Source organism: Pseudomonas sp. 22189 (genome assembly GCF_052045635.1).
GTDB classification, from domain to species: Bacteria; Pseudomonadota; Gammaproteobacteria; order Pseudomonadales; family Pseudomonadaceae; genus Aquipseudomonas; species Aquipseudomonas parakoreensis.
Genome location: NZ_JBQEPG010000014.1, coordinates 1 through 57,293, shown reverse-complemented (window position 1 = coordinate 57,293; position 57,293 = coordinate 1). Strand labels below are relative to the sequence as shown.

Here is a 57,293-nt window from a genome sequence, read left to right as displayed (position 1 = left end):
CCATGGGCGATCCGGGAAGAAATCGGCCGGCATGTCTTCAACCACGGTGTCCATCACCACGCAGTAGCTGTCGACCGACACCAGCGGCGCATACAGGCGCAGCTCTTCGAGCACGTGGTCGTGGGTGTGGTTGGAGTCGAGCACCAGAATGACCTTCTTGCCTTTGGCCGCAGCCTGCACCTGAGCGGCGATGGCCGGGTCGATGCTCGAACCTTCGATCATCTTGATGCGCTTGGCCATCGGGTGGCTTTCGATCGCTTCACGGTTGTGCGGGCGGATGTCGAGGTCGATGCCCAGCACTTCGCCGTGACCTTGCAGTTCCAGCAGAGAGGCGTAATAGATGATCGAACCGCCGTGGGCGATGCCGCACTCGATGACCAGATCCGGCTTGACCTGCCAGATGATCTCCTGCATTGCCATCATGTCCTGCGGCAGCTGGATGATCGGGCGGCCCATCCACGAGAAGTGATAGCTGTACTTGTGTTTGGCCGATTCGTTGAAGAAATCACGGGCCAGGCCAGTCAGTTTCTGGTCGTCACCCTGCTGGGCGATCTGTTCCCGGCACTCGGCTTCGAAGGCTTTGTTGATGCTGTTGTCGGTCATTTTCAAAATCTCAAGGGTCACTGGAACGAAGCGCTGTCAACGGCGTGATAGACGTAACGTCCACCGGTCATCCGCTTGATTTCTTCGAGGTAATTGGAGTTCATCACAAACAGGTTGGCGCCTTCGGGCAAGGCATCCATGGCCTCTTGCGGCGAGGACACCCGCGCGCCGCTCAGTGGCAGATAACGTCCCTGCTTGGCGGGGTTGATATCCACCACGCGATCCACCGCGACACCCGCGCGCTGCAGGAACAGCGAATAGATCACGCCTTTGGACGACGCGCCCCAGATCGCCGAACCCTGTTCAGGTGCGGACTGGATGATCTGCACTGCACGCTCAAGGCTCGCCGTGAAACCGTCCGGCAGCGTCAGGCGTGGCACCGGTTGATCCGGGGTCAGGCGCAACGTCGACAGGTCGGCGACGATGTACAGGTACTGGCCGCCAAACAGGTGGCCGGCCTCGTGCACGGTGCCGAACATCCGGCGCAGGTCATCGAGGCGGAAATAATTGACGTGCTCGTAGAACAAGTCGAACCAGGCCTTGTGCTCGAGAATCCAGTCGAAGCACGGCACTTCGATGTAGATCTGCCCGCCCTGATTGGCTTCGGCGATCACCGCCAGAAAGCTGACCGGGTCTTCGATGTGTTCCAGCACATGGCGCAGGACAATGGCGTCAGCTGCCAGGCCTAGACCTCGGGTGAACGGCGCCTTGATCACGTCGGCGTTTTCGCCTTCGTAGGCCGGATCGATCCCGGTGATCGAATAACCGAGGCCCTTGAGCAACTCAAGAAAGTAGCCCTTGCCGCAGCCGACCTCGATCAGCTCCTGGCCCTTGAAGTGTTTGGCGATGATGCCTTCGACGTCGCTCAGGTGCTTCTGGAACTGGCCCGAATGGGCCTGTTCGTTCTGATAGTCGGCGTCATAGCTGAGCTTGTCGGCATCGAACGCGGCGTTGAAGATCAGGCCGCTGCGCTCATCCTGCACCAGCAGCATGTCGGCGCTGGCCGACGCCTTTGCCGATTCAGGGTCGGCAAAGGTGCGGTTCTGCAACACCGGCAGGTCGGTGACCCGATACAACTCGTGCCTCATTGCGGTTCTCCCAGTAGCTGTTGCAAACGCTCGGTCACGGCCCAGAACGCCATCGGTTCATGGGTCGGATAGGGGTAATGGCCGAGGTTCAGATTCAGTGCCGCACCGCGCTCGCGCAGACGTTGTTCAACCAGTGCGCGCACCGATACCGGCTGGCCGCTGGCGCAATTGATCACGCCGTTGAAATCGCGCTGATGGACGATCGCGGCGAGGTAATCGGCGGCGCTGGCGATCGGCAAAAAGTCCCGCAGCTGCTCGCCGCCAGACATGTTGAATGACGCATCGCCGCTATCGATCGCCCGGTCCAGCGCCGCCAGCAGACTGTTGGGGTTCTGCCCTTCGCCATGCAGGTAGAACAGGCGCGCCCACTGCAAGGTGAACGGTTTTTCCTGCTGCAGATTTTGCAAAAACAGCTGCAGCGTGTGTTTGGCCAGACCATAAGGATTGCTCGGCTGCGGCTCGACACTTTCGCTGAGCGGGCCGCTTTGCATGCCGTACTCGAAGCAGGTGCCGGTTACCAGGACTTGCGGTACGCCCGCCTCGACCGCGCCTTTGATAAAGCGGTAGTCGGCCATCAGGTTGTGCTCGAAATGGAACAGCGCCCGATAGTTCGGCAACCCCGGCCAGGCCAAGTGCGCCAGCACGTCGATACCGTCGGTGAGCGCCGCAATGTCGAGATCCGACGCGTGAATATCCGCCGCGACGAATTCGACGTCGTTGATCCACTGCATGCTCGCCGCGGTCTCGACATTACGCGCCACCGCCCGTACCGCGCAGCCGCGCGCCAGCAACGCCGCGACCAGATGCCGACCGACGAAGCCCGTGGCCCCGGTGACCAGGACTTTCACAGGACTTTCATCTCAGGCACGGCGATCACGAAGCGCCCGTCCCACTGACGCACTTGCCCCAGTTGCTGACTGACTTCGTGCAGCAGGTTCCACGGCAACACCAGCACGTAGTCCGGTTGTTCGATGTCGATCTGCGCCGGCGCGACAATCGGAATACGACTGCCCGGCAAAAACTTGCCCTGCTTGTGCGGGTTGGCATCGGCCACCCACGCCAGCAGATCCGGTTTGATCCCGGCGTAGTTGAGCAAGGTGTTGCCCTTGGCCGCCGCGCCGTAACCGACCACACGCTTGCCCTCGACCTTGGCCTGCAACAGGAAGCGCAGCAGTTCATGCTTGATGCGTTCGGCAGCCGGCGCGAGGGTCGCGTAGTACTCAGGGGTTTTCACCCCGGCAGCGAGCTCAGCCTGCAACTGTTGCTGCACCGCTGGCTGCACCGCACGACGCTCACCGTCCTGGCGCTGCACGAACACCCGCAGCGAACCGCCATGGGTGCTCAACTGACTGACGTCGAACACTTCCAGACCATTGCGCTCGCACAAAGTCTGCACGGCGGTCAGCGACAGGTACGAATAGTGTTCGTGGTACAGCGTGTCGAACTGCGCGCCGGCCATCAGCGTCAGCAGTTGCGGAAATTCGAAGGTAGCGACGCCGGTCGGCTTGAGCAGCGTGGCGAAACCACCGAGGAAATCATTGATGTCCGGCACATGCGCGAGCACATTGTTGGCGGCCATCAGGTCGGCGCCCCAACCTTCGCTGTGCAGTTGCGCAGCGCTGTCGCAACCGAAGAACACTTCACGAATCTCTAGGCCCTTTTCCCGCGCCGCTTGCGCGGTGCTGCGGGTCGGCTCGACACCCAGACACGGAATGCCGCGAGCGGCGACGTACTGCAGCAGGTAACCGTCGTTGGCTGCGACTTCGACCACACGGCTGTCGGCGCTCAGGTCAAAGCGCTCGACCATCTCGGCGACATAGCGCTCGGCGTGGGCCAGCCAGGTGCTGGAGAACGAACTGAAATAGGCGTACTCGGCGTCGAACAGGCTGTCGGCGCGGGTGTAATCCTCGGTCTGCACCAGCCAGCATTGCTGGCACACGGCGACCTTGAGCGGCACCCATTGCTCGGCCTGTTCCAGGCGCTCGGCGTGCACGTAGGCGTTGGACGGTGGCGAGGTGCCGAGGTCGATCAGCGGCAGGCTCAGCGGTGCGGCGCACCCACGGCAGTTCATAGACGCACTCCGGCAAAGTGTTGATCGAGCGCGGGATGGCTAGAATCCCGCGCTGACAAATTATTGACAGGCAACGGCCAGGCAATCGCCAGCCGTGGATCGTTCACCGACAAGCCGCCCTCGTGCTCCGGCGCATAGTCGGCGCTGTGCAGGTAAAGCAGTTCGGCGTCTTCGGTCAGGGTCTGAAAACCGTGAGCAAACCCGGCCGGAATCAACAGGCTGCGACCGTCGCCAGCCTTGAGGTGCTCGGCGTGCCAGTGCAGAAAGGTCTCGGAATCCGGACGCAGATCCACCGCCACGTCCCACACTTCACCGCGCAGGCAGGTGATCAGCTTGGCTTCCGGAGCGTTGGCGTTCTGGTAATGCAGACCGCGCACGCTGCCCTTTTCACGGGTGCAGGAATGGTTGATCTGGCGGATATGAAATTCGCGGCCGAACGCGCTCAGGCTGCCCTCGCAGAACAGCCTAGCGAAGTGCCCGCGCTGATCTTCGAAGCGCTTGTGCTGGACGTTGAACAGCCCCGCCAGCGGCAGCTGTTTCAAGGAAAACTCGCTCACAGCGCGCCTCGGTACAGGTTCAGTTGGCCGAGAGTGACGTTGCGCATGTCATCGCCGTTCTGCCACGCCAGATGCCAGTCGAGGGTCTGGGTCAGGCATTGCTGCAAGGTCCAGCGTGGCTGCCAGCCCAGCACCTGACGGGCGCGACTGCTGTCCAGACGCAACAGACCGGCCTCGTGCAGTTCGCTTTTTTCGATGCGCAAACCGCGTGCCTGTGGCCAGCGGTTGGCAAGCAGTTCGACCACTTCGCCGACGCTGCACATGTCGGCCTCGCCAGGGCCGAAGTTCCACGCCCCGGCGTATTCCGGGCCTTGCTCGTAGAGGCCGGCAGCCAGTTGCAGGTAACCGGCCAGCGGTTCCAGCGCGTGCTGCCACGGGCGCACGGCTTGCGGGTAACGCAGGGTCACCGGCTCGTCTGCGGTCCAGGCCTTGAGCACGTCGGGAATCAGCCGTTCAGGGGCAAAATCGCCGCCACCCAGGACGTTGCCGGCGCGCGCGGTGGCCAGGGCCAGACCGTGTTCAGCGTACTTGTCGGCCGGGAAAAACGACGCGGCGTAAGACTGTGCCAACAGTTCACAGCAAGCCTTGCTGCTGCTGTAAGGATCGTGACCGCCGAGGGCTTCGTCTTCGCGGTACGGCCACAGCCATTCCTTGTTGGCGTAGACCTTGTCGGTGGTCACCAGCACGCAGGCGCGCACGCAACCGACTTGGCGGATCGCTTCGAGCAGGTTCAGCGTGCCCATGACGTTGCTGGAATAAGTACCCAGCGGGTCGCGATAACCTTCACGCACCAGTGGCTGCGCAGCCAGATGCAAGACGATCTCCGGCTCGGTGTCGGCGATGATCTCCAGCAACGCGCCGAGATCACGCAGATCGCCACGTTGATCGTTGATCCCTTCGTGAACCCGCGCCAGTTCATACAGGCTCGGTTCGGTCGACGGATCCAGCGAAAAACCGCTGACGTGCGCGCCGAGGCTTTGCAGCCACAGGGTCAGCCAGCTGCCTTTGAAACCGGTGTGGCCGGTAATCAGTACGCGTTTGCCGCGCCAGAAATCCGCACTCAGGCCCATTGCTTCCATGGGGCCTCCCCGCTCTGCCACAGCGCTTCGAGGTGGTTCTTGTCGCGCAGGGTGTCCATCGGATGCCAGAAGCCTTCGTGTTCGAAGGCGTTCAACTGTTCTTCCTGAGCCAGACGCGCCAGCGGCTCGGCTTCCCAAGTGGTTTCATCGCCAGCGATATAGGACAGGACTTTGGGTGACAGCACGAAGAAGCCGCCGTTGATCCAGCCACCGTCGCCGCGCGGTTTCTCGGTGAAACCCAGCACCTGATCGCCTTGCCGCTCGAGGGCGCCGTAACGTCCCGGCGGCTGCACCGCGGTGACGGTGGCCAGGCGACCGTGGGCTTTGTGGTAATCGACGAGTTGAGCAATGTTGATGTCGGAAACGCCGTCGCCGTAGGTGAAGCAGAACGCCTCTTCATCCTTGAGGTAACGCCCGGCACGCAGCAGACGGCCACCGGTCATGGTTTCCTCGCCGGTGTCGATCAGGGTGACGCTCCACGGCTCGCTGTAGTTCTGGTGCACGTCCATGCGGTTATTGCGCATGTCGAACGTGACGTCGGAGGTGTGCAGGAAGTAGTTGGCGAAGAAGTCCTTGATCGCGTAGCCCTTGTAGCCCAGGCAAATCACGAAGTCGTGGATTCCGTGAGCGGAATACTGCTTCATGATGTGCCAGAGAATTGGCTTGCCGCCGATCTCGATCATGGGCTTGGGCTTGAGGTGCGACTCTTCACTGATGCGCGTGCCGAGGCCACCCGCCAAAATAACTGCCTTCATCGTCTCCCCTCTCGTTCGTCACCGGGCTGCGCATGGCTTGGTTGAGCGATGCGGGCCGTCTGGCTAACCCTTTTGCCGCCTGCGGCGCCGCTGCGATGACCGCGAGCGCTCGTTTTATGGCGATTTGAGGGGGACTTGCAGGAAACGCGCCAGCTCCGCGAGCGCTGCGTCGGCGGGAGTTCAAGGCATGAAAAAGGGATGAGTCCGTTGCCGGAATCATCCCCTTCATCAAGCCACTTCAATGAATCGGACGGATCAGCCAAACATCGCGAATCCATCGATCGTGGCCGGCAGGTCGTAGGACTGGCCGTCAGCGGTCTGCAGATGTTCGATGTTGTTGTACCCGGCGTACCAGCCTTGCAGCTTCACGCCGTTGTCGGGAACGCCGGCGCTGCCGTCGTTGGCACCATGCAGATAGGCGTCGTCACCGATGCGGGTGACGTTCAACTGGCTGATATTGGCGATGCTGTTCAGGATCAGGGTGTCATTGATATCCCAGCCCTCGTCCTGAATCGATACCAACCCAGTGGTGTTCACGATATAGGTATCGTCACCCATACCGCCCAATGCGATGCCGCCAGTGCCCGACTGCCCCGTGAGATTGAGGTTCAGCACGTCGTTGCCACTGCCACCTGACAACAGATAACTGTTGCCGGTGCCGGTGAGCACGTCAAAACCGTCATCACCAAAGGCACTGCCGTTGTGGACCGTGATGGTGTCACTGCCTTGTCCACCCTCCGCCACAGTGCCCAGGTCATTCGCAGCACTAACGATGACGTCATCGCCGTTGCCGCCGAACAATTTGTCAGCCTGCGCCGCGTCGCCGTCGAGACCGGACTTCAGCCCGCCATAGAGATGATCGTTGCCATCGTTGCCGTTCAGGGTATCGTCACCACTGCTGCCTTCCAGAATCGTATCTTCCCTGTTGGCACCCAGCTCATCGTTAAAATGGCTGCCACGCAAGCCTTCGACATCGTAATGCGTGTCACCGTCAGCCGTGCCGTTCTGGCCGATTCTCCACAGCGTGGCCAGCACACCCGTGTCGCTGTCCTCATAGCTGACGATGTCCGTTCCCGCGCCGCCCACGAAGACATCCCGTCCGGCGCCACCGTAGAACAGGTCATCGCCGCTGCCGCCGAAGATGTAGTTGTCGGAATCGTTGCCATAACCGGTGAAATCGGCTGTACCGGTGTAGGTCATTTGCTCGATGAACGGATCCATCTTCATGACCGACAGGCTGGTGTACAGCTCGTCAAACCCCATGCCTGAGTCTGTCTCGACGATGGTCACACCCTCGCTGTTGATCGTGTAGACGTCGCTGCCCCAGCCACCTTCGAAGGTCACGCCGCCCGAGTTGGCAGTGAAGTGATCGTCCAGGTTAGTCCCGATAACCTTTTCCACATTGATCAAGGTGTCGCCCTCGGCGTAGTCGCCGGAACCGAAGCCCTTGCCATCACGAAACTCGATGCTGACCGCGTCGTTGGAACGGCTGTAATCGACGGCGTCAAAGCCATCGGCACCGTCCATGACCATTGCGCTTGCGCCGGCGAAGATCACATCGTTGAAATTCGAACCCTGCACGGCCTCGATGCTCGAGTAGGTATCGCCGAATGCAATACCAGTGGCGCCCCAAATGCTCGAGAGCTCGATACTGACGCCTTCAAGGCTGTCGGTGTAGCTGACGGTATCGAATCCTTCACCGCCAATGAACTGATCGCCGCCGTCGCCACCCCACAGCCAGTCATTACCGGCGCCGGCAATGATCACGTTGTGCTCGGCATTGCCGTAGCCCTTGAAGTCGCCGGTTCCGGTGAAGGTCATTTTGTCGAGGAACGGGTCCATCTTCTGGATGTTAACGCTGGTGCGCAACTCGTCGTAGCCGCCGCGCTCGTCTTCGATGATCGTCACGCCCTCACTGCCGATGACGTAAACGTCATCCCCGCCACTGCCTTCCAGCGTGACGCCGGAAACCGAACTGGCAAGGGTGTCATCGAGGAAGCTGCCGACCACTTTTTCGATGGCAACCAGCGTGTCAATGGAACCATCTGCCTTCGTGACGCTGGCAAGCCCTTGGCGGATATCGACGCTGACGCCCGAAGACATGATTCGATAATCCACAAAATCAAAACCCTCGCCACCATCCAGCAGATCGGCTCCGGCAGTCCCCCAGATCTGATCATCCGATTCCAGTCCGAAGAGCTCGTCGTTGCCTTCACTGCCGCTCATGACATCGGCTTCACTCGTCCCATAAATCACTGCCATTTGCTTCTTCCTTGCATTGTTGTTGAATCCGGAAACCTGCCTCCCGGTAACAAGCCGATCACGCCAGCAGCAACCGTCCGAGGTCAGCGAATAGAGAAGTATCGACAGGAAAAGCGCTATGCTTGAGGCTCTGCGGTAAAAAAGTGTCGATACTGATACAAACAGGATATTTAAGACGCAAAAAAGGCGACTCGAAAGTCGCCTTTTTCAGCAGTGCCGGTCAATCCGCCAGCCAGCCGTTTTCCCAATAGCGCAGGTTGTCGCCCCGCAGTACGTAGTCGCGCAATACGATTTCTCGCAGTTCATCGCCCATGCGATAGCTCGCATCGGGATCGGCCAGGTGCATGCGGATCGCCTGCAGCCATTCATCGGTGCTGTTGGTCTTGACCCGGGTGCACGGCAGGTAGCCGCGATAGGCCTCGGTATCGGTGCAGATCACCGGGTAACCGCAGGCGCCGTACTCCAGCAGACGCAGGTTGCTCTTGCAGTCGTTGAAGATGTGGAATTCCAGTGGTGCCAGCGCCAGATCGAGATTCAGGCTTGCCAGTTTGGCCGGGTACACTTCCAACGGGATTACCCCGTGGAATTCATGCATGTACGGACGCAGATCATCCGGGCACATGCCGAAGAACACCCAGTCGACTTCATTGGCCAGCTCACGCACGACATCGGCAATCACCGCCAGGTCGCCGTGGTGACTGGTGCCACCGCCCCAGCCGACCCGTGGTTTTTTCGAAGTGCGGCGCTGGCTGCGCAAGTCAGTCCACAAGTTGCGCGCGAGCATGTTGGGGACGACGCGAATGTCGTGGTGCATGTCCGACAATGCATTGGCCAGTGGCTGGGTCGATACCACCACCCGATCACACAGACTGATCGCACTGCGTACCATCCGCTCCATTTCCTGTTTATTGGGCATGTTGCGAATATGCGCATTGCGATGAGGAACGTCGATCACATAATCATCGAGTTCAAAAATGCGCCGGGCATGGCAGAACTTCTTCAGCGGCGGAATTTCATCGATGGCACTTTGCGAATAACGCCCTTGCAGAACAATCACGTCCGGGGACTGACGCTCGATATCAATGATCGACGGCAGGCCATAGCAAATCCGCCCTTCAGCGCGGTTGGCCGCTTCCAGTTCAATCAGCGGCTGGCTCATGCGGTAGTGACCGATGGCCGAGGCGTTGATCGGCACGGCAAGCACGTTCGGCAACTGCGCCCGGGAAAATGCACTCCAGCCGGTACGCAGGCCCGGTTCCAGGCTGAAGCTCGTCGCACCGACACCCTGCAACGACAAATTGACGTTGAAGGCCGGATCACGGGCAATGCGCGGCAACCAGCGCTGGTAGAAGGTTTCCTGCTCCTGAAGCTGCAATTGCTCCTCTTCTGCCGTCGCCTGAACACTGGGGCGTGCGCCCAGTGCCAGCAAGGCATAAGGGGTCCACACCACCAGGTATCCTTCCTGACCGATCCTCAGGCACAGATCCACAACATTCAGCGCCTGTTTCAGCGCTTGCTCATCGAGACCGGCGACAGATTCATAAACCGCCTTGCGCACCATCAGGCAATCGCCACCGACAGCACTCAGGTCATGGACCGCTTGCAGCCGGAACATGTAACCATCCGACTGCAACGACTGACCATAGAACGGCAAACCCACTGCGCCTTGCAGACCAAGAATCAGACCCGCGTGCAGCACGCACCCATCAGGATTGAACAGCTTGGCGCCGACCACGCCGACTTCCGGACGCTGCGCATGATTGAGCAGTTCGTCGAGCCAGTCGGCCTGGGTGATTACCGCAAACGAATTGAGCAGCAGCACGTATTCACCACGCGCCTGCCCTACCGCAAAATTATGCAGCGCCGCTGCGTTGCCCTGCTGCGGGTAGTTCAGGACACGAATCCGCTCGCCGCCCAGCTCTGCCATACCGTCCAGCCAGGCCCGCGCTTCGGTGCTTTCGCTGCCGTTGTCGACCAGCAACAACTCGTACTCGGAGTAAGCGGTCTTCTCCAACAGCGTCTCGACGCAGCGCTGCAAGGCAGCCGTCTGGTCCTTGGTCACAATAATGATCGACACCAGCGGACGCCGGGCATGGCGATAGTCGACACGATTGAGCAACCCGGAACTGCCACGGCGGATTTCGTGGGCAATGCCCAGGCGCTGCAGATGGGCCTCGAGTACACGCGGATTCTGCTCGATGACCGCCGGAGCGGCGAGCCAGGCGGACAGATCGAAGGGCGATTGCACCAGAACTTCGGCGACATGCCCGACCACCTGCGTACCATCACTCTCGACCATGCGCCACAGCACGTCGTGGGGGGCCAGTTCGGCGAACGTCGCCGCGAATCCGCCCAGCGCCAGAAAGCGTTCGCGCTTGAACGCCAGCGCGCGCCCGACGTACGGGTAACTGCGCAGCAGGTCGAGGTTGAAATCCGGTTTGAACGCAGGCTCCGCCGATTCGCCGTTGCGCAGGCTGCCTTCATCGCTGTACAGACACGTCAGCGCCGCAGAATGGGCGATGCGCTCGGCCATGATCAACAACGCCGACACCACCGGACGATCGCCGGCCTGCAGCAGGTAGAACCAGTCGGCCCCTTCCAGTTGCGGTAACAATGCATTGATCTGCTCCAGTCCGTCGTCCTGCAACGGCATGCGGAACACCCAACCATCGAGCTCGGCCTCGGAACAGGCAGCGGACAGCACCAGAATCAGTTCCGGCAGATAATCCTGTGCGGCAAGCGCCTCCAGCGTGCGCTCGACGCCGTCGCGACTGCCGTCGCGATCGATGACGATCGGGACGATGCGCGGCTGATGCGACCAGCCAGCCAGGGTCTCCGGCAGCAACTTGCGCTGCCCCTCGGTGAGCACCCGGCACTCCAGCCATTGCGCGTAAAGCTCGGCAAAACTCCAACTGTCGATGCCGACACACCACTCCTGCCGACTCTGCTTGGTACCCAGGGTGCGGCTCAGAGGCAGCTCTTCCCAGACCCGGGGTGTCTCATCAGCCTTGGTCAGCGGGATGTAGCGAACCCAACCCGGCGCAGGCGCAGATTCGCCGCTGCGCGCCTTGAGCATTTGCAGAATCCACTCGCGCTCGACTTCAACCGCATCCTTCATCGACTGCTGGGCGCTCAGGCGCTCCGGGTACAGACGCTCGGCACTCAGCACATTGTTGGACACCGCCACATTGCCGCGCCGCATCAGACAGACGAACAGCGCGAAATCCAGGGTTGCCACAAAACAGTGGCCTTCCTGAGTCAACGCCGGCAGCAACTCGACAAGATCTTCCCGGCGGAACAGCGCATTGGTGAACCCACCCAGCACATTGACCGGAAATTTTTCAAAGATACCCAGCAGGTCGTCACCCTTGAACAAGCCACTGAGCGGAGACAGCGAAGTGTTTTCCAGACGTGCCGGAAGAATGATGTCGTCAGCGTCCCAGAACAGGCGCTGAGCCAGCACCAGCCGGACTTCCTCACGCACCATTTCCTGCGCTTGCTGTTCAACACAGGCGGCATAGAGATGGTCGTCGTCGCACAGAAATTTGACCAATTGGCCCTGCGCCTGTTCCAGGCAGGCCTGGAGATTGCCGACCATGCCCAGGGTGCGCGGATTGCGCACGTAACGCACGGCGACGCCGGACTGCTCGACTACCGCCGCAACGATGGCTTCAATCTCGCTGCCGCGACTGTCGTCGCAAACGATGATTTCGAGTTGGCCATAAGTCTGGCTCACCGCACTGTTCAACGTCCGCTCGAAGAAGCGCGGATTGAAGGCGGGAATGACCAGACTGACGAGAGGAAGTGAATTCACGGCGGGCTCACAGGCGGTACGAGCCCGCTCGGTAAAGCGAGCCCATGAAACCGCAAAAAAACATTAACTGAGGGACGAGACAAACGGGCACCGAGGCGCCCGTCCAACGTCAGATCTTGTTGAACAGACCCAACTGACTGATCTTGCTGAACGCCAGTTGCGAGGCTTGCAGCATGGTCTGTTGCAACGTCAGGCGGGTCATCACCTCGGCCGGATCCGAATCACGGATCGAACCCTGAGTCGTGGTGTTGGCCTGGATCAGGCTCTGGTTGGTGGTGTCCTGGTCATCCAGCGACTGACCGCGCGCACCGATCGACGTCACGGCGGCGCCAATCTGGTTGGAGGCGCTGTCGATGTTGCTCAACGCCGACTCCATGGCCCCCTGAAATTGCTGTTTGACCACCGGATCACCGTCGACCGGCAGATTCAGCGCCGTGACCATCTGGCCCAGGGTGTCGAGCACGTTCTGGGTCTGGTGGTTGTTGGACTGGATCGAGAACTGATCGCCCGCGCCCGGCGTACCGCCAATGGCGAAGGTCACACCGGCGGCCGTGGCGTTGCCGCCGACCATGGTGCCCGACGACACCGGCTTGCTGTCGGCGGTCACAGGGGCCGCGTACAGGTCGAAATCGGTGGCGCTGGTGAACTTCAGCACCGCGCCGCCGCCCGACGGGAAGGCCGCGCTGTACGCCGTCTGGTTGGTCACGCTGGAGCCGGTGATGACCGCCGTCGACGGGTTGCCCGGGCTGCGCGCGGTGGTAAACGAGTCAGGCGTGGCCGACAGCTGGAAGCTGTGACCGGCGATGACCGCATCCGGGTTGGTGTCGCCGGCCTTGAGGTTGATGTTCAACTTCATGTCGACGCCACGGAAGCTGACCGTCTGGTTGGCACCATTGCTGTTGCTGATCAGACCGTTCTGACTGGCCTCGGACGTCACGTCGTTGCCCAGGGCATCGGTGATTTTCAACTGCGTGCTGCTGATGAAATCCACGGTGTATGGCTGGCCCGCCGTGAACTTGGCGTTGTAGGTCGCCGCGGTACCAACCGTACCGTTGGACAGCACCACACGACCGTCATCCACCGCCGGAGCGGTCATGTTGGTCTGCGTACGGCTGGTGTTGATGGTCTGCTGGAACGCATCCCAACCGGTGGTGTTGGTCGCGACCGACATGCCGTCGCCAATGCCCAGGTTGATCTGGGTCTGGTCGCCGTTGTAGGTGTAGGTGCCGTCGACGTTTTGCGAGTACGGCGCGGTATCGGTCTTGGAACCGGAGAACAGATAGTTACCGTTGGCATCCTTGGAGTTCATCAGGCCCAGCACTTGTTGCTGGATCTGGCTCAGCTCTGCCGCATAGGCCTTGCGGTTGTCGTCGGTGGCGATGCCGTTGTTGGCCGCCAGGCCGATTTCCTTGGCGCGCTGCAAAGCCGTGGTAATGGAGTTCAGAGTGGACTCCTGCACGGTCAGCGCACTCTTGGTGGTGTCGATGTTGCCCTGATACTGGTCGAGCATCGCACTTTGCTGACCCAGCTTGAGCAGACGACCGGCGCCGATCGGATCGTCGGCAGCGGTGTTGATGCGCTGCAGGCTGCTCGCTTCGTTGGCGGTCGCGACCGTCTTGCTGTAGTTGCGCTGATATTGAGCAGCTTGCGTCGCGTAATACTGGGCGGTGGAAATGCGCATGAATTACGACTCCTTAAAGACTGTTGATCAGCGTGGCGAAAGTTTCCTGCGCAGCTTTGATGATCTGCGAAGACGCTGTGTAGTACTGCTGATACTTGACCAGGTTGCCGGTCTCTTCATCGAGGTTGACCTGGGACAGCGAATCACGCGCGCCCTTGGCCTGATCGAGGATCACCGAGGTGGCGTCATTGTCGGACTTGCTCTGTGCAGCCTTGGTACCGACGTTGGTCACCAGTTTGTTGTAAGCGTCGGTCAGGCTGATGCCTTTGCTGCCGCTGCCGGTGTCCACGGTCTGTTTGGTCTGCAGGCCAACCAGTGCCTGGGCGTTGCGGTTGTCCGAAGAGGCCGCGCCGGTCAGGTTGATGGTGAAGGTTTCGCCGGACTTCGGCGTCGCGCCCACGGTGGTCTGTACGGTGAAGGTCTTCTGCACGTTCGGCGTGACCGTGGTGTCCATCACCGGCGCGCCGGTGGAGTCGACCATACCGACCTTGAGGTTCAAGGTGTTGGCCTGCCCCGGCACGATGGTGCCCGAACCGATGGTGTTGCCCTTGGCGTCGACCATGTTGTACGACTGGCTGCCACTGGCGACCGCACCGAACACCAGCTTGACCGGCGTCGAATATTTGAGCGCATTTTGCAACTCGGTCTGCGACGCAGGGTTGTAGATGTCGATCGAGTCGGTCAGCGTCGGCTGGGTGTAGGTACCGGAATTGTTGGCACTGGCCACGCCGGTCAACGGCGCTGCCGCCGCGACTTTCTTCGGATCGGTCAATACGGTCTGAATCGAGCTCGCCGCGTTACGGGTCGGCGTCACCTTGAACGTGTCGCCCGCGCTCAGTGCCCCGCCGTTGAGGGCCAGGGTGAAGCCGTCGATCACTGGCGGTGGCGTGGTCGTGGTGCTGAACGAGCCCATGTCAGTGCCATCGGAGCGCTTGACCGAATAATTGGTGGCGCTGGTGAAGGTCACCTGGTAATCGCTGGTGGTCAGCTTGCCGGTGTCCTTGATGGTGACATCGAGGTTGCCCGAGCCGGCGCTATTGCCCGCCTGCGCGATGCTGCGCTGGCTGATCAGCGCGGCACTGTTGATGTTGTTGAAAATCGCTGCACCGAAGTCACCGCTCTTGTCGATGCCTTGGGCCTGCTGACTGTTAACTTGGTCGGCCACCACCAGCGCGACACGGCCCAACTCGTTGAGCGACGGATCGAGCACTTCTTTGCGGTAGGTCAGCAGACCACCGATTTCGCCGCCGCTCATGGCCGACGTGATGTCGATGACGCTTGAGCCACGGTCCATCTGAATGGCCATGCGCGTCGGATCATCCTTGCTCGGCACGGTGCTCAGGGTGTTGGTGGTGTTGCCGATCACCAGCGGCTGGCCGGTGCCGATGTACACATCAAAACTGGTGCCACGCTCGACGACCTGCGCACCGGTCAGCTCGGAGAGCTGGCGCACCGCTTCGTTACGGCTGTCGAGCAGATCGTTCGGCTGACCGCCGCTAGTGGAAATCTCGCCGATCTTCTGGTTGAGATTAGCAATCGAGGTGGCCAGTTTGTTCACTTGCGACGTCATGTCCGCAAGGTTGCCGTTGATCGTGGTGTTCTGATCGTTCAGCTGTTTGGCCAGGGCATTGAAACGGCTGGTCAGCGCCTGCGCGCCGGTCAGCACCGACTGACGGGAAGTGTCGTCCGTGGCAGAGGTCGCCACGCCCTGCATCGAGGTGAAGAATTTCTGCAGCACACCGGTCAGGCCGGTGTTGGTGTCGGACATCGAGGCATCCAGTGCAGTGGCCTGGGCACCGTACGCAGCCGCTTCGCTATTGAGCGAGGTGGCGGTATGCAGCTGGTTTTCGAGGTAAGAGTTGTAGACCCGGCGCACGTCGGCCAGGGTCGTCCCCGTCCCGATGAAGACGTTGCCGAACTGCTGCGAGGACTTGGTGCTCTGCACGGTTTGCTGGCGTGAATAACCGGCGGTGTCGACGTTGGCAATGTTGTTACCTGTGGTCGCGAGAGAGGAAGAACTCGCGGACAACCCCGACATCCCGATATTGAGCAAACTCATGATTCAAACCTTACCGTGTGTTTATAGAGGCGTCGTTGAAACGCCGGCCGCAGCGTAGTTTTCGAAACTGTTCATCTGCTTGGCAATCTGCGAAATCTTCGTCGCGTAGTTCGGGTCGGTCGCGTAACCGGCCTTTTGCAACTCGCGTACAAACTGTTCTGGGTTATCGGCCGACTTCACGACATCTTGATAGCGATTGTTGGTCTGCAGCAAAGTCACCAGATCGTGGAAACTGTCCTTGTACGAGGCATAGGAACGGAACTGCGCCGTCTCCTTGACCATCTGCCCGTTGCGGAACTCGCTGGTGATTGCCCGGGCCGAATCGCCGGTCCAGTTGCTGCTGGCCTTGATGCCGAACAGGTTGTGGCTGCTGCTGCCATCCTGGGCACGCATGACCGATTTGCCCCAGCCGGTTTCCAGTGCGGCCTGCGCCACCAGATAACGCGGATCGACGCCAATACGCGCGGCGGCTTCTTTGGCCATCGGCAACATGGTGTTGACGAATTCGTCAGCGGAGCTGAACGCGCGCTTGGCCGGCGCCAGCGGAATCTGCGCCATCGCCCGGCCGTAAATCTGCATCTGCCCGCCGGACGCCTTGGCGTCTTCGGCACGGGCCAGCCAGTCGCCGTTGTACAGCGGACCGGCGCCGGTGGTGGCCGTCGTTGCGGCACGTTGCGGCAAGGCATTGGCGGCGGTCGGCGTGGCGGAAGGCACCAGACCGGCGAGCAAACGATCGGCCAGTTTCGGCGGCAAGGCCAGACGACGTTTGTTGATCATGGCCATGTCATTGCTGTGCGAGGCTTCGGTCGCGGCGACACGCCCGGAACGCGACGCCCACAGCGGACGCTCGCCATTGAGCCGCGATAACGGCCCGTGGGTGGCGGTCGTGCCGGCGGCAATCGGCGTCTGCACCGCAGCCGCTTTCGCCGCCTCTTGCTTGGCGGCGGACGCGGCCGCCGCCTCGCCTGGCGCCAGCGGTTTGTTCCTCGACATCTGCTTCATCAGCACGTCGGCCAGACCGATCCCCCCGCCCTCACGGGACAGCGAGACCGCCAGTTGCTGGTCGTACATTTCCTGATATTGCTTGGCCGCCGGGGTGTTCATCGGGTTGTCTTTACCCAACGCCTCGGTGGCCGAACGCATCGACTTGAGCATTTCGCCAAGGAACAGCGATTCGAATTCCTGCGCCACCTTGCGCATGTTCGCATCGCTGTTCTTGTCGCCGACCTTGAGCTGGTTCAGACGATTGAGGTCGGAGTACGAACCCGAATCGCCCGTGCCCACCAGACTGCCTTTGCGCATATCCATGGTCGCCGTCCTCAGATCACGATCAGGTCGGCTTGCAACGCGCCGGCCTGCTTCAGAGCTTCGAGAATGGCCATCAGGTCACCCGGTGCCGCGCCCACCTGGTTCACCGCCCGCACGATCTCGTCGAGGGTGGTGCCCGGGCCGAACTTGAACATCGGTTTGGCTTCCTGCTGGGCATTGACCCGCGAGCGTGGCACCACGGCCGTCTGCCCATTGGACAACGGACCCGGCTGGCTGACGATCGGGTCTTCGGTGATGGTCACGGTCAGACTGCCGTGGGTCACGGCGGCCGGCGAGACTTTCACGTTCTGGCCGATGACGATGGTGCCGGTGCGCGAGTTGATGATGACTTTCGCCACCGCCTGCCCCGGGTCCACTTCAAGGTTTTCCAGAATCGACAGATAGTCGACGCGCTGGCTCGGATCGAGCGGTGCCGTCACACGAATCGAGCCACCGTCGATGGCTTGCGCCACGCCAGGGCCGAGCATGTCGTTGATCTTGTCGACGATGCGCTTGGCGGTGGTGAAGTCGGAGCGGTTGAGGTTCAGCGTCAGGCTGTTGCCCTGGTTGAAACCGCTCGGTACCGAACGCTCCACCGACGCACCGCCCGGAATACGACCGGCCGACGGAACGTTGACGGTGATCTTCGAACCGTCACGCCCTTCGGCATCGAAACCGCCGACCACCAGGTTGCCCTGAGCGATGGCGTAGACGTTGCCGTCGATACCTTTGAGCGGGGTCAGCAACAGGGTGCCGCCGCGCAGGCTCTTGGAGTTACCGATCGAAGACACGGTGATGTCGACCTGCTGACCCGGTTTGGCGAACGCTGGCAGATCGGCACTCACCGACACCGCCGCAACGTTTTTCAACTGCACGTTGCCCGATCCCGGCGGCACCTTGATGCCGAACTGCGAGAGCATGTTGTTGAAGGTCTGCAGGGTGAACGGGGTTTGCGTCGTCTGGTCGCCGGTGCCGTTAAGCCCGACCACCAGGCCGTAACCGATCAACTGGTTGGAACGCACACCGGAAATGCTGGCGATATCTTTCAGCCGCTCGGCGTGGGCACCAAAGGCAGCGGACAACAGGGCCGCCGCCAGCATGAGGCTCTTGAAATTCAAAGTCGCCACCTAGAAAGGGAACAGCGGGCTGAGGAAGAAACGGTCGAACCAGCCTGGCTGACTCGCATCGGCAAACGAACCGGTGCCCGAGTAGGTGATGCGCGCATCGGCGACGCGGGTCGACGACACGGTGTTGTCGGTGGCGATGTCATCGGCACGCACGAGACCTGCGATCCGCACCAGCTCGTCGCCGGTGTTGAGGGTCATCCACTTCTCGCCGCGCACGGCGATGATGCCGTTGGGCAGCACGTCGGCCACGGTCACGGTGATCGAGCCGGTCAGGGTGTTGCCCTGCGCGGCCTTGCTGTCGCCCTTGGTCGCACGGTCGCCGCTGTAGCCGACGTCGAGGCTCAGGTCATTGCCACCCAACGGGTTGTTGGTAGTGCCACTGCCGCCGAACAGCGAGGTCAGGCCGATGCCGGTCTTGCTGTTCTTGGCCACCTGGGAGTTGGCGTTCTTGCTCGCCTGAGTCTTCTCGTTCAGGGTGATGGTGATGATGTCACCAACCCGGAACGCCTTGCGGTCGCTGTACAGGTTCTGCTCGAAGCCGGCCTGATAGATCGAGCCGTTGTTGGCCGCCGCCGGCAATGGCGTGCGTGGCAACACCGGAGCGTAGTAAGGGTCATTGGGCTTGGGCGTCGGTGCGACGCAGCCCGCGAGCGAGACGACCCCACCCAATGCCAGAACAGATACGAAGCGTTTCATGACCCTACCTCACGGTGTTGCTGGCGGCCTCAGGCCGCCCCATAGACTTGATTACAGATTCTGCGTTACGAACGAGAGCATCTGGTCGGCAGTGGAGATCACCTTGGAGTTCATCTCGTAGGCGCGCTGAGTGGTGATCATGTTGACCATCTCTTCAACGGTGCTGACGTTGGAACCTTCCAGGGTGTTCTGCAGCGTGGTACCGAAACCGTTCAGGCCCGGGGTACCGATTTGCGGCGCGCCGGAAGCAGCGGTTTCCAGGAACAGGTTGTTACCCACCGCCTGCAGACCGGCCGGGTTGATGAAGTCGGCGGTTTGCAGGTTGCCGATCACTTGAGCGGCCGGGTTGCCTGGCACGGTGATCGAGACGGTGCCGTCGGTGCCGACAGTGAAGCTCTGCGCGTTGTTCGGGATGACGATGGCCGGCTCCAGGGCGAAACCGCTGGCGTTGACGATCTGGCCGTTGGAGTCGAGGTGGAAAGTACCGTCACGGGTGTAGGACGTGGTGCCGTCCGGCTGCAGGATCTGGAAGAAACCGCGACCGTCGATGGCCATGTCCAGCGGCTGCTCGGTGGTTTGCAGGCTGCCGGCGGTGAAGTTTTTCTGGGTACCGACGATGCGCACACCGGTACCCAGTTGCAGACCCGACGGCAGTTCGCTGTCCTGGGTCGACTGGGCGCCTGGCTGACGCTTGATCTGATACAGCAGGTCCTGGAACTCGGCACGGTCACGTTTGAAACCCGTGGTCGAGACGTTCGCCAGGTTGTTGGAAATGGTGGTCAGGTTGGTGTCCTGGGCGGACAGACCGGTTTTGGCAACCCATAGAGCCGGAAGCATTCGATTCTCCTCGTGCGCCTGTTTTACGGCGCGACGTTCTGATAATTAGCTGATCTGCAAGACCCGAGCCATGGCCTGGTCGTCGTCTTTGGCGGTGTTCATCATCTTGACGTGCAACTCGAACTGCTTGGCCAGGGCCAGCACCGAGGTCATTTCTTCCACGGCATTGACGTTGCTCGACTCAAGGAAACCCGACACCAGTTTGACGTTGGCATCGGCCGGCGCCGGCTGGCCGTCCTTGGTGTAGATCGAGCCGTCGAGGCCTTTGTTGAGGTTCTTGATGTCCGGGTTGACCAGTTTGATCCGGTCGACTTCCGCCATGACGCGCGGGCCTTCGCCCATCGCACGAATACTGATGGTGCCGTCTTCACCGACTTCGACCTGCTGCTCCGGCGGCACGGCGATCGGACCGCCGTTGCCCAATACCGGCATGCCGTTGCCGGCGCGCAATACGCCGAGGGCGTCGATATTGAGGCTGCCGGTGCGCACGTAGCTTTCGCCGCCGTTGGGGTTCTGCACGGCAATAAAACCGTTGCCGGTCACAGCCACGTCGAGGTCGCGGCCGGTCTGCACCAGCGAACCGGCGGTGAAGTCGGTGGCGGGCCGTTCGCTCATGGCAAACGCACGCGCCGGAAAGCTGTCACCGAACACCGGCATCGAACGCGCCTGCTCCAGGTCGCGCTGAAAACCATTGGTGGAGATGTTCGCCAGGTTGTTGGCATGGGCCTTTTGCGCCAGTGCGTTCTGACTGGCGCCGGTCATTGCCACATAAAGGTACTTGTCCACACTCTTTCCTCTGCATGCCGGACGTTTGCCGCCCACCGCTGTACTGCTGAGCCATAAGCAATTTGCAGACCAACTTTTTTCTGGCGGCTTGCGGCCCGGTAAACAAAGGACTTGCGGGGTTTTACGGGGCAATTGGAAATGTATCGAAGTCGAAAAACCGGCGGTGTTATGCCGCTTGGCGGCAAAGGATCAAAAGATCGCAGCCTTCGGCAGCTCCTACATTGAAATGCCTCCCCCTGTAGGAGCTGCGGCACGCTGCGATCTTTTGATCTCAAGCTTCAGAGTCTTTACCGACCTCATACTCACGCAACTTATTAGCGATGGTGGTATGCGAAACCCCCAGTCGCTTACCCAGTTGCCGACTGCTCGGGTGCTCGGAGTACAGCCGCTCCAGCACCGCTTTCTCGAAGCGTCCGACGATCTCGTCCAACCCGCCTTCCAGCGAGAAATCGCCAAGCGGCTGACGCACGCCGTAGTCCGGCAAGCGAATATGCTCGGCCTTGACCGTGCCGCCATCACACAGCGAGACCGCCTGAAACAGCACGTTCTCCAGCTGTCGCACGTTGCCCGGCCAGTGGTAGTGACTGAGACGCTCCATCGCCGCCGGCGCCAGTTTCGGCAGCGAGCAACCGATCTGCCGACTGGCCTGATCGAGGAAGTGTTCCACCAGCGGTGTCAAACCGTCGAGGCATTCGCGCAGCGGCGGGATGTGCAGCGACAGCACATTCAAGCGGTGATACAGATCCTGACGAAACTCGCCGCGCGCGCACAGCTCGGACAAGTCGACCTGAGTGGCGCAGATCACCCGCACATCCAGATACACCTCTTCATCACTGCCGACCCGGCGGAAGCAGCCGTCCTGCAGAAAGCGCAGCAGCTTCACCTGCAAGCGCGGGCTCATTTCGCCGACGCCATCAAGAAACAGCGTACCGCCCGCCGTCAGTTCCAGCAGACCGAGTTTGCCTTCGGCGCGCGCGCCTTCGAACGCGCCAGGGCCGTAGCCGAACAGTTCGGTCTCGGCCATCGACTCCGGCAGCCCCGCGCAGTTGAGCGCCATCAATGGCGACTGCCCGCGTGGACTGGCGAGGTGACAGGCCCGCGCCAACAATTCTTTGCCGGTGCCGGTTTCGCCTTCGATCAACAGCGGCGCATCCAGTGGCGCCATGCGCCGGGCCTCACGCACCACCGCCGCCATCACCTTCGAACTCTGGAAGATACTGTCAAAGCCACGCAGCTCCTGTTTGCGCACGTTATAGATGCGCTCGCCGACGCGGTCGGCGCGGTGCAGGGTCAGCACCGCACCGGCCATGGCTTCGCTGTCGTCGTGCTCCGATTGCAGTGGCGCGATGTCGGCGAGAAAGATGTCGCCCTTGACCTTGACGCGCATGCCGTTGATTCGCGATTTGTTGGCGCGTACCAGTTCCGGCAGGTCGAAATCCTCGGCGTAGCGCGACAGCGGAATCCCCGGCACCTCGTCCACGCGCACCCCAAGCAACTGCGCGGCCGCGCGGTTGGCGGCAACGATCGAGCCGCCCATGTCGATCGACAGCACCGGAAATTCCAGCGCGCCAAGCAACGCATTCAACTCCATGTGCCGACGCTCACTGGGCATCAACCCGACGCGCTTGACCCCAAACACCCCGGCAATCGCTTCGAACTTCGGCCGCAGCGCCTGGAACTGAATGTTGATCAGGTTCGGGCAGTGCAGGTAGATCGCATTGCCATGCTCGCCGCCGACCTCACCGCGCGCAACGTTAATCCCGTACTCGACCAAGAGATTGAGAATGTCACGCAGGATGCCGATGCGGTTTTGGCAGTGGACTTTGATACGCATATGAATGACCCGACAAACCAGCAATAAGGTTGAACACAGACCTGTGGGAGCGAGCCTGCTCGNATAGATGTGTCAGACAGACCGCATTCGCGAGCAGGCTCGCTCCCACAGGGGGTAGCGCCTGACTTTTCTGTCGAGGCGCGCAGATAGTTGTCAAGATTATGTGACAGCCACAGCCCTTTTCAAACCTGAAAATCACCGCAAATGCGAGATACAGGCCAAAGCGTAACGATTTTTTTACGAAATATGGCGATTGTTCCTACAAGGAACGCGTTCAACCTGCTGCATCCCGCCCCACTCTCGGGTAATCCTGACCCCATCGCTGGACATAACAAGAACGAATTCCCCTAGCAGGAGAGCAGTATGAAACAGACGCAATACGTGGCCCGCGAGCCCGATGCGCAAGGTTTTATCGACTACCCCGCCGAAGAACATGCGGTGTGGAACACGCTGATCACCCGCCAGCTGAAAGTGATCGAGGGTCGCGCGTGCCAGGAATACCTGGACGGTATCGAAAAACTCGGTCTGCCCCATGACCGCATTCCGCAACTGGGCGAGATCAACAAGGTGCTCGGTGAGACCACCGGTTGGCAGGTTGCCCGCGTCCCGGCACTGATCCCCTTCCAGACCTTCTTCGAATTGCTCGCCAGCAAGCAGTTTCCGGTGGCTACATTCATTCGTACCCGCGAAGAACTGGACTACCTGCAAGAGCCGGACATCTTCCACGAGATCTTCGGTCACTGCCCGCTGCTGACCAACCCATGGTTCGCTGAATTCACCCATACCTACGGCAAGCTCGGCCTGCAGGCCACCAAGGAAGAGCGCGTGTACCTGGCGCGCCTGTACTGGATGACCATCGAGTTCGGCCTGGTCGACACCCCGCAAGGCAAACGCATCTATGGCGGCGGCATCCTGTCCTCGCCGAAGGAAACCGTTTATTCGCTGTCGGACGAGCCCGAGCATCAGGCCTTCGACCCACTGGAAGCCATGCGCACGCCGTATCGCATCGACATCCTGCAGCCACTTTATTTTGTCCTGCCGAACCTCAAGCGCCTGTTCGACCTGGCCCACGAAGACATCATGGGCATGGTCAAGGAAGGCATGCAGTTGGGGTTGCACGCACCGAAGTTTCCGCCAAAACCGAAAGCCGCGTGATCCGCGACTTTTGCTGACAATTGAGTCTGTCAGTCGCCGCCACTTTGGTTTAGCGTGACGGCATTGACGGACCGATAGTTTCTATAAAAAAAACACACTCGATTTCAGGAATCACACCATGTCCACTTTGAACCAAGCCCACTGCGAAGCCTGCCGTGCCGATGCGCCACAAGTCAGCGACGAAGAACTGCCGATCCTGATCAAGCAGATCCCTGACTGGAACATCGAAGTGCGCGACAGCATCATGCAGCTGGAGAAAGTCTTCCTGTTCAAAAACTTCAAGCACGCACTGGCCTTCACCAACGCCGTCGGCGAGATCTCCGAGGCCGAAGGTCACCACCCGGGTCTGCTGACCGAGTGGGGCAAAGTCACCGTGACCTGGTGGAGCCACTCGATCAAAGGCCTGCACCGCAACGACTTCATCATGGCCGCGCGCACTGACGAAGTGGCCAAGACCGCAGAAGGACGCAAGTAATGCACTTTGACGCCATCGGCCGGGTACCCGGCGACCCGATCCTCGGTTTGATGGAGGCCTATGCGCAGGACAGTAACCCGCGCAAGTTCGACCTCGGCGTTGGCGTCTACAAGGATGCCCAGGGCCTGACGCCGATCCCCGAAGCGGTGAAAATCGCCGAAGCGCGACTGGTCGAAAGCCAGGACACCAAGACCTACATCGGCGGGCACGGCAACCCATTGTTCGGCAAGGTCATCAATGAGCTGGTGCTTGGCGCCGACTCGAAGCTGATCGCCGAACAGCGCGCCGGCGCCACCCAGACTCCGGGCGGCACTGGCGCCCTGCGTCTGGCAGCCGACTTCATCGCCCAGTGCCTGCCGGGCAAGGGCGTCTGGCTGAGCAACCCGACCTGGCCGATCCACGAAACGATTTTCGCCGCCGCCGGGGTCAAGGTCAGTCACTACCCCTACGTGGGCAGCGACAACCGCCTCGACGTCGACGCGATGCTTGCCGTGCTCAACGAAGTGCCGCAAGGCGATGTGGTGCTGCTGCATGCCTGCTGCCACAACCCGACCGGTTTCGACCTGAGTCACGACGACTGGCAGCGTGTGCTCGACGTCGTGCGCCGGCGTGACCTGCTGCCACTGATCGACTTCGCCTACCAGGGCTTTGGCGACGGGCTGGAGCAGGACGCATGGTCGACCCGGCTGTTCGCTGCCGAAGTGCCCGAGTTGCTGATCACCAGCTCCTGCTCGAAAAACTTCGGCCTGTACCGCGACCGCACCGGGGCGCTGATTGTTTGCGCGAAAACCGCCGACAAACTGATCGACATTCGCAGCCAACTGGCCAACATCGCCCGCAACCTGTGGTCGACGCCACCGGATCACGGTGCAGCGGTTGTCGCGACCATCCTCGCCGACCCGGAGCTGAAAGCGCGCTGGGCCGACGAAGTGGAAGCCATGCGCTTGCGCATCGCCCAGTTACGCAGCGGTCTGGTCGAAGCACTGGAGCCGCACGGTTTGCGTGAGCGCTTTGCGCACATTGGCGTGCAACGCGGGATGTTCTCCTACACCGGCCTGTCGCCGGAGCAGGTCAAACAACTGCGTGAGCAGCACAGCGTGTACATGGTCAGCTCGGGCCGGGCCAACGTTGCCGGGATCGATGCGACCCGCCTCGCATTGCTGGCACAAGCCATCGCTGACGTCAGCAAATAGATCCAGCCACACAAAACCCTGTAGGAGCTGCCGCAGGCTGCGATCTTTTGATCTTTGTTTTTAAAAATCAAAGTCAAAAGATCGCAGCCTGCGGCAGCTCCTACAGTTGTTTCGCGGTGAGCCTCCTCCCCTGCGGCCATCTGTCGCATTATTTTGAATTAAAAGTCTGATTGTCATTTTTCCTGCTGTATCCTGCGCAGGCTTTCAAGAAGCGCGGATCTACCAGATCTATCAACAGACTTAGCGAGGAGCGCAACCATGCACGAGATTCCTAATCTCCCCTTCCCAAGCCTGCACGTACCTGAGCAGACGACCACGCAACAAGCCGGTGCCCAACAGCCCGAGCCGAAAGAAGCCGTTGACAGCCGCAAGGCCGACCACGAAGAGTAAAACCCCGCCGTACAGACCGTGTGGAAAGCGCTAAGATGCGCTTTCCACACTGCCTGAAACCGAGCCCGCCATGACCGACGAATTCTCCGAAAGCCAAGCCGCCGTCCTGATCGGCGCCACCGAGAAAATGATCGAGATCTGGCAGCGCCTCTCTCCGGAAAAACAGGCTGCTTTGCTCGCCCGTTTTGGCAGCGAAGAAAACGCCCTCGCCGCCCTCGTCACCACGCAACTGGTCGCCCCGGCCAAACCCTGATACCCCCATCCGGCAAATAGTTTTACTTTTCCCCGCCCCAGACGCGTTCGCGCCGGTATCATAAGCAGCCTATCTAATCCTGCTTTGCCGTGGATCGTTCCCCATGTCGTCCTCTATGCCACAACCCCAGCGCCCCCTGGCGGTCACGCTGCAAGTCGTCTCTATCGTCCTCTTCACCTTTATCGGCTACCTGAACATCGGCATTCCGCTCGCGGTGTTGCCGGGTTACGTCCACAGTGATCTGGGCTTTGGCGCGGTGATCGCCGGACTGGTGATCAGCGTGCAATACCTCGCCACCCTGCTCAGCCGTCCGTACGCCGGCAAGATCATCGACAACCAGGGCAGCAAACGCGCGGTGATGATTGGTCTGGCCGGTTGCGGCTTGAGTGGTGTATTTATGCTGATTTCGGCCTGGACACCCAACTTGCCGATGCTCAGCCTGATCAGCCTGTTGATCGGCCGTCTGGTGCTGGGCAGCGCGGAAAGCCTGGTCGGCTCCGGTTCAATCGGCTGGGGCATCGGCCGCGTTGGCGCGGCGAATACCGCCAAAGTGATTTCGTGGAACGGTATCGCCAGTTATGGCGCGCTGGCGGTGGGCGCGCCGTTCGGCGTGTGGCTGGTCGGCCAGCTGGGGCTGTGGAGCATGGGCGTCAGCATCATTCTGCTGGCAGCGCTGGGTCTGCTGCTGGCCTGGCCGAAAACCGCCGCGCCGATTGTCGCCGGCGAGCGTCTGCCGTTCATGCATGTGCTCGGTCGCGTGTTCCCGCACGGCTGCGGACTGGCACTGGGCTCGATTGGTTTCGGCACCATCGCCACCTTCATCACCCTGTATTACGCCACTCAGCACTGGGATAACGCGGTGTTGTGCCTGAGCCTGTTCGGCGCCAGCTTCATTGGCGCGCGGCTGCTGTTCGGCAACCTGATCAACCGCCTCGGCGGCTTTCGCGTGGCGATTGCCTGTCTGTCGGTGGAAACCCTGGGCCTGTTGCTGCTGTGGCTGGCGCCCGACGCACATTGGGCGCTGGCCGGGGCGGCGCTGAGCGGTTTCGGCTTCTCGCTGGTGTTCCCGGCGCTGGGCGTGGAAGCGGTGAACCTGGTGCCGGCCTCCAGCCGTGGCGCGGCCGTTGGCGCTTATTCGCTGTTCATCGACTTGTCGCTGGGGATCACCGGGCCGTTGGCCGGGGCCATTGCGTCGGGCTTCGGTTTTGCCTCGATCTTCCTGTTCGCCGCCCTCGCTGCGCTGAGCGGCCTGATCCTGAGTATGTATTTGTATCGCTGCGCGCCAAAACACCACTTTCACTGATCGCCCAATATTGGCCATTCAGTCGATTCCGAATGGCCAATAGACAGCTTCCGTTTTTATACACTAACCATGCAAACGGAGGACGGTGAAGCTATCGCTCTCTCTGTTTTTACTGGAAACAAACACAATTTTTCGATCTTCCTGAACCGCGAGATCATGAATAATCTGGTCTTTTGGAAATATAACCTTTCCAGCCTTACCAAACTCCGCATCCCACCCCATGTCTTGTTCAATGCTGGCAATAAATGCCTGGCTATCCGACCCAACACGCAAATAAGCATAACCTGCTACTACAACGGTTGATTTCAAATTATAGAGGACTGCTTTCGTCATATAGATATCGCTGAACTCATTACCGATAGACCCTGTCCATCCTTGGTCGCCAAAAAGTGGATCTTCCTCGCCATCCAGCTCGCGCCGCTGTAGCTGGAGAGACAGATACTGCGGAACTCCATTATTCGAAGTACCGACAATATAAAACCGAGAACGATCGTCGCGTTTCAGAATGATGTCTTTAACCGAAGGCGCTCCATCATAATAACCCTCGACCGCAAAATCAGTATCGAGCTCGCCCTCAGCATCATATCTGCCAACAAACCACTTCTTATCAGGAGAACCCTCTGAAGCGGCGACGAGAAAATCATCACCCAGCCTGACCAAGTCCTCTCCTATGACAAAACCACTCGAACCTCGAATAACCAATCGCCACCCACGATTACCATACCCTTCGTCCAGGGTTCCGCTGCTCTTCACTTTGACTAGAAATGCTCGATCTACCCAGCCACGGTAGTCAAGCGTAGTCAAAAGCAATACACCACCATCGTCTAATAACTCCATCGATCCGTGGTAGTCGCGCCCCTTATCAGTCAACGGCTGCTCCACCTTTTGGACTTTCGAACTGACAGGAACAGCCTCTTTCACATCCAGACTCCACAACATGACACCGTTGTTACCAAACGCTTTATCGAGCTGCCCATTCAAGTCAAATCGAGCCAGGCCGGTAGCACGATTAAAGCCGTCTTTACGAGCGAAGTACCCCAACACATACTTGCCATGAGCACTATCAAATTTCACGCTATAGGGCTGCGCCAGACCCCACTCAGGAAAAAAATCCGATAGCTTAAAAACAGTTGTACCCAAATTTCCGAAGCTCTGGTCGATACGACCTCTTTCATCAAGCATGGACAGGTAAGTTTCTTGCAGCTCCTCGTCAGTGGCGCCGCAAAGAATTCTGTTCGGCTCCGAAAGAAGAGTGACGACCCGAGCCTGGAGTCGCTGACCTTTCTTTCCATAAAGAACGACCTCACCACGCACACCAAAATCAGTATCTGGAGTACCACGCCCATTAATTAAGTTATTCATTTGCTTTTACTCAATCTAGAAAAGAGAGCTCAGTAAACGTGAGGCAGCCATCCGGCACACCTGTCATATATGACAGCCTGGCAGACCGATTGGTTATAAGTGTGTATTTCAATATCCGGAAATGCATTTAAGTTGAGGGGGACGAAATGGATGCAATGCCCGCTTATGATGAAATGGAATAATTCCAGGGCGCCAAACCTTAAAAATCCACCTTGCCCCGCCCGGCCTTGATGCTGCCACGCTTGGTCTTGGATTCGAGCCGGCGCTTCTTCGAACCGAGGGTCGGCTTGGTCGGGCGGCGTTTCTTTTCGACCTTGGTGGCGCTGAGAATCAGCTCGGTCAGACGCTGCAGCGCATCGGCGCGGTTGGCCTCCTGCGTGCGGTATTGCTGAGCCTTGATAATCAGCACGCCATCACTGGTGATGCGGCTGTCGCGCAGCGCCAGCAGCCGCTCCTTGTAGAACTCGGGCAAGGACGAGGCCGGAATGTCGAAGCGCAGGTGCACGGCACTGGAGACCTTGTTGACGTTCTGCCCACCGGCGCCCTGCGCGCGAATGGCCGTCAGTTCGATCTCGGCATCCGGCAGATGCACGTTGTTGGAAATCACCAGCATGGAAAAGCGTCCGTATTCAGAAGCAGCAGGATACGCCATCAACCCTGTAGGAGCTGCCGAAGGCGCAATAAAAAACCCGGCACATTGGCCGGGTTTGTCGTTTTTGCCTCAGCGCTTACTTGGAAGCACTCGCCGCGTGCAGCGCCTGCTGCGCACCGCGTTTGTTCTTGATCACGTAGCAGACCCACATGAACACGACCCACACCGGAATCGCGTACACCGAGATCTGAATGCCCGGGATCAACAACATCACGCCGAGGATGAACGCGACGAACGCCAGGCAGACGTAGTTACCGTACGGGTACCACAGCGCCTTGAACAGCGGCGTCTGCTGCGTCTTGTTCATGTGCTGGCGGAACTTGAAGTGCGAGAAGCTGATCATCGCCCAGTTGATCACCAGGGTGGCCACCACCAGCGACATCAGCAGTTCCAGCGCCTGTTGCGGCATCAGGTAGTTAAGCAACACCGCCACCAGCGTGACCGCCGCGGACGCGAGGATCGAACGCACCGGCACGCCGCGTTTGTCGATTTTCGACAAGGCCTTAGGCGCATCGCCTTGCTCGGCCATACCCAGCAGCATGCGGCTGTTGCAGTAAGTACCGCTGTTGTACACCGACAGCGCCGCGGTCAGCACCACGAAGTTGAGGATGTGCGCGGCGGTGTTGCTGCCGAGCATCGAGAACACCTGCACGAACGGGCTGCCGCTGTACGAATCGCCGGACGCATTGAGCGTTTCCAGCAGACTGTCCCACGGGGTCAGCGACAGCAGGATCACCAGCGCGCCGATGTAGAAAATCAGGATGCGGTAGATCACCTGGTTGATCGCTTTCGGGATCACGGTTTTCGGCTTGTCGGCCTCGGCTGCAGTGAAACCGAGCATTTCCAGACCGCCGAAGGAGAACATGATGATCGCCATCGCCATCACCAGGCCGCTGACGCCGTTGGGGAAGAACCCGCCGTGCGACCACAGGTTACTGACCGAGGCCTGCGGGCCGCCATGGCCGCTGACCAGCAGGTAGCTGCCCAGCGCGATCATGCCGACGATCGCCACGACCTTGATGATCGCGAACCAGAATTCGGCTTCACCGAAGACTTTGACGTTGGCCAGGTTGATCGCGTTGATCAGCACGAAGAATGCAGCGGCGGTGACCCAGGTCGGGATGTCCGGCGCCCAGTAGTGGATGTACTTGCCGACCGCGGTCAGCTCCGACATGCCCACCAGAATGTACAGAATCCAGCAGTTCCAGCCCGACAGGAAACCGGCAAAACCGCCCCAGTACTTGTGTGCGAAATGGCTGAAGGAACCGGCCACCGGCTCTTCGACGATCATCTCGCCGAGCTGGCGCATGATCATGAAGGCGATGAAGCCGCAGATGGCGTAGCCGAGGATCATCGACGGGCCGGCGGATTTCAGGACCCCGGCCGAGCCGAGGAACAATCCGGTACCGATCGCGCCACCGAGGGCGATCAGTTGAATATGGCGATTTTTCAGGCCGCGTTTCAGCTCGCCTGATTGCGAGTTTTGTCCACTCATGAAAAAGGTCCCACGCAAGGTTTGATGATGTTCAGTAGACGTTGCTGCAAGGTTGCGATTTCAGACAACCCCGATCAAACCCCAGCGCAAGCACCAGGAATTCAGCGTTTTTACAACGGTCATGCGTCACCTGTTTGTTTTTATCTGTGACGAAATCGAACCCGACACGCTTGTGACGCGGCGGAGTGAACAAGGCGGATAACCTTGAGGTTTACGCGATTACGCAGAGGGTCACAGTTAAAACGCGGCGCATTGTACACCGCTAACCCCCTGCTGCCAGACCCCGCTGGATCAGCGTGGCGCTTGCCGGGATTGCGTGGGTCCGCCTCGAGACACTCGGGCGACTGCAAAAAATGAGTCAGGCCTTTGCAGGCCATCGACGGGGACGAGCGAAAAACCGCCCCACGGAGAGAAGTGAAGATCAATCTCGGCGTTCATTGCGCCTCCTTCTTGTTATGCACCTGCACGACAGGCATGAGGCGCATCTCACCCTGCAAACGAGGCTGAAACAAGCGCGCCAGAGCCCTGCGCGGGGCCTTTGCAGCCGGGCCTCGGCAGGTTTTCCTTACAGCGTCGGCAAGGAAGTGAATTCACTGGGATTTACCGGGGTTTTCGTAAATTTTTCTTTACAACGCGTAACGCGGATTTTCCATTTCGGAAAATTCTGTAGGACGTCTGCAAATTGACGGTAGCTAGCTTGCTAATGAAAGTGGCCGCTTAGTTTTTTGTTTTCAAATAAGAAAATCGCCGCTTAAAAACAGAATAAAAAGTTTATTTAAATTTTAAATAAATAATTTTTTGCATTACAAAACACCCTGAACTAGGTTCTTCACGTCTTGCCGGCCACCTCGACCGGCCAGTCATAACCGTGAACGTCATCTAGGAGATCGACCATGCAAGCACTGGAAAAAGACCTGGACACCGAACTGCAACTGGACGAATGGTTTGAAGCGCCAACCCATGAGGCCGCCGTGGAAATGATGCAAGCCGACGCGGTGGTTCCGTTCGGCACGGCGATGTGGCCTCTGTAAGACATCCCCGGGCAGGCACGATCCGGCCGGTCGTGCCTGCCGCTTTCTCACGGTCAGTCAGGGAGGACTCATGGATAAGCCCCGCGCGATCTCGCATTTCCTTTACTACCTCGAACATCACCCTGCCCTTGCCGGTCTCGACTCGGCGAAGGTACTGCTCGGCCACACCGCCGATTACGAAGCCCTGACCGGCGCCATCGCTGAACAGGCCGGCGATCATCTCCGCTTCACCTTCAGCGCCAGACGCCTGGACTTGGAAAGCACCGCAACGCTGACGGCGGCGATTGCCGACAGCGATCTGTACATTTTCTTCTACGACTCTTCCACGCTGCCCAACCCGCGCCCCGACGGCCCGGAGTTCGTGCGCGCCCTGCAAGGCGTGATGGCGGAAAACTGGAAGAAGTCGCTGTTGTTCAAGGATTACGGCGACTATTTCTACGACACCTTCAGCGTGACGCCGCAGCGTATCGCCGGGCTCAACAGTCACTTGATCCAGCGCATGTCCCAAGCGACCACGCTGAGTTTCAAGGACGACCACGGCTCATGGTTTGAAACGCCGCTGAGCAGCATCAAGAAGTGGACCGACATCAACGGCGTCGGCAACTTCGACCTGGCCCCCGGCGAAATCGCCACCCACAGCGAAGCCATCAACGGCCATGTGAAATTCAAGGGCACGTTCCTCAGCACCATCCCGTTTGCGCGCAAGTACGGCGTGCTGGAGTCGCCACTGGAACTGTGGATCGAGAACTCGACCATCAGCCGCATCGCCACCGATGTGCCGGGGCTGGAGCATGATTTCAACAAGTACCTGGACGCCAATCCGTCGAACCGGCGCATTGAGGAATTGGGGATTGGTACCAACGAAGGGGTCAAGGATCTGTATGCGCGCAATGCCGGTTTCGAGGAGCGCCATTGCGGCCTGCACCTGGGCCTCGGCGGTGGCGCCAAGGGCAGTCATCATTTGGACCTGATTTTCTCCGGCGGGGTGTTGGCGCTGGATGACAAGCCGGTGTTTGACGGACGCTTTGTGTTTTAGGCGACTGACGCCTTCGCGAGCAGGCTCGCTCCCACAGGGATTTGTGTTTGACGCAATTCCAGTGTGGGAGCGAGCCTGCTCGCGAAGAGGCCGAATCAGTCGCTACACAACTTCTGCCAGACGAAAAAAAAACGCCAACCCTGCGGTTGGCGTTTTTCATTCAGGCACTAAAGCTGATCACTCAGGCTTCTTGCGACCGAAGCCTGGACGCTGACCAGAACCGGCCGGTGCGCCACGGCGCTTGCCCGATGGCTTGTCGCCGTCGACCAATTTGATCCCCGGACGCTTCGGTGCCGGCTTGGCAGGACGCTTGTTGGTGGTGTCCGCAGGACGATCCGCCACTGGCGTACCACGACCGGCCGGCGCACGACCTTCGCCACGCTCGGTGCGACCGTTGGCCGGACGCGGTGCGCGCTCGCCGTCACGGGCCACTGGCTTGCGACCCGGACGCTCGCCTTCAATCTGCGGCTCACGGCTCGGACGCGGACCGGTCGGCGCGCCAGCGGCGGGACGCAGGGTGCGCACGCGCTCGGTCTTGGCCATAGGCCGCGACGATTTACGCTGCATACGCTCCAGCTTGTCCTTGCTCTTGGCGTTGAGTTGCGGCATCGCTACCGGGGTCAGGCCGACTTCGGCGCTGAGCACGTCGACTTCGTACTGGCTCATTTCGCGCCAGCGGCCCATCGGCAGGTCGGAGTTGAGGAATACCGGACCGAAGCGCACGCGCTTCAGACGGCTGACCACCAGGCCCTGGGATTCCCACAGACGACGAACCTCACGGTTACGGCCTTCCATCACCACGCAGTGATACCAGTGGTTGAAGCCTTCGCCGCCCGGAGCCTGTTGAATGTCGGTGAAACGCGCCGGGCCGTCTTCCAATACCACGCCCGCCTTCAGGCGCTCGATCATTTCATCGTCGACTTCACCGCGTACACGCACGGCGTACTCACGGTCCATCTCGTAGGACGGGTGCATCAGGCGGTTGGCCAGCTCACCGTCGGTGGTGAACATCAGCAGACCGGTGGTGTTGATGTCGAGACGACCGATGTTGATCCAGCGGCCTTCTTTCGGACGCGGCAGTTTGTCGAACACGGTCGGACGGCCTTCCGGGTCGTCACGGGTGCAGATCTCGCCATCGGGCTTGTTGTACATGATCACGCGGCGGACCGACTCGGCCGCCTCTTCGCGCTTGATCACTTTGCCATCAATGGTGATGGCATCGTGCATGTCGACGCGCAGACCGAGGGTGGCGTCTTTGCCATTGACCTTGATCCGGCCCTGGCTGATCCAGGCTTCAACGTCACGGCGCGAGCCGACGCCGATACGGGCGAGGACTTTCTGCAGTTTTTCGCCTGCTGGGCCGATTTCCTGGTCGTCTTTCTGATTGATGTCACTCATCTGGGCACCTCCCGGTGTGGTCTGTTCAGGCGGCGCCTGAAGCATTGAAATCTGGTTTTCGGGCGAAGGGATCGCCGAAGGGTCGCGAATCATACGCGGATGTGCGCCATCGCGCATCAGAGACTAGCTGATCGATCGACAGTTATTTCTTTTTCCGCCGACCGGCGCCACCGAGTTTGATCAGGCGCAGCGCGGCTTCCGCCAGCACTGTGCGCTTGTCGTCCTTGTCGAGTTTCTTCCAGGCGCGGATTTCGCGCTTGCTGCGGCCACAGCCGAGGCAGATGTCGTCGGTGAATTTGCAGAGGCTGATGCAGGGGTCTTTGGTCGAGCTCATGGGGTCTCCCTTGAAGATCAAAAGATCGCAGCCTTCGGCAGCTCCAACATTGGAATGCGGTTCCTGTAGGAGCTGCCGCAGGCTGCGATCTTTTCGGCGCGCCTCAGTCCTCGAACTCGCGGCGTTCGGCTTCGATGGCTTCGGCCAGGGCGCGGGCTTCAGCTTCTTCCTGGCTCAGCTCGGACTCGGGCTCGAGCGCCGGTTGTTCGAGGGCAGCGACGGCAGCGAGAAGTTTTTCCCGGGCCTCGGCAACGCCAAGAATGTCTTCTTCCGGTTCGGCTTCAGGCTCGGCCTCAAGTTCAACTTCAATCGCCGACTCGACGGTCTCGACTTCCGGCTCAGTCGCCGACGCCTCCCCGTCCGCCGCATCGCGCAACAAATCATCGAAGTCGGTCTTGATCCCCTCCTCCATGCTGTCCAGTTCCAGCAGCAAGCTGTGGAAGCTGGTTTCTTCCTTCGGCTCTTCCGGCTCGGCGCTGGCGTCGGCCTGTTCCTGCAAGCCCTGCGGCACCGGTGCGTCGTCGAAATCGAGGACGGGCTCGGTTTCCATCTCGCGCAGTTCGGCCAGCGGCGGCAGGTCTTCGAGGTTCTTCAGATTGAAGTGATCGAGAAACGCCTTGGTGGTGGCGAACATCGCCGGTTTGCCCGGCACGTCGCGGTAACCGACGATGCGGATCCACTCGCGCTCGATCAACGTTTTGACGATGTTGGTGTTGACCGCCACGCCCCGCACGTCTTCGATCTCGCCTCGGGTAATCGGCTGGCGATAGGCGATCAGCGCCATGGTTTCCAGCAGCGCACGGGAATAGCGCTGTGGCCGCTCTTCCCACAAACGCCCGACCCACGGCGAAAACTTCTCGCGGATCTGCAAGCGGTAGCCGGAGGCGACTTCCTTGAGCTCGAACGCACGGCCCTCGCAGGACTTGGCCAGCAGGCTCAGGGCTTTCTTGAAGACCGGCGGTTCAGGGCGCTCGCCTTCTTCGAACAGTTCGTAGAGGCGTTCAAGCGATTGCGGTTTTCCCGAGGCCAACAGAAAGGCTTCAAGCAGGGGCGCCAGCTCGCGGGGTTCAGTCAGGTTCATGTTTCGACTCGTTATTCGGCTCGGGCTCGCACGTGGATCGCGGCGAACGGCTCATTCTGCACCAGCTCGACCAAGGATTCCTTGACCAGTTCAAGGATCGCCATAAAGGTCACCACCACACCGAGGCGACCTTCTTCGGCGGTGAACAGCTCGACGAACGGCACAAACCCGCCGCCCTTGAGCCGTTCCAGCACATCGCTCATGCGCTCGCGGGTCGACAGTGCCTCGCGGCTGACCTGATGGCTCTCGAACATGTCGCCCCGGCGCAGCACTTCGGCCATGGACATCAGAATTTCTTCCAGCGCGACATCCGGCAACAGCTTGCGCGCCCGGGCCTCCGGGGCGTCGAGCTTGGGCACCACAACATCGCGGCCGACCCGGCTCAGGCCGTCGATGCCTTCGGCGGCAGCCTTGAAGCGCTCGTATTCCTGCAGGCGGCGGATCAGTTCGGCGCGCGGGTCGTCCTCTTCGTCTTCGACGGTTTCGGCCCGTGGCAGGAGCATCCGCGACTTGATCTCGGCCAGCATCGCCGCCATCACCAGGTACTCGGCGGCCAGCTCCAGGCGCACCGACTGCATCAACTCGACATAGCCCATGTACTGACGGGTGATTTCCGCCACCGGGATGTCGAGGATGTTGATGTTCTGTTTGCGGATCAGGTACAGCAGCAGGTCAAGCGGGCCTTCGAAGGCTTCGAGAAACACTTCCAGCGCATCCGGCGGGATGTACAGGTCCAGCGGCATTTCCGTGACAGCCTGGCCATAGACCATGGCAAACGGCAGTTCCTGCTGGGCGCCGGCCTGGGGATCGACAACGGTTTCCACTGCGGACATTCAGGCCTCGACCATGAACGGCGCGGGGTCGCCGCAACCGACGCGGATCACTTCCGGGTCGTCGCCGGTCAGGTCAATCACGGTGGATGCCTTGATCCCGCCGAAACCGCCGTCGATGATCAGGTCCACCTGATGTTCAAGCAATTGGCGCATTTCGTACGGATCGCTCAGCGGATCTTCATCGCCGGGCATGATCAGGGTCACGCTCATCAGCGGCTCGCCGAGTTCGGCCAGCAACGCCAAAGCAATCGGATGGCTCGGCACCCGCAGGCCGATGGTGCGTTTTTTCGGATGCAGCAACAGGCGCGGCACTTCGCGGGTGGCGTTGAGGATAAAGGTGTAAGGCCCCGGCAGATGCGCCTTGAGAATGCGGAAGGTGCCGGTGTCGATCTTGGCGTAGTTGCCCAGTTGCGACAGGTCGCTGCAGATCAGCGCAAAGTTGTGCTTTTCGTCGAGCTGACGCAGACGGCGCACGCGCTCGATCGCGGTCTTGTCGCCGATCTGGCAACCGATGGCGTAGGAAGAGTCCGTGGGATAAATCACCACCCCGCCCTTGCGGATGATCTCGACCGCCTGTTTGATCAGGCGCGCTTGCGGGTTTTCCGGATGGATCTGGAAAAATTGACTCACGTTTTCTACCTGTTCAGACGGCGGCAATAACTGTGTCATGTTTGAACCGACACCACAGGGGTGGAAGGTCCTCGGGAACCGGCCGGTACTGGCCAATCTCCGACCAGCCTCCAGGGCCATGGAAATCACTGCCGGCGCTGACCAGCAGACCGAACTCGCGGGCAAGGATTGCCAGGCTGCCGACCTGTTCCGCGGGCTGATGGCCATTGACCACTTCGATTGCATGCCCGCCCGCTTGAATATAGTCGGCAATCAGCTTTCGGCGCTTGCTGCGGGTGAAATCGTAGTGCCATGGATGCGCCAGACTGACCCACGCTCCGGCGGCGCGCAGGGTGCTGACGGTGTCTTCCAGCGTCGGCCAGTGTTGCTTGACGTCACCCAGCTTGCCGGCGCCGAGCCATTTACGGAACGCCTCGGCGCGATCCTTTACAAAACCTTCACGCACCATCCAGTCGGCAAAATGCGGACGGGCCGGGGCGTTGCCGCTGTCGCCCAGCTCCTGCTGGATCTGCCGGGCGCCGTCGAGGGCACCGGGCATACCTTTGAGGCCGAGCTTGCGGCTTATTTCTTCCGACCGCAGCCAGCGGCCATCGTGCAATTTGGCGATGGCCTCGACCAGTGGCGCGGCGTTGACGTCGAAACCGTAACCCAGCACATGGATGGTCGCCCCGCCCCAGGTGCAGGACAGTTCGACGCCGTTGACCAACTGCATGCCCAGTTCTTCGGCAGCGCTGCGCGCTTCGGCGAGGCCTTCTAGGGTGTCATGATCGGTCAACGCCAGGACTCGCACGCCGTTTTCAAACGCACGCGCAACCAGAACCGCCGGCGCCAAGGCGCCATCGGAGGCCGTGCTGTGGCAGTGCAAATCAACATTCACGGGGAGTTGTAACCTCAAATCAGCTGGCGCTATCGCGCGCCCATATGTTTGTTATTATGCCGCCACATCCAGCTTCTGGCTCTCACTGTGAAACAATTCATCGATTTCATCCCGCTTCTGCTGTTTTTCATCGTTTACAAACTGGATCCACGGGTCGTCGACATCGCCGGCCATGAGGTGACTGTAGGCGGTATTTACAGCGCCACGGCGATGCTGATCATCAGCTCACTGGTAGTCTACGGCGCGCTGTTCATCAAGCAGCGCAAGCTGGAAAAAAGCCAATGGCTGACCCTGATCGCCTGCCTGGTGTTCGGCAGCCTGACCCTGGCCTTCCACAGCGAGACTTTCCTCAAGTGGAAAGCCCCGGTGGTCAACTGGCTGTTCGCCCTGGCCTTCATCGGCAGCCACTTCATCGGTGACCGCCTGCTGATCAAACGCATCATGGGCCACGCGCTGACCCTGCCGGATCCGGTCTGGACCCGCCTGAACATCGCCTGGATCGCCTTTTTCCTGTTCTGCGGCGCTGCCAACCTGTTCGTGGCATTCACCTTCCAGAGCATCTGGGTCGACTTCAAGGTGTTCGGCAGCCTGGGCATGACCGTGCTGTTCCTGGTCGGTCAGGGCATCTACCTGTCCCGCCATCTGCACGACGCCGATACCACAACGCCAAAAACCGAGGACTGACATGCTCTACGCTATCATTGCCACCGACGTCGCCAACTCGCTCGAAGCCCGCCTCGCCGCGCGCCCGGCCCACCTCGAACGCCTGCAAGTGCTCAAGGGCGAAGGCCGCATCGTGCTGGCCGGCCCGCACCCGGCGGTCGACAGCAATGATCCGGGCGCTGCGGGTTTCACCGGCAGCCTGATCGTCGCCGAATTCGACTCCCTGAGCGCCGCCCAGGCCTGGGCCGACGCCGATCCGTACATCGCCGCCGGCGTGTACGCCAGCGTGATCGTCAAGCCGTTCAAGCAAGTCTTGCCGTAACCAGCTTCAAAAGATATCGAGGGACTCTGTGGCGAGGGAGCTTGCTCCCGCTGGACTGCGCAGCAGTCCCATTGCCTATGAGTTGAAAAGCGGGGGGCGCTTTGCGCCCCAGCGGGAGCAAGAGCTCCCTCGCCACAATGACTCCCCAAGCTCAAATTGTTCAACTCACCACGCTCGACATTGCCTCTGGCACTGAACCTTCCCGCTTCTCACCGCTCTCAATCGCTCATTATTCTCGTTTGCCTGCCGACAACCTGCCCAATATCCATTTGCTAGCAGGAATCGCAATGCGCAAAGGTCCGTTGTGTCTGATGTGGGTCACGTTGACGATCATGGCGCCCGCCCATGGTGAGGAAACCACCGAAAGCGGCAGCTCCACGCCATTGTCATTAAGTGCCGGCAGCCAGATTACCGAGTTGCAGCAGCGCCTGAAGGCCAGCGAGCAGCAGCGGGAAGAACTGAGCAAACAACTGCAAAATGCCGACAACACCCGCGAAAGCGCCCAGCTTGCCCGGTTGCGCCAGGAGAATCAGCGCCTGAAGCTGCAACTCAAGGAAGCCCAGGCAAGTCCCTTGCCGCGTTTGCTGACCGAACAGCAGCAATGGTTCGTTACGGGCGCCGGGGTAGCGCTATTGGCGCTGCTGTGCGGTATCTTTGCCAGTGGAGCAAGCCGAAAACGTCGGCAATGGCTAAATTGAGTGAGTCATGAGCGAGCTGTTACTGATTGATGATGACCAGGAGTTGTGTGAACTCCTGAGTAGCTGGCTGAGCCAGGAAGGCTTCCTGGTGCGTGCCTGCCACGATGGCCAGAGCGCGCGCAAGGCGTTGGCCGAATCGGCCCCGGCGGCGGTGGTGCTGGACGTGATGCTGCCCGATGGCAGCGGTCTGGAACTGCTCAAGCAATTGCGCAGCGAGCACGCAGAGCTGCCGGTGCTGATGCTTTCGGCCCGTGGCGAACCGCTGGATCGCATTCTCGGTCTGGAACTGGGTGCCGACGATTACCTGGCCAAGCCCTGCGATCCGCGTGAACTCACCGCGCGTCTGCGCGCCGTGCTGCGCCGCAGTCACCCGGCCGCCGTATCGACCCAACTCGAACTCGGCGACCTGAGCTTCAGCCCGGTGCGCGGCGTGGTCAGCATCGATGAGAAAGAACTGACCCTCACCGTTTCCGAAAGTCGTTTGCTCGAAGCCCTGCTCAAGCAGCCCGGCGAACCGCTGGACAAGCAGGAACTGGCGCAACTGGCCCTCGGGCGCAAGCTGACCCTGTACGACCGCAGCCTCGACATGCACGTCAGCAACCTGCGCAAGAAGATCGGCCCGCACCCCGACGGCCGCCCACGCATCGTCGCCCTGCGCAGCCGTGGTTACTACTACAGCCTCTGAAGACACCTCACTCTCTGTAGGAGCTGCGGCACGCTGCGATCTTTTGATCTTCAAAAACAAAGATCGCAGCCTTCGGCAGCTCCTACAGGGGATATGTGTAAGGCTGGAAACGAAGCGTCTTTACCCAAGCTTTACGCAGCGCTGACCGCCGCTGACCTTGATCTCCGTAATCTGAACTCATCCGGAACGTACCGGGAACGAGACAAGGAGATACACCATGCGCAAGACTCTTATCGCTCTGATGTTCGCTGCCGCTCTGCCAACCGTCGCCATGGCCATGCCACAGGATGGTGGCCCGATGGGTGGCCCGCTCGACGGCCCACGCCACGGCGGTCAGATGCACGGCGAACACGGCAAAGGCCCGTACAGCCAACTCGACCTGACCCGCGAACAGCGCGATCAGATCCGCAAGATCATGGGCGAGCAGATGCACGAACGTCGCCAGGTGGTCGAGAAGTACCTGGAAAAACTCTCGCCGGCTGACCAGAAAGCCATGAAAGACGAGATGGCGGCCAACCACAAGAAAGCCGAAGCTGACGTACGCAACCTGCTGAAACCGGATCAACAGAAGAAATTCGACGAGTTCCAGAAGAAACAGGCTGAACGCCGCGCCGAATGGGCCGAGTTCAAGGCGTGGAAAGCGCAACAGCCGCAAAAGGCGCAATAATGTTCTAATCACAGGCCCGACGGCTTACCCGGTCGGGCCTGTTCACATCCGCCCTCTGTAGGAGCTGCGGCACGCTGCGATCTTTTNAAGATCAAAAGATCGCAGCGTGCCGCAGCTCCTACAGGGGTTAAGCGTTTGATTGAGGAATTTCTGTGCGTTCATTGTTCTGGCGTATTCTCGCGAGCTTCTGGCTGGCCATCGCCCTGGTGGCAGGGCTGTCGATCCTGCTCGGGCACATGCTCAATCAGGACGCGTGGATCCTCAGCCGCCATCCGGGCCTCAACACGCTGGCCGCCGAATGGACGCAAACCTACGAAGCCCAGGGCGAAGACGCCGCGCAGGACATCCTTCAACAGCGCAAACGCCAGTACCACATTGACGTCCAGGTGCTGAACGAAAGCGGCGACCCGGTGGTGCGTGGCACCTTCCCGCGTCGCGCCGCCGCCTTCGAAGCCAGACAGAACAACGATGACCGACGTCTGCCCTGGCGCCGCCTGACCGACGAATTCACCAGCGAAAAAACCGGCGACACCTACCTGTTCATCTTCCGCATTCCGCACCCGGAGCTCGATGCGTGGCACCGTGAAAGCCTGCTCTGGCCGCTGAGTGCGCTGGGTATCGCGCTGGTGGTACTGACCCTGTTCAGCCTGCTGGTGACCTTCTCCATCACCCGCCCGCTCAGCCGTTTGCGCGGTGCGGTGCATGATCTGGGGCAGACCACCTATCAACAGAACAGCCTGGCGAAACTGGCCAACCGTCGCGACGAATTCGGCGTGCTGGCCAACGACTTCAACCGCATGGGGGCGCGCCTGCAAAGCCTGATCGGCAGTCAGCGCCAGTTGCTGCGCGATGTGTCCCACGAACTGCGTTCCCCTCTGGCACGACTGCGCATCGCGCTGGCGCTGGCGGAACGGGCCAATCCTGAAGAACGGGAAAAACTCTGGCCACGCCTGACCCGCGAGTGCGATCGGCTGGAAGCGTTGATCAGCGAAATTCTGGTGCTGGCGCGGGTCGATGCCGACAACGCCAGTGCCGAAGCGGTGGACCTGAACGCCCTGCTCGGCACCTTGCAGAAAGATGCTCAGCTCGGCTCACCCGAGCAGACCGTGCGCCTGAACGCCGAGCCTCAGTTGAATCTGACCGGATGGCCGACCATGATCGAGCGCGCCGTCGACAACCTGTTGCGCAACGCCCAGCGCTTCAACCCGGTGGGCCAGGCCATCGAGATGCAGGCTACGCGTCAGGGCGAGCGGATTGTCGTGAGCGTACGCGACCACGGGCCGGGCGTGCAGGCCGAGCACCTGAGCCAGTTGGGCGAACCGTTTTACCGGGCGCCGGGGCAAACGGCGGCGGGACATGGCTTGGGCCTGGCAATTGCCAGGCGGGCGGCGGAGCGGCATGGCGGGAGTCTGACCCTGGCCAATCATCCCGAGGGCGGGTTTATTGCCAGCCTGGAATTGCCGCTGGTGCCAGGGGCTATCGTCCAACCTTAGACTTTCGATGAAAAAAAGATCGCAGCCTGCGGCAGCTCCTACAGAGCCGANCAGGCTGCGATCTTTTGACTTTAAACCTTGCCCGGCCAGGCGCTGACGAACTCCTCCAGATCAACCTTCTCGGCAACGCGCGGCTCTTTCTGCGGCGTGCCGAGATACAGGAAGGCAATCACCTGCTCGCCTTCAGCCAGGCCCAGCCCCTTGGCCACGTGCGCCGAATAGGCCAGATCACCGGTACGCCACACCGCACCAATCCCCTGCGCATAGGCTGCCAGCAGAATCCCGTGCGCCGCACACCCCGCCGCCAGCAACTGCTCGGCCTTCGGATACTTGACGTGTTCCTGCAGTTTCGCGATCACCACGACCACCAGCGGCGCCCGCAGCGGGCCGTTGCGCGCCTTGTCGATCATCGCTTCAGTGACTTCACCTTCCTGCATCTGCGCCGCTTCGGCCAGCAACTCGCCCATTTGCTCGCGCGCCGCCCCTTCGACTGTAAGGAAACGATACGGCTGCAAGTGGCCGTGATCCGGTGCGCGCAGGGCTGCGCCAAACAGGGCTTCGCGCTGCTCGGCAGTGGGGGCTGGTTCGACCAGGCGTGGAACGGAAACACGGTTGAGCAACGCGTCGAGAGCCTGCATCGGCCACCTCCTGAGAAAAATGTGCGGCTATTCTAGCTTCATCTGCCAACGGGATGCCGGTTTACATGCCCTGCCTCACGGGTAGAATGGCGCCCTTCCCACTTCAGCCCGAGCGGACTTCATGGCGTTGCCGACCTTACGGATCATTGGTTTCATCATCGGCATCTTCCTGATCACCCTGGCCGTCGCCATGGTCGTGCCCATGGCCACCCTGGTGATTTTCGAGCGCACCAGTGACCTGCCGTCGTTCCTCTGGGCGAGCATGATCACCTTCCTCGCCGGCCTTGCACTGGTGATTCCCGGACGCCCGGAACACATCCATCTGCGCCCGCGTGACATGTACCTGTTGACGGTCAGCAGCTGGCTGGTGGTGTGTATTTTCGCCGCGCTGCCATTCCTGCTGACTCAGCACATCAGCTACACCGACTCGTTCTTTGAAAGCATGTCCGGCATCACCGCCACCGGCTCGACCGTGCTTAGCGGGCTCGACAGCATGTCGCCGGGGATTCTGATGTGGCGCTCGCTGCTGCACTGGCTCGGCGGTATCGGCTTCATCGGCATGGCGGTGGCGATTCTGCCGTTGCTGCGCATCGGTGGCATGCGCCTGTTCCAGACCGAATCGTCCGACCGTTCGGAAAAGGTCATGCCGCGTTCGCACATGGTGGCGCGCCTGATTGTCGCGGCGTACGTCGGTATCACCATCCTCGGCAGCCTGGCGTTCTGGTGGGCCGGGATGAGCCCGTTCGATGCGATCAACCACGCGATGTCGGCAATATCCACTGGCGGTTTCTCGACCTCCGACCAGTCATTGGCGAAGTGGACACAACCGGCGGTGCACTGGGTCGCGGTGGTGATCATGATTCTCGGCAGCCTGCCGTTCACCCTGTACGTGGCGACCATGCGCGGCAATCGCAAGGCGTTGATCAAGGATCAGCAGGTGCAGGGCCTGCTCGGCATGTTGCTGGTGACCTGGCTGGTGCTCGGCACCTGGTATTGGTGGACCACCAAGCTGCACTGGCTGGAGGCGCTGCGGCACGTGGCGCTGAACGTGACCTCGGTGGTCACCACCACCGGTTTCGCCCTCGGCGACTACAGCCTGTGGGGCAACTTTTCGCTGATGCTGTTTTTCTATCTGGGCTTTGTCGGCGGCTGCTCCGGCTCGACCGCGGGCGGGATCAAGATCTTCCGTTTCCAGGTCGCCTACATCCTGCTCAAGGCCAACCTTAACCAGCTGATTCACCCGCGCGCGGTGATCAAGCAGAAGTACAACGGCCACCGTCTCGACGAAGAGATCGTGCGCTCGATCCTGACCTTTTCGTTCTTCTTCGCCATCACCATTTGCGTGATCGCCCTGCTGCTGTCGCTGCTCGGCGTGGACTGGATGACTGCGCTGACCGGTGCCGCCAGCACCGTGTCCGGCGTCGGCCCGGGCCTGGGTGAGACCATTGGCCCGGCGGGCAACTTCGCCACCCTGCCGGATGCAGCGAAGTGGATCCTGTCGTTCGGCATGCTGCTCGGCCGACTGGAGATCATTACGGTGTTTGTGCTGTGTATTCCGGCCTTTTGGCGTCACTGACCGGCGCCTGCAACAGCCGCGCCCGGTAATCGCCGGGCGTGGTATCGAACCAGCGACGGAACGCGCGGAAGAAGTTGCTCGGATCGGCAAACCCCAGCAGATACGCAATCTCCAGCAAGGTCATGCTCGGCTGCGCCAGATACTGCTCGGCCAGTTCACGGCGGGTGTCGTCGAGCAACTGCTGAAAACTCGTGCCCTCCTCCTGCAACCGCCGCTGCAAGGTACGCTGCGACAGATGCAGGGTCTGCGCCACCGTATCGCGCTTGGGTTCGCCCTGCGGCAACAAGCGACACAGCACCTGCCGAGCCTTGTGGGTCACGCGGCTTTCAGAAAACCGCGCCAGGTACTCCCCGGCAAACCGGTCGTGCAACAGCGCCATGGCTTCGTTGGCGGTGGGCAGCGGTGCTTCCATGTCGGCCCGTTCGAAAATCAACGCATCGTACGGCGCGTTGAACATCAGCGGCGCGTGGAAGGCTTGCCGGTAAGGTTGCAGATCGGCGGGTTCGTCGCCCTGAAACAACACTTTGACCGGATGCAGGGTGCGCCCGGTCAACCAGCTGCACAGGCCCAACGCACAGGCCAGCGAGGCTTCGGCGCTCTGCCGGGTCGGCGGCAGGTGATCGCCATGCACGGTCAGAATCAGCGCATAGCCTTCTTCGAGCAGGCGAAAACTCAGGTCGGCACTTTCGGCGATGATCCGCTGATAACGCACCAGCCGTTGGAAGCCTTCGGCCAAGGTGTTGCTCGACATCAAGGCATAGCCGGCGACATGGAACGAGGCCGGACGCACCACTTTGCCCATGTTCAAGCCGATCGCCGGGTTGCCGGACAGCTCGACCGCCCGTTGCCAGAGGCGGGTCATGGAATCTTGCGGGAAGCGCGCATCCGGATCATTCAGGGCGGCGTAATCGAGCCCCAGTTGCTTGAACAGTACCCGGCAATCCAGGCCGTCCATCTCCAATGCTTTGACAATCCCCATCGCCCAGCTTGCAGAAGTCGTTCGTTCGCTCATGGCGTTATTCTTTTACATGATGGATCACATGTTGCGACCCGATTAGCGAAGGATACTAAAGTGGCGCCCATTGTCACTGGCTGATACCAGTGTTCACTCTAGACTCAAATAGGCTACCCGCCGAACAACTTGCCGTCAGAACAATAACCACAGAGATCGCAGTCGTGGAAAACATCAAGCCATTCAACAGCTTCGCCGAGTTCTATCCGTATTACCTCAGCGAACACGCCAACAGTACCTGCCGCCGATTGCATTTCATCGGCACCACGCTGGTGATTTTCATTCTGGCCATGACCCTCGCCAAGGGCGCCTGGCTACTGTTGCTGGCCCTGCCGCTGGCCGGTTACAGCTTTGCCTGGGTCGGGCACTTCTTCTTTGAGAAGAACCGTCCGGCGACTTTCCAGCATCCGCTGTACAGCCTGCTCGGCGATTTCGTCATGTACCGCGACATGATCCTCGGCCGCGTGGCGTTCTGAAACCCGACACACCAGGAGGCTTGCCGATGAACGCCAATGCCCGCTTCACCCACATGCAGGATGGCACGCAGGAAGACTGGGCGATCATCGCCGCAGACTTCAGCGCCTACGCCCGGCAATTGCCGTCGCGGATCGTCGCGCATCTGAAGTTGCTGGAAGGTGATTTCGGCGGCTTCCCGGTGGATCGCCTGACCCACTCGCTGCAAACCGCGACCCGCGCCTATCGCGATGGCCGTGACGAGGAATACGTGGTCTGTGCGCTGCTGCATGACATCGGCGACACCCTCGGCTCTTACAACCACCCGGACATCGCGGCGGCGATTCTCAAACCGTTCGTCAGCGCCGAAAATCTGTGGATGGTCGAGAAGCACGGGATCTTTCAGGGTTACTACTTCTTCCATCATCTGGGCATGGATCGGCACCTGCGCGAGCAATTCGCCGAGCATCCGCAGTATCAGGCGACGGTGGAGTTCTGCGCCAGGTACGATGCGGCGGCGTTCGATCCGGCGTATGACAGCCTGCCGCTGAGTTTCTTCGAGCCGATGATGGAACGGCTGTTTGCGCAGCCCAAGCATTCGATCTACAAGGCCGCGATGGAAGAACACGCCCCGGCGTAAGATCAAAAGATCGCAGCCTGCGGCAGCTCCTACANGAGACCTGTGTAGGAGCTGCCGCAGGCTGCGATCTTTTGCCTTTATGCGATCTCGGCAACCTTGGCCGCCTTGAGCTGAGCCTCCCGCGCCTGCGCATCCGCCAGGCGATACAACTCGATCGTGCCATCCCAGTGCTCGATCAACGCCGTGCACGACTCCACCCAATCGCCGCAGTTGAGGTAGTCCACCTCCCCGACCTTGCGGATCTCGGCATGGTGAATATGCCCGCAGACCACGCCGTGCAATTCGCGTTTCACACATTCGTGGGCGATGGCTTCTTCGAAGTCGCTGATGAAGCTCACCGCCGTCTTCACCTTGTGTTTCAGGTACGCCGACAACGACCAGTAGCCGTAGCCATAACGGGCACGCCAGTGATTGAGCCAGCGGTTGAGGGTCAAGGTGAACTCGTAGGCCGAGTCGCCGAGAAAGGCCAGCCAGCGGTGATAGCGGGTGATCACGTCAAACTGATCGCCGTGAATCACCAGCAGGTGCCGGCCATCCGCCGTGACATGCACGGCCTCATCGACCAACTGGATGTTGCCGAGGATCAGCTTCGAATAACGGCGCAGGAATTCGTCGTGGTTGCCGGTGACGTAGATCACCTCGGTGCCGCGCTTGCTCATGGTCAGCAGGCGGCGGATCACGTTGGTGTGCGCCTGTGGCCAGTACATGCCGCCGCGCAGCTTCCAACCGTCAATGATGTCACCGACCAGGTAGATCTTGTCGGCGTGGTAGCCCTTGAGAAACTGCGACAAGTGCTCGGCCTGGCAGTCCCGTGTGCCCAGATGCACATCGGAAATCCACAAGGTGCGCACCCGTTGTTTACGGCTGGGTCTGGCGAGCTCGGCGCTGGTCATGGGCAACCCTCTGCGATGTTTTCGCCACTGTGCACGCGCCGGGTGAATCGACCATGACAGGCAGGCGTCAGTCGTGTGACAGCGCGCAAGCCCGTGCCCCGGTGTAGACTGGCGCTCACTTCGGAGACCTCTGCCATGCGCCCGATCCTGACTCTGCGCCAATACACCCACGACCTGATCGTCCACAGCCACGACCACGCGCAACTGGTGTTCGGTCTGTCCGGTGCGCTGGATTTCGAAGTCGAGGGTCAGGGCAGCCAGGTGCGCCAGCAGAGTTTCGTGGTCGTCCCCGGCGGCGCGCATCACGCCTGCGGCAGCCCCGATGGCAGCCGTTGTCTGGTGCTGGACGTACCCGACGGGCCATGGCTGAACGACTCGCTGGGCGAGCACGCCGACGCCAGTCAGCGCTTGCTCGACCAGCCTGCGCGGTTGTCCCTTGATGCCGGGCAAAGCCAATTGGTCAATTGGCTGGCGAACAGCGCGGTCACGGACCCGCTGATCGCCCAGCAAGGCGCGGTGTTGCTGCTCGCCAGCCTGAATCACGTCAGACCTGCCGAACACTCGGCGCGGCGTCTGCCCTACGCGGCGCTGGATGCGCACATCGAACAATACGCCGCCTACCCGCTGCAAGTGGCCGATCTGGCGCAGATCGCCGGATTGTCCAGCGCCCGGCTGCACGCACGGTTCATGGCGGAATGCGGGCAGACGCCGATGGACTACATTCGCAGCCGGCGGCTGCACAAGGCGGTTTGCCTGCTGCGCGACACGGCGCTGCCCATTGGCGAAATCGCCTGCCGGGTCGGCTACAGTTCGCAAAGTGCGTTCGCGGCGGCGGTATTGCGGGAGTTTGGCGCATCACCGGGCCAGTTACGCCGCGATTCCTGCGACAAAAAACGCTAGTTCGCCGACAGACTTCTGCGCCGCAACACGTTTCAATGTTTGCCCATGCTCCCTGTAGGAGCTGCCGAAGGCTGCGATCTTTTGACTTTGACTTTTCAAGATCAAAAGCAAGATCAAAAGATCGCAGCCTGCGGCAGCTCCTACATTTGAAACCGTGTTCGGATTAAGGATTGCAATGACTCCGCGTACTGCCCTCGGCGCCCTGCATATCGGCGCTCTGATGTTCGGCCTGACCGGTGTGTTCGGCAAACTCGCGGCCGCCTCACCGGCGGTTATCGTCTTCGGACGTGCGGCGTTTGCCGTGCTCGCCCTGGCCTTTTTCGCCCGCTTCGCCAGGCAGCACGGCTGGCAGAAACTGCAGGCGGTCGACTGGCGCCGTCTGGCACTCAGCGGCGTGTTGCTGGCCGGGCACTGGGTGAGTTTTTTCATCGCGGTGAAAGTCGCCGGGGTGGCGATTGCGACCTTGGGCTTCGCGAGTTTCCCGGCGTTCACGGTGATACTTGAAGGGCTGATTTTCCGCGAACGCATCCGCGCCAATGAAATCGTGCTGGTGGTGCTGGTCAGCGTCGGTCTGGTGCTGGTCACCCCGGCGTTCGATCTGGCCAGCGGCGCCACGACCGGCCTGCTCTGGGCGGTACTCTCAGGCCTGCTGTTCGCCTTGCTGTCGCTGACCAACCGTGCCAGCTCCGGACGTATCCCGGCGGTGCAGGCGGCGCTGTGTCAAAACGTGGTGGTGGCGCTGTGTCTGCTGCCGGTCGCGGCCCCGCAACTGAGCGAAGTACGCGCGATGGACTGGCTGTGGATCAGCCTGCTCGGGGTGTTCTGCACCGGCGTTGCGCACAGCCTGTTTGTCGCCAGCCTCGCGGTGATCAAGGCGCGCACCGCCGCCGTGGTGTTCGCCATGGAGCCGGTTTACGGCATCACCGTCGCCTGGTTGCTGTTCGATGAAAACCCGACTGTGCGCATGCTGGTCGGCGGCGCGCTGATCATCGTCGCCATCGTCGTCTCCGCGCGGATGTCAGGCAGTGCCGACAAGAAAACCGTCGCGGCCGAAGCTGCGTCTCACTGAGTGCGGTCGTTGTGGCCGAGGTCGCGCTCAGGGTCGATCTGATCGCGGACTCGCTGCTTGAGCACCTTGGCCTCGGGAAAGCCGCCGTCGGCCTTGCGCTCCCAGATCTGCACATCGTCGCAGCTGATGTGAAATACCCCGCCGGTGCCGGGCACCAGCGAGACCTTGCCGAGGTCGTCGCCGAAAGTGCTGAGCAGTTCCTGCGCCAGCCACGCGGCGCGCAGCAGCCACTGGCATTGGGTGCAATACGTGATGACGATTTCCGGTTTTGCAGCAGACATGTTCGCTGAAACTCCTGAGACAGAGGGCGCCGCTATAATAGCCGGCTTTATCGCTTGCCCCGAGACTCACCATGCGCCGTTTGCTGTTCTGCCTGCTGCTTGGCTTGCTGCCGTTATTTGTGAATGCCACCGAAGCCACCCGCCCGAAAGTCGGCCTGGTGCTGTCCGGCGGTGCTGCCCGTGGTCTGGCGCACATTGGCGTGCTCAAGGCCCTTGAGGAGCAAGGCATCAAGATCGATGCGATTGCCGGCACCAGCATGGGCGCGGTGGTCGGTGGCCTGTATGCCTCGGGCTACAAAATCGATGAGCTGGAAAAACTCGCGTTGAACATCGACTGGCAACAGGCACTGTCCGATGCCCCGCCCCGGGAAGACGTGCCGTTTCGCCGCAAACAGGACGACCGTGACTTTCTGGTGAAACAGCAACTGAGTTTCCGCGATGACGGCAGCCTCGGCCTGCCGCTGGGGGTGATTCAGGGCCAGAACCTGGCGCTGATGCTGGAAAGCCTGCTGGCGCATACCAGCGACACCCGCGACTTCGACAAGCTGCCAATCCCGTTCCGCGCGGTCGCCACCGACATCGCCAACGGCGAAAAAGTGGTGTTCCGCAAAGGTCACTTGCCGCAGGTGATCCGCGCCAGCATGTCGATCCCGGCGGTGTTCGCCCCGGTCGAACTGGACGGCCGGCTGCTGGTGGACGGCGGCATGACCGATAACATCCCGCTCGACGTCGCGCGGGAAATGGGGGTCGATGTGGCGATCGTGGTCGACATCGGTACCCCGCTGCGCAACCGCAAGCAACTGACCACCGTGGTCGATGTGCTGAACCAGTCGATCACCCTGATGACCCGGCGCAACTCCGAAGAGCAACTGGCCGCCCTCAAACCCGGCGACGTGCTGATCCAGCCGGCGCTGGCGGCATTCGGGGTCACTGATTTCGGCAAAGCCCAGGAAATGATCGACGCCGGTTACCGCGCCACGCGGATTCTCGACACCCGCCTCGCTCAGCTCAAACCTCAACAATCCCAGGACGCCGAACTGAACGCTGCCCGCGCCCCGGGCCAGCGCACGCCGATCATCACCGCGATCAAGGTCGAGAACAATTCGAAAGTCGGTGACGACGTGATCCGCTACTACATCCGCCAGCCCATCGGTGAGCCATTGGATCTCGGTCGACTGCATTCGGACATGGGCACGCTGTACGGCCTCGATTACTTCGAACAGGTGCAGTACCGCGTGGTGCACAAGGGCCAGGATCACACGCTGGTGATCAGCGCCCGAGGCAAACGCAGCGGCACCGATTACCTGCGGGTCGGCCTGAACCTGTCGGACGACATGCGCGGCGACAGCGCTTTCAACCTCGGCGCCAGCTATCGCATCAACGGCATCAACCGTCTCGGCGCGGAATGGCTGACCCGGGCGCAGATCGGCGACAAACAGGAACTGTATACCGAGTTCTATCAACCGCTGGATGTCGGCTCGCGCTACTTCATCGCGCCCTCACTGGTGTTCCAGGCGCAGAACGTCGACGCGGTGCTCGACAACGATCCGATCGCCCAATACCGGGTCGAACGCTACGGTATGGCCCTGAATGTCGGACGGCAGATCGGCAACAACGGCGAAGTGCGTTTCGGCGTCGGCGAAGCCTGGGGCAAGGCCGACGTGCGCATTGGAGATCAGGACCTGCCGAGCGAACACTTCAACGAGGGCTTCTATTCGCTGAAATATTCGTTCGACTCGCTGGACAACGTTTACTACCCCCACGACGGCAAAGACATCAGCCTGACCTTGCTGCAATTCGAACCAAGCCTGGGTTCGGACACCCGTTACCGCCAGTGGGAATTCAAGCTGGACAAAGCCATGAGTCGCGGTCCGGATACGCTGATTCTCGGTGGCCGCTATGGACGTACGCTGGATGACACCAACGTGGTGACCTCAAGCTTCCTGCTCGGCGGCGCACGGCAATTGTCGGGCTTTCGCGAGGATTCGATCTCCGGGCAAAACGTCAGCCTGATGCGCGCGGTGTATTACCGCCGGTTGACCCCGCGTTCGTACCTGCCACTGGACTTCCCGTTGTATGCCGGCGCCTCGCTGGAACGCGGCCGGGCGTGGAACAACGACAACGAATTCGACAGCGGCTACATCAATGCCGCCAGTGTATTCATCGGTTTCGATACGCCGTTGGGACCGTTGAATTTCACCTATGGCCTGAATGACGCGAATGAGCAGGCGGTTTATCTGAATCTGGGGCAGACGTTCTGATCATTCAGGTGGATTGATGTGGTCGACCCTGACGCCTTCGCGAGCAAGCTCGCGCCCATAATGGAACGCATTCCAACTGTGGGAGCGAGCTTGCTCGCGAAGGCGATAGTCCAGTCACTGCACAATTGCGCTGATTCAACCGTCAGCGAATACCCGCGAGTAACGTCCGCGCCGTTTGCTTGAGGGGCTCGTCCCCTTCCTTGAGCAACTCATTGAGCAAGGCAATGGCGCTGTCGATATCGCCGTCATCAATACAGGTTTGCGCCTGTTCAAGCTTCACCGAAGCGACAGCAGGTTCCGGCTCCTGCAGTGTCAGTGGCTCCAGCGCCAGTGATGGCGGCGGGTCGCCAAATTCATTGAGAAAGTCATCATCCAGTGGCTGTGCGTCGGGTTCGGGAATCCACTCCAGCTCCGTCTCGTCTTTCACGGTGGCTTCGGGCAACTCGAACTCCACCGGCAACACTTCAAGGCTTGAGTCCGACGCGGGGGCGCCCGCGGATGGCTGATCTGCGGCCGTACGACGGTCCTCAAGATCCCAACTTGAAGCCATCGACAGCTCGCCCAGGTTCAATTCGAAGTCATCCTCAGGCGCTGGTGGTACTGCTGGCGCAATCGGTGCTGCAGCGATGACAGGCAACACCGGTGTGATCGCTGCAACACGGGTGAGCTTTGGATGACGCGCCCGGATCGCCTCCAGTTGCAGAGGATCGACTCCTGCCCCGCGCAATTGGCTTTCCTGCTGCTCATAAGCGGCACTGTCGCCCTGGCGCCCCAACACTTCAAGCAATTGCACGCCCAGATCGGCTCGCTCCGGCTCTTTGTCCAAGGCATCGCGCAACAGCCCGACGGCCTCGTTCAGGCGTCCATAGGCCAGATAAATCCCCACCGCCTCCAGCACATCCCCCGCCGCCGGCTCTTCACGATGCTCGGGTGTTGCACTGAGGCTGATCGAGGGCGCAGCGGGTCTGTCGTCCAGATCCGGCTCGTGACCGGTCGGGGCAAGCGCCAGCGGCGCTGCATTTTCGGCCAGTTGCCGGCGACGGCGCACGAATAGCCCACCCACCAGCAAGCCCGACAACAGCAGCAAGCCGCCGAACAGCGGCCAGTTGAGATCATTGTCCTCGACGGGCGGCGCGGTGGGTGCTGGCGCTGGGGTTGGCGGCGTAACCACCGGTGCCGGAGGCTTTTGCACTTCGGTCAACCGCGTTTGCAGATCACTGACTTGTTTTTTACCGTCGGCAATCTGCACATCCTGCGCCTGCAGTTTGACGTTGAGTTCGTCCACCGTCTTTTGCAGTTGCTGATTGAGCAGTACGCTGGCCGCCAATTGCTCCGCGAGGGCATCGCTGGCGGGTGAAGCCGCCGCTGGAGATGCCGGCGCTGAGGACGGCGCCTCGGGTTTGCCCTGGGCTGCCTGAGGTGCCGCGGTGGCAGGCTCGACGGCGGGAAATTCAGAGGATTGCGGATGGGGATCGGGTTCATCCGTGGCCGGTACGATACTGGGCGATCCAGGCGGATCGATCAGCACCGTGTACTCGCGCAGCAGGCGGCCATTGGGCTGATCAAGCTGCAGCAGAAAATTCAGAAAGGGTTCCTTGACCGGCTTGCGCGAGGTCACCCGGATCATCTGACGATTGCCATGCAGGATCGGGGTGAACTTGAGGTCATTGAGGAAGAACACCCGTTCCACCCCGGCCCGGCCGAATTCATCTGCCGTGGCCAGGCTGGCCGAGAGATCGCTGGCACTCAGGCCAGCGGCATCCACCAGCGCAATGTCGGCCTTGAATGGCTGATTGAGACCCGAGTGAACCGTGATGTCCCCCAGGCCCAGTGCCATCGACCAGGTCGAATAGCTGAAAACGCCAGCGACCAGCAGCCATTTGGCGCCACTGCGCAGTACCACGTGCCGACTTGCGTGCATGAGCATCCCTTAGATAAGCAAAACCGGTTTCTATGCGTTCGCACATCCGGTACGAACACGATATTGCCCAGTAGTTCTTATAGTCTGCTCAGCGCGATCTCTCAAAAAACCGGCACGCGGTTATGCCTCAAGATTTTTCCAGGTTGCCCAGAATGTGCCCGTGAACCCGCATGCACACCTTCAAATCCGCCTCGTCGACGCCTTCGAACAATTCGTGGCGCAGTTGCGTGGCAATGGTTTCGATTTGTTCGATCAGCGGCAGCGCAGGTGCGCAGAGCACGATTTTTTTCGCCCGGCGGTCTTCCATCACCGACTGGCGTTGTACCAGGCCCTGGCTTTCCAGACTGTCGAGCAAACGCGCGAGGGTCGGCCCCTCGACGCCGACGCTTTGCGCCAGCTCGCGTTGAGTCGGCGCATCTTCAAATCGCGCCAGATGCAGCAGCACCAGCCAGCGGGCCTGGGACAATCCCAGGCCCGCCAGTCGGCGATCCAGTTCGGCGCGCCAGCCACGGGACATCTGGGCCAGTTGCATGCCAAAGCGGTGTTGATCGGTTAACGGCATAAAACACTCATGAGTAGACTGACAAATAGAGAAAAACTAATTATTAGTCAGCTAAGCATGACATTTGGCTATAGGCAAGAGCCGACCTGTACTGAATCGTTACAACTGCCTGACGGTTGGCGCAAACGCCCTCTTACATTTCAAACTCAGATTGCAACGCAGCCCTGACGCAGTAAAGAACGCCTTCCGGAACCCGACCGGCGAACAGCTCGGCGACTTCGGCGACCGACGGCAACTCGCCCTCGCCGTCGAGGAACGCATCCTGCACTTCGCCCATCAGTTCTTCAGGCAGGTCGAGCGCCTGCTCCAGCGACAATTGCTGTTTGCCAATGGCCTCGGCGAGCATGGTGTAGACGTTCTTTTCCGAGCACTGCAACTGCCCGGCGATCTGCATCGGGGTCATGCCGGCGCGGGCCAGGCTGATCAGTTCGTGGCGCACGTCGGCCACCACTTTCGGCGCCTCGGCCTCGCCGCCGAGGATCTCGAGGAAGGCCTCGCCGTAACGCTCCAGCTTGCGCGCACCAACGCCGCTGACCCGCGCCATGTCGGCCAGCGAGGTTGGCTGGCTGCGGAGCATTTCCAGCAGCGTCGAGTCGGGGAAGATGACGTACGGCGGTACGCCATGCTCTTCGGCCAGTTTGCGTCGCAGCGCGCGCAAGGCTTCCCACTGCTCGCGCTCTTCGCCACGCACCAGTTGACTGGCCGGGCTCTTGCTGGCGGTCTTGGCGGTGACTTGCGGCTTGAGATCGCGGCGCAGTTCCAGCGTCACCTCGCCCTTGAGCAAAGGCCGGCAGGTGTCGCTGAGGCGCAGGCCGCCATAGCCCTCGTGATCGACGTCGGCCAGACCACGCGCCACCAGTTGCCGGAACAGCGAGCGCCATTCGCTTTCGCTCAGCGCCTTGCCGACGCCATACACCGACAGATGCTGATGACCGAAACTGCGAACCTTCTCGTTGTCCTTGCCCAGCAACACGTCCACCAGATGGCCGACGCCATAGCGCTGGCCGGTGCGATAGATCGCCGACAGCGCCTGGCGCGCCGGCTCGGTGGCGTCCCAGGTCTGCACGCCGTCGACGCAGTTGTCGCAGTGACCGCACGGCTCGGGCATGTCTTCATCGAAATAGGCCAGCAGCGTCTGCCGGCGGCAGCGGGTCTCTTCACAGAGCGAAAGCATGGCGTCGAGCTTGTGCTGCTCCAGGCGTTTGTGGCGCTCGTCGCCTTCGGAGTTCTGCAGCATCTGCTTGAGCATCACCACGTCTTGCAGACCGTAGGCCATCCACGCATCCGCCGGCAGGCCATCACGACCGCCGCGCCCGGTTTCCTGATAGTAGGCTTCAAGGGATTTGGGCAGATCGAGGTGCGCGACGAAACGCACGTTGGGCTTGTCGATGCCCATGCCGAACGCCACGGTGGCGACCATGATCAGGCCTTCCTCGTTGAGGAAGCGCTTCTGGTGATAGGCGCGCAAATCATTGGGCAGACCGGCGTGATACGGCAGCGCCGGGAAGCCCTGCTCGCTGAGGAACGCGGCAACTTCTTCAACCTTCTTGCGCGACAGGCAATAGACGATGCCGGCATCGCTGCGCCGTTCGGCAAGGAATGCGAGCAACTGCTTGCGCGGCTGCTCCTTGGGCACGATGCGATAGAAGATGTTCGGGCGGTCGAAGCTCGACAGGAAGCGCTCGGCGTTCTGCAAGTGCAGGCGGGTGACGATTTCTTCGCGGGTACGCTTGTCGGCGGTGGCGGTCAGGGCGATGCGCGGCACGTCCGGGAACATTTCCGCCAACTGGCCCAGTTGCAGGTATTCCGGGCGGAAGTCGTGGCCCCATTGCGACACGCAGTGCGCTTCGTCGATGGCGAACAGGGCAATGTTCAAACCTTGCAGGAACGACAGCATGCGCGGCTGCACCAGACGCTCGGGCGCCAGATAGAGCATTTTCACTTCACCACGCTTGATCCGTGCCGCCAGATCGCGCTGCTGTTCGGCGCTCAACGTGGAGTTCAGCGCGGCGGCGGCCACGCCCAGCTCTTCGAGGGTGGCGACCTGATCGTCCATCAGCGCGATCAACGGCGACACCACCACCGCCAGGCCTTCGCGCAGCAACGCCGGGACCTGGAAGCACAAGGACTTGCCGCCACCGGTAGGCATCAGTACCAGCGCATCACCGCCGCTGGCCACGCGCTCAATGATTGCACCCTGACGGCCACGGAAACTGTCGTAGCCGAAGATGTCCTTGAGGACGCGTTGAGCCTGTTCGAGCATAAAAACTCCAAAAATCTACCGAAACATCCCTGCACAGGCTGGTTCAGGACAGCCAAGGCTGCTTAAACAAAACGTAAGAGCGCATTGCCAGACCACCGCAATACGAGCAGGGAGCGCAAAACGCGGCAGTATACCCGAGGCCTCCCCGACGAGGGGGGCCGCTGAGTAGAGTCATTCCTGCACCCCTCTGTCGGAGCTGCCGAAGGCTGCGATCTTTTGATCTTGATCTTGAAAAACAAAA

53 protein-coding genes (1 of these 53 running past the window's edge) are annotated in these 57,293 nt (G+C 60.8%); 20 read left to right on the top strand and 33 right to left on the bottom strand.

Annotated features, from left to right (window positions below; all coding sequences use genetic code 11):
* The 17 genes from ACTJKS_RS16780 to ACTJKS_RS16700 form a co-directional block, all read right to left on the bottom strand.
* Window positions 1-603, bottom strand: partial view of a cephalosporin hydroxylase family protein gene (locus ACTJKS_RS16780; RefSeq protein WP_047292500.1) — the 5' portion only. It extends 135 nt beyond the left edge of the window; 603 of the gene's 738 nt are visible here — the first part of the coding sequence; it begins with the start codon at window positions 601-603; the stop codon falls past the left edge of the window.
* 17 nt (window positions 604-620) lie between these two features.
* Window positions 621-1,691, bottom strand: coding sequence for a class I SAM-dependent methyltransferase (locus ACTJKS_RS16775; protein ID WP_108182030.1), 1,071 nt, complete (start codon window positions 1,689-1,691; stop codon window positions 621-623).
* Window positions 1,688-2,539, bottom strand: coding sequence for an NAD-dependent epimerase/dehydratase family protein (locus tag ACTJKS_RS16770; RefSeq protein WP_108182029.1), 852 nt, complete (start codon window positions 2,537-2,539; stop codon window positions 1,688-1,690). The genes ACTJKS_RS16775 and ACTJKS_RS16770 overlap by 4 nt, the downstream gene beginning before the upstream one ends.
* Entirely contained in the window at window positions 2,536-3,762 is a 1,227-nt protein-coding gene (locus ACTJKS_RS16765) for a class I SAM-dependent methyltransferase (RefSeq protein WP_108182028.1), read from the bottom strand. The genes ACTJKS_RS16770 and ACTJKS_RS16765 overlap by 4 nt, the downstream gene beginning before the upstream one ends.
* The gene (locus tag ACTJKS_RS16760; protein ID WP_108182027.1) at window positions 3,759-4,319 is read right to left on the bottom strand and encodes a dTDP-4-dehydrorhamnose 3,5-epimerase family protein; all 561 of its coding nucleotides are present in this window, start codon (window positions 4,317-4,319) and stop codon (window positions 3,759-3,761) included. Before ACTJKS_RS16760 ends, ACTJKS_RS16765 begins: the two co-directional genes overlap by 4 nt.
* Complete coding sequence (gene rfbG / locus ACTJKS_RS16755) at window positions 4,316-5,398, bottom strand: CDP-glucose 4,6-dehydratase (RefSeq protein WP_108182026.1); 1,083 nt, start codon at window positions 5,396-5,398, stop codon at window positions 4,316-4,318. Before rfbG ends, ACTJKS_RS16760 begins: the two co-directional genes overlap by 4 nt.
* On the bottom strand, window positions 5,380-6,153 hold the full coding sequence (gene rfbF, locus ACTJKS_RS16750; protein ID WP_108182025.1) for a glucose-1-phosphate cytidylyltransferase: 774 nt from the start codon (window positions 6,151-6,153) through the stop codon (window positions 5,380-5,382). Before rfbF ends, rfbG begins: the two co-directional genes overlap by 19 nt.
* Before the next feature lie 255 nt (window positions 6,154-6,408).
* Entirely contained in the window at window positions 6,409-8,415 is a 2,007-nt protein-coding gene (locus ACTJKS_RS16745) for a calcium-binding protein (protein WP_108182024.1), read from the bottom strand.
* 220 nt (window positions 8,416-8,635) lie between these two features.
* Window positions 8,636-12,229 (bottom strand): glycosyltransferase, encoded by a 3,594-nt coding sequence (locus tag ACTJKS_RS16740; protein WP_108182023.1) that lies wholly within the window; start codon window positions 12,227-12,229, stop codon window positions 8,636-8,638.
* 109 nt (window positions 12,230-12,338) lie between these two features.
* Entirely contained in the window at window positions 12,339-13,910 is a 1,572-nt protein-coding gene (locus ACTJKS_RS16735) for a flagellar hook-associated protein 3 (RefSeq protein ID WP_108182022.1), read from the bottom strand.
* A 13-nt stretch (window positions 13,911-13,923) separates the two neighbouring features.
* On the bottom strand, window positions 13,924-15,969 hold the full coding sequence (flgK, locus tag ACTJKS_RS16730; protein ID WP_440828900.1) for a flagellar hook-associated protein FlgK: 2,046 nt from the start codon (window positions 15,967-15,969) through the stop codon (window positions 13,924-13,926).
* 21 nt (window positions 15,970-15,990) lie between these two features.
* On the bottom strand, window positions 15,991-17,277 hold the full coding sequence (gene flgJ / locus ACTJKS_RS16725) for a flagellar assembly peptidoglycan hydrolase FlgJ (protein ID WP_108182021.1): 1,287 nt from the start codon (window positions 17,275-17,277) through the stop codon (window positions 15,991-15,993).
* Window positions 17,278-17,288: 11 nt separating this feature from the next.
* Window positions 17,289-18,377 carry a flagellar basal body P-ring protein FlgI gene (locus ACTJKS_RS16720; protein WP_161794916.1) on the bottom strand — a complete coding sequence of 363 codons (1,089 nt, stop codon included), beginning with the start codon at window positions 18,375-18,377 and terminating at the stop codon, window positions 17,289-17,291.
* 27 nt (window positions 18,378-18,404) lie between these two features.
* Complete coding sequence (gene flgH / locus ACTJKS_RS16715) at window positions 18,405-19,100, bottom strand: flagellar basal body L-ring protein FlgH (RefSeq protein ID WP_007965503.1); 696 nt, start codon at window positions 19,098-19,100, stop codon at window positions 18,405-18,407.
* Window positions 19,101-19,151: 51 nt separating this feature from the next.
* Window positions 19,152-19,937, bottom strand: coding sequence for a flagellar basal-body rod protein FlgG (flgG, locus tag ACTJKS_RS16710; RefSeq protein ID WP_003222804.1), 786 nt, complete (start codon window positions 19,935-19,937; stop codon window positions 19,152-19,154).
* A 45-nt stretch (window positions 19,938-19,982) separates the two neighbouring features.
* Window positions 19,983-20,723, bottom strand: coding sequence for a flagellar basal body rod protein FlgF (locus tag ACTJKS_RS16705; protein ID WP_007965507.1), 741 nt, complete (start codon window positions 20,721-20,723; stop codon window positions 19,983-19,985).
* 271 nt (window positions 20,724-20,994) lie between these two features.
* A complete protein-coding gene (locus ACTJKS_RS16700; protein WP_108182020.1) occupies window positions 20,995-22,557 on the bottom strand; it encodes a sigma-54-dependent transcriptional regulator in 1,563 nt (520 codons plus the stop codon).
* 363 nt (window positions 22,558-22,920) lie between these two features.
* On the opposite strand from ACTJKS_RS16700, the gene phhA reads away from it, so the two are divergent.
* The 6 genes from phhA to ACTJKS_RS16670 all read left to right on the top strand — a co-directional run bounded on the left by phhA (window position 22,921) and on the right by ACTJKS_RS16670 (window position 27,326).
* Window positions 22,921-23,712, top strand: coding sequence for a phenylalanine 4-monooxygenase (gene phhA / locus ACTJKS_RS16695; protein WP_108182019.1), 792 nt, complete (start codon window positions 22,921-22,923; stop codon window positions 23,710-23,712).
* 118 nt (window positions 23,713-23,830) lie between these two features.
* Complete coding sequence (locus ACTJKS_RS16690; RefSeq protein WP_003222798.1) at window positions 23,831-24,187, top strand: 4a-hydroxytetrahydrobiopterin dehydratase; 357 nt, start codon at window positions 23,831-23,833, stop codon at window positions 24,185-24,187.
* Window positions 24,187-25,380: an amino acid aminotransferase gene (locus tag ACTJKS_RS16685; RefSeq protein WP_108182018.1), complete on the top strand. Its 1,194-nt coding sequence runs from the start codon at window positions 24,187-24,189 to the stop codon at window positions 25,378-25,380. Before ACTJKS_RS16690 ends, ACTJKS_RS16685 begins: the two co-directional genes overlap by 1 nt.
* Before the next feature lie 258 nt (window positions 25,381-25,638).
* Window positions 25,639-25,770, top strand: a complete 132-nt coding sequence (locus tag ACTJKS_RS16680) for a hypothetical protein (RefSeq protein WP_256198933.1) — start codon at window positions 25,639-25,641, stop codon at window positions 25,768-25,770.
* A 70-nt stretch (window positions 25,771-25,840) separates the two neighbouring features.
* Complete coding sequence (locus ACTJKS_RS16675; protein WP_007965516.1) at window positions 25,841-26,023, top strand: hypothetical protein; 183 nt, start codon at window positions 25,841-25,843, stop codon at window positions 26,021-26,023.
* Window positions 26,024-26,126: 103 nt separating this feature from the next.
* Window positions 26,127-27,326, top strand: coding sequence for an MFS transporter (locus tag ACTJKS_RS16670; RefSeq protein ID WP_108182017.1), 1,200 nt, complete (start codon window positions 26,127-26,129; stop codon window positions 27,324-27,326).
* A gap of 63 nt (window positions 27,327-27,389) precedes the next feature.
* Here the strand turns inward: ACTJKS_RS16670 and ACTJKS_RS16665 are convergent, their stop codons facing one another.
* From ACTJKS_RS16665 to ACTJKS_RS16655, 3 genes are all read right to left on the bottom strand, one after another.
* Window positions 27,390-28,688 carry a hypothetical protein gene (locus tag ACTJKS_RS16665; RefSeq protein ID WP_108182016.1) on the bottom strand — a complete coding sequence of 433 codons (1,299 nt, stop codon included), beginning with the start codon at window positions 28,686-28,688 and terminating at the stop codon, window positions 27,390-27,392.
* A 199-nt stretch (window positions 28,689-28,887) separates the two neighbouring features.
* Window positions 28,888-29,301, bottom strand: coding sequence for an alternative ribosome rescue aminoacyl-tRNA hydrolase ArfB (arfB, locus tag ACTJKS_RS16660; RefSeq protein WP_041073058.1), 414 nt, complete (start codon window positions 29,299-29,301; stop codon window positions 28,888-28,890).
* Window positions 29,302-29,416: 115 nt separating this feature from the next.
* Window positions 29,417-30,835: an amino acid permease gene (locus tag ACTJKS_RS16655; RefSeq protein ID WP_041073059.1), complete on the bottom strand. Its 1,419-nt coding sequence runs from the start codon at window positions 30,833-30,835 to the stop codon at window positions 29,417-29,419.
* Window positions 30,836-31,728: 893 nt separating this feature from the next.
* On the opposite strand from ACTJKS_RS16655, the gene ACTJKS_RS16650 reads away from it, so the two are divergent.
* Entirely contained in the window at window positions 31,729-31,866 is a 138-nt protein-coding gene (locus ACTJKS_RS16650; RefSeq protein ID WP_003222780.1) for a hypothetical protein, read from the top strand.
* Window positions 31,867-31,936: 70 nt separating this feature from the next.
* The gene (locus ACTJKS_RS16645) at window positions 31,937-32,902 is read left to right on the top strand and encodes a leucyl aminopeptidase (protein WP_108182015.1); all 966 of its coding nucleotides are present in this window, start codon (window positions 31,937-31,939) and stop codon (window positions 32,900-32,902) included.
* Window positions 32,903-33,079: 177 nt separating this feature from the next.
* Here the strand turns inward: ACTJKS_RS16645 and rluB are convergent, their stop codons facing one another.
* The 6 genes from rluB to ACTJKS_RS16615 form a co-directional block, all read right to left on the bottom strand.
* Complete coding sequence (gene rluB, locus ACTJKS_RS16640) at window positions 33,080-34,300, bottom strand: 23S rRNA pseudouridine(2605) synthase RluB (RefSeq protein WP_003222775.1); 1,221 nt, start codon at window positions 34,298-34,300, stop codon at window positions 33,080-33,082.
* Between the two features lie 142 nt (window positions 34,301-34,442).
* On the bottom strand, window positions 34,443-34,634 hold the full coding sequence (locus tag ACTJKS_RS16635; protein ID WP_003222773.1) for a DUF1289 domain-containing protein: 192 nt from the start codon (window positions 34,632-34,634) through the stop codon (window positions 34,443-34,445).
* A 103-nt stretch (window positions 34,635-34,737) separates the two neighbouring features.
* Window positions 34,738-35,715, bottom strand: a complete 978-nt coding sequence (scpB, locus tag ACTJKS_RS16630) for an SMC-Scp complex subunit ScpB (protein ID WP_108182014.1) — start codon at window positions 35,713-35,715, stop codon at window positions 34,738-34,740.
* An 11-nt stretch (window positions 35,716-35,726) separates the two neighbouring features.
* Window positions 35,727-36,425, bottom strand: coding sequence for a segregation and condensation protein A (locus ACTJKS_RS16625; RefSeq protein ID WP_171061841.1), 699 nt, complete (start codon window positions 36,423-36,425; stop codon window positions 35,727-35,729).
* A 123-nt stretch (window positions 36,426-36,548) separates the two neighbouring features.
* Window positions 36,549-37,178 carry an L-threonylcarbamoyladenylate synthase gene (locus ACTJKS_RS16620; protein WP_007966016.1) on the bottom strand — a complete coding sequence of 210 codons (630 nt, stop codon included), beginning with the start codon at window positions 37,176-37,178 and terminating at the stop codon, window positions 36,549-36,551.
* Between the two features lie 13 nt (window positions 37,179-37,191).
* On the bottom strand, window positions 37,192-38,055 hold the full coding sequence (locus tag ACTJKS_RS16615; RefSeq protein WP_041073066.1) for a PHP domain-containing protein: 864 nt from the start codon (window positions 38,053-38,055) through the stop codon (window positions 37,192-37,194).
* Window positions 38,056-38,142: 87 nt separating this feature from the next.
* On the opposite strand from ACTJKS_RS16615, the gene ACTJKS_RS16610 reads away from it, so the two are divergent.
* The 6 genes from ACTJKS_RS16610 (at window position 38,143) to ACTJKS_RS16585 (ending at window position 42,583) form a co-directional block, all read left to right on the top strand.
* Window positions 38,143-38,739: a septation protein A gene (locus tag ACTJKS_RS16610; RefSeq protein ID WP_027613975.1), complete on the top strand. Its 597-nt coding sequence runs from the start codon at window positions 38,143-38,145 to the stop codon at window positions 38,737-38,739.
* Between the two features lies 1 nt (window position 38,740).
* Entirely contained in the window at window positions 38,741-39,040 is a 300-nt protein-coding gene (locus tag ACTJKS_RS16605) for a YciI family protein (RefSeq protein WP_025110562.1), read from the top strand.
* 287 nt (window positions 39,041-39,327) lie between these two features.
* Window positions 39,328-39,738, top strand: a complete 411-nt coding sequence (locus ACTJKS_RS16600; RefSeq protein WP_041073068.1) for a translation initiation factor 2 — start codon at window positions 39,328-39,330, stop codon at window positions 39,736-39,738.
* A 7-nt stretch (window positions 39,739-39,745) separates the two neighbouring features.
* A complete protein-coding gene (locus ACTJKS_RS16595) occupies window positions 39,746-40,423 on the top strand; it encodes a response regulator transcription factor (RefSeq protein ID WP_041073070.1) in 678 nt (225 codons plus the stop codon).
* A 217-nt stretch (window positions 40,424-40,640) separates the two neighbouring features.
* Window positions 40,641-41,090, top strand: coding sequence for a Spy/CpxP family protein refolding chaperone (locus ACTJKS_RS16590; protein ID WP_108182013.1), 450 nt, complete (start codon window positions 40,641-40,643; stop codon window positions 41,088-41,090).
* A gap of 152 nt (window positions 41,091-41,242) precedes the next feature.
* On the top strand, window positions 41,243-42,583 hold the full coding sequence (locus tag ACTJKS_RS16585) for a sensor histidine kinase (protein ID WP_041073074.1): 1,341 nt from the start codon (window positions 41,243-41,245) through the stop codon (window positions 42,581-42,583).
* Between the two features lie 71 nt (window positions 42,584-42,654).
* Here ACTJKS_RS16585 and ACTJKS_RS16580 read toward each other — a convergent pair whose 3' ends face one another.
* The gene (locus tag ACTJKS_RS16580) at window positions 42,655-43,221 is read right to left on the bottom strand and encodes a nitroreductase family protein (RefSeq protein ID WP_108182012.1); all 567 of its coding nucleotides are present in this window, start codon (window positions 43,219-43,221) and stop codon (window positions 42,655-42,657) included.
* A gap of 121 nt (window positions 43,222-43,342) precedes the next feature.
* Here ACTJKS_RS16580 and ACTJKS_RS16575 point away from each other — a divergent pair, with 121 nt between their 5' ends.
* Window positions 43,343-44,797, top strand: a complete 1,455-nt coding sequence (locus tag ACTJKS_RS16575) for a TrkH family potassium uptake protein (RefSeq protein WP_047292446.1) — start codon at window positions 43,343-43,345, stop codon at window positions 44,795-44,797.
* Here the strand turns inward: ACTJKS_RS16575 and ACTJKS_RS16570 are convergent.
* The gene (locus ACTJKS_RS16570) at window positions 44,754-45,809 is read right to left on the bottom strand and encodes an AraC family transcriptional regulator (RefSeq protein ID WP_198759098.1); all 1,056 of its coding nucleotides are present in this window, start codon (window positions 45,807-45,809) and stop codon (window positions 44,754-44,756) included. The two genes, ACTJKS_RS16575 and ACTJKS_RS16570, sit on opposite strands and share 44 nt — an antisense overlap.
* A gap of 164 nt (window positions 45,810-45,973) precedes the next feature.
* Here ACTJKS_RS16570 and ACTJKS_RS16565 point away from each other — a divergent pair, with 164 nt between their 5' ends.
* Window positions 45,974-46,285 (top strand): DUF962 domain-containing protein, encoded by a 312-nt coding sequence (locus ACTJKS_RS16565; protein ID WP_047292440.1) that lies wholly within the window; start codon window positions 45,974-45,976, stop codon window positions 46,283-46,285.
* A gap of 26 nt (window positions 46,286-46,311) precedes the next feature.
* Window positions 46,312-46,902: an HD domain-containing protein gene (locus ACTJKS_RS16560; RefSeq protein ID WP_108182011.1), complete on the top strand. Its 591-nt coding sequence runs from the start codon at window positions 46,312-46,314 to the stop codon at window positions 46,900-46,902.
* Between the two features lie 77 nt (window positions 46,903-46,979).
* On the opposite strand, the gene ACTJKS_RS16555 is transcribed toward ACTJKS_RS16560, so the two are convergent.
* Window positions 46,980-47,795 (bottom strand): UDP-2,3-diacylglucosamine diphosphatase, encoded by an 816-nt coding sequence (locus ACTJKS_RS16555; protein ID WP_041073087.1) that lies wholly within the window; start codon window positions 47,793-47,795, stop codon window positions 46,980-46,982.
* 135 nt (window positions 47,796-47,930) lie between these two features.
* Here ACTJKS_RS16555 and ACTJKS_RS16550 point away from each other — a divergent pair, with 135 nt between their 5' ends.
* Both ACTJKS_RS16550 and ACTJKS_RS16545 read left to right on the top strand, forming a co-directional pair.
* Window positions 47,931-48,695: an AraC family transcriptional regulator gene (locus tag ACTJKS_RS16550; protein WP_108182010.1), complete on the top strand. Its 765-nt coding sequence runs from the start codon at window positions 47,931-47,933 to the stop codon at window positions 48,693-48,695.
* Window positions 48,696-48,870: 175 nt separating this feature from the next.
* The gene (locus ACTJKS_RS16545) at window positions 48,871-49,764 is read left to right on the top strand and encodes a DMT family transporter (protein ID WP_108182009.1); all 894 of its coding nucleotides are present in this window, start codon (window positions 48,871-48,873) and stop codon (window positions 49,762-49,764) included.
* On the opposite strand, the gene ACTJKS_RS16540 is transcribed toward ACTJKS_RS16545, so the two are convergent.
* Window positions 49,758-50,045, bottom strand: coding sequence for a SelT/SelW/SelH family protein (locus ACTJKS_RS16540; RefSeq protein WP_027613985.1), 288 nt, complete (start codon window positions 50,043-50,045; stop codon window positions 49,758-49,760). The two genes, ACTJKS_RS16545 and ACTJKS_RS16540, sit on opposite strands and share 7 nt — an antisense overlap.
* A 71-nt stretch (window positions 50,046-50,116) precedes the next feature.
* Between ACTJKS_RS16540 and ACTJKS_RS16535 the strand changes: the two genes are divergently transcribed.
* Window positions 50,117-52,306: a patatin-like phospholipase family protein gene (locus ACTJKS_RS16535; RefSeq protein WP_041073095.1), complete on the top strand. Its 2,190-nt coding sequence runs from the start codon at window positions 50,117-50,119 to the stop codon at window positions 52,304-52,306.
* Window positions 52,307-52,448: 142 nt separating this feature from the next.
* Here ACTJKS_RS16535 and ACTJKS_RS16530 read toward each other — a convergent pair whose 3' ends face one another.
* From ACTJKS_RS16530 to recQ, 3 genes are all read right to left on the bottom strand, one after another.
* Complete coding sequence (locus ACTJKS_RS16530) at window positions 52,449-54,227, bottom strand: FimV/HubP family polar landmark protein (protein ID WP_440828899.1); 1,779 nt, start codon at window positions 54,225-54,227, stop codon at window positions 52,449-52,451.
* A 127-nt stretch (window positions 54,228-54,354) separates the two neighbouring features.
* Window positions 54,355-54,789, bottom strand: coding sequence for a MarR family transcriptional regulator (locus tag ACTJKS_RS16525; RefSeq protein WP_027613988.1), 435 nt, complete (start codon window positions 54,787-54,789; stop codon window positions 54,355-54,357).
* Window positions 54,790-54,922: 133 nt separating this feature from the next.
* Window positions 54,923-57,052, bottom strand: a complete 2,130-nt coding sequence (recQ, locus tag ACTJKS_RS16520) for a DNA helicase RecQ (RefSeq protein WP_108182007.1) — start codon at window positions 57,050-57,052, stop codon at window positions 54,923-54,925.
* Between the last annotated feature and the right edge of the window lie 241 nt (window positions 57,053-57,293).

Bases quoted from the DNA above. Each gene is read 5' to 3' on its own strand.
- ACTJKS_RS16765 (WP_108182028.1), bottom strand. From the start codon at position 3,762: ATGAACTGCCGTGGGTGCGCCGCACCGCTGAGCCTGCCGCTGATCGAC.
- ACTJKS_RS16570 (WP_198759098.1), bottom strand. From the start codon at position 45,809: ATGAGCGAACGAACGACTTCTGCAAGCTGGGCGATGGGGATTGTCAAA.
- ACTJKS_RS16735 (WP_108182022.1), bottom strand. From the start codon at position 13,910: ATGCGCATTTCCACCGCCCAGTATTACGCGACGCAAGCTGCTCAATAT.
- ACTJKS_RS16600 (WP_041073068.1), top strand. From the start codon at position 39,328: ATGCGCAAAGGTCCGTTGTGTCTGATGTGGGTCACGTTGACGATCATG.
- ACTJKS_RS16530 (WP_440828899.1), bottom strand. From the start codon at position 54,227: ATGCACGCAAGTCGGCACGTGGTACTGCGCAGTGGCGCCAAATGGCTG.
- ACTJKS_RS16745 (WP_108182024.1), bottom strand. From the start codon at position 8,415: ATGGCAGTGATTTATGGGACGAGTGAAGCCGATGTCATGAGCGGCAGT.
- flgG (WP_003222804.1), bottom strand. From the start codon at position 19,937: ATGCTTCCGGCTCTATGGGTTGCCAAAACCGGTCTGTCCGCCCAGGAC.
- ACTJKS_RS16720 (WP_161794916.1), bottom strand. From the start codon at position 18,377: ATGCTGGCGGCGGCCCTGTTGTCCGCTGCCTTTGGTGCCCACGCCGAG.
- arfB (WP_041073058.1), bottom strand. From the start codon at position 29,301: ATGCTGGTGATTTCCAACAACGTGCATCTGCCGGATGCCGAGATCGAA.
- scpB (WP_108182014.1), bottom strand. From the start codon at position 35,715: ATGAACCTGACTGAACCCCGCGAGCTGGCGCCCCTGCTTGAAGCCTTT.
- ACTJKS_RS16680 (WP_256198933.1), top strand. From the start codon at position 25,639: ATGCACGAGATTCCTAATCTCCCCTTCCCAAGCCTGCACGTACCTGAG.
- ACTJKS_RS16775 (WP_108182030.1), bottom strand. From the start codon at position 1,691: ATGAGGCACGAGTTGTATCGGGTCACCGACCTGCCGGTGTTGCAGAAC.
- phhA (WP_108182019.1), top strand. From the start codon at position 22,921: ATGAAACAGACGCAATACGTGGCCCGCGAGCCCGATGCGCAAGGTTTT.
- ACTJKS_RS16645 (WP_108182015.1), top strand. From the start codon at position 31,937: ATGGATAAGCCCCGCGCGATCTCGCATTTCCTTTACTACCTCGAACAT.
- ACTJKS_RS16580 (WP_108182012.1), bottom strand. From the start codon at position 43,221: ATGCAGGCTCTCGACGCGTTGCTCAACCGTGTTTCCGTTCCACGCCTG.
- ACTJKS_RS16665 (WP_108182016.1), bottom strand. From the start codon at position 28,688: ATGAATAACTTAATTAATGGGCGTGGTACTCCAGATACTGATTTTGGT.
- flgH (WP_007965503.1), bottom strand. From the start codon at position 19,100: ATGAAACGCTTCGTATCTGTTCTGGCATTGGGTGGGGTCGTCTCGCTC.
- ACTJKS_RS16555 (WP_041073087.1), bottom strand. From the start codon at position 47,795: ATGACCAGCGCCGAGCTCGCCAGACCCAGCCGTAAACAACGGGTGCGC.
- rfbF (WP_108182025.1), bottom strand. From the start codon at position 6,153: ATGAAGGCAGTTATTTTGGCGGGTGGCCTCGGCACGCGCATCAGTGAA.
- ACTJKS_RS16540 (WP_027613985.1), bottom strand. From the start codon at position 50,045: ATGTCTGCTGCAAAACCGGAAATCGTCATCACGTATTGCACCCAATGC.
- ACTJKS_RS16590 (WP_108182013.1), top strand. From the start codon at position 40,641: ATGCGCAAGACTCTTATCGCTCTGATGTTCGCTGCCGCTCTGCCAACC.
- ACTJKS_RS16575 (WP_047292446.1), top strand. From the start codon at position 43,343: ATGGCGTTGCCGACCTTACGGATCATTGGTTTCATCATCGGCATCTTC.
- ACTJKS_RS16525 (WP_027613988.1), bottom strand. From the start codon at position 54,789: ATGCCGTTAACCGATCAACACCGCTTTGGCATGCAACTGGCCCAGATG.
- ACTJKS_RS16655 (WP_041073059.1), bottom strand. From the start codon at position 30,835: ATGAGTGGACAAAACTCGCAATCAGGCGAGCTGAAACGCGGCCTGAAA.
- ACTJKS_RS16675 (WP_007965516.1), top strand. From the start codon at position 25,841: ATGACCGACGAATTCTCCGAAAGCCAAGCCGCCGTCCTGATCGGCGCC.
- ACTJKS_RS16560 (WP_108182011.1), top strand. From the start codon at position 46,312: ATGAACGCCAATGCCCGCTTCACCCACATGCAGGATGGCACGCAGGAA.
- flgJ (WP_108182021.1), bottom strand. From the start codon at position 17,277: ATGGATATGCGCAAAGGCAGTCTGGTGGGCACGGGCGATTCGGGTTCG.
- ACTJKS_RS16685 (WP_108182018.1), top strand. From the start codon at position 24,187: ATGCACTTTGACGCCATCGGCCGGGTACCCGGCGACCCGATCCTCGGT.
- ACTJKS_RS16595 (WP_041073070.1), top strand. From the start codon at position 39,746: ATGAGCGAGCTGTTACTGATTGATGATGACCAGGAGTTGTGTGAACTC.
- rluB (WP_003222775.1), bottom strand. From the start codon at position 34,300: ATGAGTGACATCAATCAGAAAGACGACCAGGAAATCGGCCCAGCAGGC.
- ACTJKS_RS16690 (WP_003222798.1), top strand. From the start codon at position 23,831: ATGTCCACTTTGAACCAAGCCCACTGCGAAGCCTGCCGTGCCGATGCG.
- recQ (WP_108182007.1), bottom strand. From the start codon at position 57,052: ATGCTCGAACAGGCTCAACGCGTCCTCAAGGACATCTTCGGCTACGAC.
- ACTJKS_RS16550 (WP_108182010.1), top strand. From the start codon at position 47,931: ATGCGCCCGATCCTGACTCTGCGCCAATACACCCACGACCTGATCGTC.
- ACTJKS_RS16635 (WP_003222773.1), bottom strand. From the start codon at position 34,634: ATGAGCTCGACCAAAGACCCCTGCATCAGCCTCTGCAAATTCACCGAC.
- ACTJKS_RS16605 (WP_025110562.1), top strand. From the start codon at position 38,741: ATGCTCTACGCTATCATTGCCACCGACGTCGCCAACTCGCTCGAAGCC.
- ACTJKS_RS16535 (WP_041073095.1), top strand. From the start codon at position 50,117: ATGCGCCGTTTGCTGTTCTGCCTGCTGCTTGGCTTGCTGCCGTTATTT.
- ACTJKS_RS16670 (WP_108182017.1), top strand. From the start codon at position 26,127: ATGTCGTCCTCTATGCCACAACCCCAGCGCCCCCTGGCGGTCACGCTG.
- ACTJKS_RS16700 (WP_108182020.1), bottom strand. From the start codon at position 22,557: ATGCGTATCAAAGTCCACTGCCAAAACCGCATCGGCATCCTGCGTGAC.
- flgK (WP_440828900.1), bottom strand. From the start codon at position 15,969: ATGAGTTTGCTCAATATCGGGATGTCGGGGTTGTCCGCGAGTTCTTCC.
- rfbG (WP_108182026.1), bottom strand. From the start codon at position 5,398: ATGGAAGCAATGGGCCTGAGTGCGGATTTCTGGCGCGGCAAACGCGTA.
- ACTJKS_RS16545 (WP_108182009.1), top strand. From the start codon at position 48,871: ATGACTCCGCGTACTGCCCTCGGCGCCCTGCATATCGGCGCTCTGATG.
- ACTJKS_RS16650 (WP_003222780.1), top strand. From the start codon at position 31,729: ATGCAAGCACTGGAAAAAGACCTGGACACCGAACTGCAACTGGACGAA.